The sequence below is a fragment of the Burkholderia sp. Cy-637 genome (genome assembly GCF_011753175.1).
GTDB classification, from domain to species: Bacteria; Pseudomonadota; Gammaproteobacteria; order Burkholderiales; family Burkholderiaceae; genus Burkholderia; species Burkholderia gladioli.
In genome coordinates this window covers 1-57,671 of record NZ_VWWC01000009.1, presented here as the reverse complement: position 1 = coordinate 57,671, position 57,671 = coordinate 1, and the positions used below count along the sequence as shown (strand labels likewise).

At 67.3% G+C, this 57,671-nt stretch carries 43 protein-coding genes and 1 pseudogene (1 of these 44 running past the window's edge); 21 read left to right on the top strand and 23 right to left on the bottom strand.

Annotation, left to right across the window (positions count from 1 at the left end; translation table 11 throughout):
• The 17 genes from F3J10_RS04715 to F3J10_RS04635 all read right to left on the bottom strand — a co-directional run.
• On the bottom strand, positions 1-1,896 hold the 5' portion of the coding sequence (locus tag F3J10_RS04715; protein WP_167241304.1) for a type I secretion system permease/ATPase. The gene continues 456 nt to the left of window position 1, outside the view; 1,896 of the gene's 2,352 nt are visible here — the first part of the coding sequence; the start codon lies at positions 1,894-1,896; its stop codon lies off the left edge, out of view.
• A gap of 228 nt (positions 1,897-2,124) precedes the next feature.
• Positions 2,125-8,667 (bottom strand): Ig-like domain-containing protein, encoded by a 6,543-nt coding sequence (locus F3J10_RS04710; RefSeq protein ID WP_167241302.1) that lies wholly within the window; start codon positions 8,665-8,667, stop codon positions 2,125-2,127.
• A 104-nt stretch (positions 8,668-8,771) separates the two neighbouring features.
• Positions 8,772-18,455, bottom strand: coding sequence for an Ig-like domain-containing protein (locus tag F3J10_RS04705; RefSeq protein ID WP_167241300.1), 9,684 nt, complete (start codon positions 18,453-18,455; stop codon positions 8,772-8,774).
• Between the two features lie 342 nt (positions 18,456-18,797).
• Positions 18,798-19,985: a tetratricopeptide repeat protein gene (locus F3J10_RS04700; RefSeq protein WP_240155371.1), complete on the bottom strand. Its 1,188-nt coding sequence runs from the start codon at positions 19,983-19,985 to the stop codon at positions 18,798-18,800.
• A 219-nt stretch (positions 19,986-20,204) separates the two neighbouring features.
• On the bottom strand, positions 20,205-20,900 hold the full coding sequence (locus F3J10_RS04695; protein WP_240155369.1) for a lytic transglycosylase domain-containing protein: 696 nt from the start codon (positions 20,898-20,900) through the stop codon (positions 20,205-20,207).
• Positions 20,897-21,670, bottom strand: coding sequence for a TadE family protein (locus F3J10_RS04690; RefSeq protein ID WP_167241295.1), 774 nt, complete (start codon positions 21,668-21,670; stop codon positions 20,897-20,899). The genes F3J10_RS04695 and F3J10_RS04690 overlap by 4 nt, the downstream gene beginning before the upstream one ends.
• Positions 21,667-22,017: a DUF192 domain-containing protein gene (locus tag F3J10_RS04685; RefSeq protein ID WP_167241293.1), complete on the bottom strand. Its 351-nt coding sequence runs from the start codon at positions 22,015-22,017 to the stop codon at positions 21,667-21,669. Before F3J10_RS04685 ends, F3J10_RS04690 begins: the two co-directional genes overlap by 4 nt.
• On the bottom strand, positions 22,014-22,895 hold the full coding sequence (locus tag F3J10_RS04680; protein ID WP_036028360.1) for a type II secretion system F family protein: 882 nt from the start codon (positions 22,893-22,895) through the stop codon (positions 22,014-22,016). The genes F3J10_RS04685 and F3J10_RS04680 overlap by 4 nt, the downstream gene beginning before the upstream one ends.
• A gap of 31 nt (positions 22,896-22,926) precedes the next feature.
• Complete coding sequence (locus F3J10_RS04675; protein WP_166912740.1) at positions 22,927-23,775, bottom strand: type II secretion system F family protein; 849 nt, start codon at positions 23,773-23,775, stop codon at positions 22,927-22,929.
• Positions 23,772-25,565, bottom strand: a complete 1,794-nt coding sequence (locus F3J10_RS04670; protein ID WP_167241291.1) for an ATPase, T2SS/T4P/T4SS family — start codon at positions 25,563-25,565, stop codon at positions 23,772-23,774. Before F3J10_RS04670 ends, F3J10_RS04675 begins: the two co-directional genes overlap by 4 nt.
• A 22-nt stretch (positions 25,566-25,587) precedes the next feature.
• Positions 25,588-27,288 (bottom strand): pilus assembly protein N-terminal domain-containing protein, encoded by a 1,701-nt coding sequence (locus F3J10_RS04665; protein ID WP_166912742.1) that lies wholly within the window; start codon positions 27,286-27,288, stop codon positions 25,588-25,590.
• Between the two features lie 25 nt (positions 27,289-27,313).
• A complete protein-coding gene (gene cpaB / locus F3J10_RS04660; RefSeq protein WP_205200155.1) occupies positions 27,314-28,306 on the bottom strand; it encodes a Flp pilus assembly protein CpaB in 993 nt (330 codons plus the stop codon).
• Positions 28,307-28,384: 78 nt separating this feature from the next.
• A complete protein-coding gene (locus F3J10_RS04655) occupies positions 28,385-28,567 on the bottom strand; it encodes a hypothetical protein (RefSeq protein ID WP_025099742.1) in 183 nt (60 codons plus the stop codon).
• Between the two features lies 1 nt (position 28,568).
• On the bottom strand, positions 28,569-29,273 hold the full coding sequence (locus tag F3J10_RS04650) for a hypothetical protein (protein WP_167241287.1): 705 nt from the start codon (positions 29,271-29,273) through the stop codon (positions 28,569-28,571).
• Positions 29,270-30,133 (bottom strand): hypothetical protein, encoded by an 864-nt coding sequence (locus F3J10_RS04645; RefSeq protein WP_166912745.1) that lies wholly within the window; start codon positions 30,131-30,133, stop codon positions 29,270-29,272. Before F3J10_RS04645 ends, F3J10_RS04650 begins: the two co-directional genes overlap by 4 nt.
• Before the next feature lie 11 nt (positions 30,134-30,144).
• The gene (locus tag F3J10_RS04640; RefSeq protein WP_166912746.1) at positions 30,145-31,713 is read right to left on the bottom strand and encodes a hypothetical protein; all 1,569 of its coding nucleotides are present in this window, start codon (positions 31,711-31,713) and stop codon (positions 30,145-30,147) included.
• Positions 31,714-31,735: 22 nt separating this feature from the next.
• Positions 31,736-32,011, bottom strand: a complete 276-nt coding sequence (locus tag F3J10_RS04635) for a pilus assembly protein (RefSeq protein WP_166912747.1) — start codon at positions 32,009-32,011, stop codon at positions 31,736-31,738.
• A gap of 412 nt (positions 32,012-32,423) precedes the next feature.
• On the opposite strand from F3J10_RS04635, the gene F3J10_RS04630 reads away from it, so the two are divergent.
• The 4 genes from F3J10_RS04630 to F3J10_RS04615 all read left to right on the top strand — a co-directional run bounded on the left by F3J10_RS04630 (position 32,424) and on the right by F3J10_RS04615 (position 37,653).
• Positions 32,424-33,158, top strand: coding sequence for an A24 family peptidase (locus F3J10_RS04630; RefSeq protein ID WP_167241285.1), 735 nt, complete (start codon positions 32,424-32,426; stop codon positions 33,156-33,158).
• A complete protein-coding gene (locus F3J10_RS04625) occupies positions 33,155-33,472 on the top strand; it encodes a hypothetical protein (RefSeq protein ID WP_166912749.1) in 318 nt (105 codons plus the stop codon). Before F3J10_RS04630 ends, F3J10_RS04625 begins: the two co-directional genes overlap by 4 nt.
• Positions 33,469-34,854 carry a hypothetical protein gene (locus tag F3J10_RS04620; RefSeq protein ID WP_167241282.1) on the top strand — a complete coding sequence of 462 codons (1,386 nt, stop codon included), beginning with the start codon at positions 33,469-33,471 and terminating at the stop codon, positions 34,852-34,854. The genes F3J10_RS04625 and F3J10_RS04620 overlap by 4 nt, the downstream gene beginning before the upstream one ends.
• A 438-nt stretch (positions 34,855-35,292) precedes the next feature.
• Positions 35,293-37,653 carry a glycoside hydrolase family 95 protein gene (locus tag F3J10_RS04615; protein WP_205200153.1) on the top strand — a complete coding sequence of 787 codons (2,361 nt, stop codon included), beginning with the start codon at positions 35,293-35,295 and terminating at the stop codon, positions 37,651-37,653.
• Between the two features lie 88 nt (positions 37,654-37,741).
• On the opposite strand, the gene F3J10_RS04610 is transcribed toward F3J10_RS04615, so the two are convergent.
• Complete coding sequence (locus F3J10_RS04610; protein WP_167241278.1) at positions 37,742-38,824, bottom strand: porin; 1,083 nt, start codon at positions 38,822-38,824, stop codon at positions 37,742-37,744.
• 502 nt (positions 38,825-39,326) lie between these two features.
• Between F3J10_RS04610 and andR the strand changes: the two genes are divergently transcribed.
• The 11 genes from andR to F3J10_RS04555 all read left to right on the top strand — a co-directional run bounded on the left by andR (position 39,327) and on the right by F3J10_RS04555 (position 50,324).
• Positions 39,327-40,310, top strand: a complete 984-nt coding sequence (andR, locus tag F3J10_RS04605) for an anthranilate 1,2-dioxygenase regulatory protein AndR (RefSeq protein ID WP_025099751.1) — start codon at positions 39,327-39,329, stop codon at positions 40,308-40,310.
• A gap of 105 nt (positions 40,311-40,415) precedes the next feature.
• Positions 40,416-41,369, top strand: a complete 954-nt coding sequence (locus F3J10_RS04600) for a PDR/VanB family oxidoreductase (RefSeq protein ID WP_167241276.1) — start codon at positions 40,416-40,418, stop codon at positions 41,367-41,369.
• Positions 41,370-41,394: 25 nt separating this feature from the next.
• Positions 41,395-42,747 (top strand): aromatic ring-hydroxylating dioxygenase subunit alpha, encoded by a 1,353-nt coding sequence (locus tag F3J10_RS04595; RefSeq protein ID WP_167241274.1) that lies wholly within the window; start codon positions 41,395-41,397, stop codon positions 42,745-42,747.
• A complete protein-coding gene (locus tag F3J10_RS04590; RefSeq protein ID WP_167241271.1) occupies positions 42,747-43,277 on the top strand; it encodes an aromatic-ring-hydroxylating dioxygenase subunit beta in 531 nt (176 codons plus the stop codon). The genes F3J10_RS04595 and F3J10_RS04590 overlap by 1 nt, the downstream gene beginning before the upstream one ends.
• On the top strand, positions 43,277-43,906 hold the full coding sequence (locus tag F3J10_RS04585) for a cysteine hydrolase (RefSeq protein WP_167241269.1): 630 nt from the start codon (positions 43,277-43,279) through the stop codon (positions 43,904-43,906). Before F3J10_RS04590 ends, F3J10_RS04585 begins: the two co-directional genes overlap by 1 nt.
• Positions 43,903-44,712: a glucose 1-dehydrogenase gene (locus tag F3J10_RS04580; RefSeq protein ID WP_025099756.1), complete on the top strand. Its 810-nt coding sequence runs from the start codon at positions 43,903-43,905 to the stop codon at positions 44,710-44,712. Before F3J10_RS04585 ends, F3J10_RS04580 begins: the two co-directional genes overlap by 4 nt.
• Before the next feature lie 53 nt (positions 44,713-44,765).
• A complete protein-coding gene (locus tag F3J10_RS04575) occupies positions 44,766-45,989 on the top strand; it encodes a dienelactone hydrolase family protein (RefSeq protein WP_167241267.1) in 1,224 nt (407 codons plus the stop codon).
• A 60-nt stretch (positions 45,990-46,049) separates the two neighbouring features.
• Positions 46,050-46,853 carry an alpha/beta hydrolase gene (locus tag F3J10_RS04570; protein ID WP_167241265.1) on the top strand — a complete coding sequence of 268 codons (804 nt, stop codon included), beginning with the start codon at positions 46,050-46,052 and terminating at the stop codon, positions 46,851-46,853.
• A gap of 137 nt (positions 46,854-46,990) precedes the next feature.
• Positions 46,991-48,463, top strand: a complete 1,473-nt coding sequence (locus tag F3J10_RS04565) for an aldehyde dehydrogenase family protein (RefSeq protein WP_167241263.1) — start codon at positions 46,991-46,993, stop codon at positions 48,461-48,463.
• A gap of 345 nt (positions 48,464-48,808) precedes the next feature.
• Positions 48,809-49,465 carry a PadR family transcriptional regulator gene (locus F3J10_RS04560; protein WP_167241355.1) on the top strand — a complete coding sequence of 219 codons (657 nt, stop codon included), beginning with the start codon at positions 48,809-48,811 and terminating at the stop codon, positions 49,463-49,465.
• Between the two features lie 31 nt (positions 49,466-49,496).
• The gene (locus tag F3J10_RS04555; RefSeq protein ID WP_166912759.1) at positions 49,497-50,324 is read left to right on the top strand and encodes a siderophore-interacting protein; all 828 of its coding nucleotides are present in this window, start codon (positions 49,497-49,499) and stop codon (positions 50,322-50,324) included.
• Positions 50,325-50,379: 55 nt separating this feature from the next.
• Here the strand turns inward: F3J10_RS04555 and F3J10_RS04550 are convergent, their stop codons facing one another.
• On the bottom strand, positions 50,380-50,595 hold the full coding sequence (locus F3J10_RS04550) for a hypothetical protein (protein ID WP_167233701.1): 216 nt from the start codon (positions 50,593-50,595) through the stop codon (positions 50,380-50,382).
• Positions 50,596-50,642: 47 nt separating this feature from the next.
• Between F3J10_RS04550 and F3J10_RS04545 the strand changes: the two genes are divergently transcribed.
• Positions 50,643-50,882, top strand: a complete 240-nt coding sequence (locus F3J10_RS04545; RefSeq protein ID WP_025099768.1) for a hypothetical protein — start codon at positions 50,643-50,645, stop codon at positions 50,880-50,882.
• 21 nt (positions 50,883-50,903) lie between these two features.
• On the opposite strand, the gene F3J10_RS04540 is transcribed toward F3J10_RS04545, so the two are convergent.
• Entirely contained in the window at positions 50,904-51,491 is a 588-nt protein-coding gene (locus tag F3J10_RS04540; protein ID WP_167241261.1) for an undecaprenyl-diphosphatase, read from the bottom strand.
• Positions 51,492-51,581: 90 nt separating this feature from the next.
• Here F3J10_RS04540 and F3J10_RS04535 point away from each other — a divergent pair, with 90 nt between their 5' ends.
• The 5 genes from F3J10_RS04535 to F3J10_RS04515 all read left to right on the top strand — a co-directional run bounded on the left by F3J10_RS04535 (position 51,582) and on the right by F3J10_RS04515 (position 55,250).
• The gene (locus tag F3J10_RS04535; protein WP_167241259.1) at positions 51,582-51,830 is read left to right on the top strand and encodes a hypothetical protein; all 249 of its coding nucleotides are present in this window, start codon (positions 51,582-51,584) and stop codon (positions 51,828-51,830) included.
• A 97-nt stretch (positions 51,831-51,927) separates the two neighbouring features.
• Positions 51,928-52,668 (top strand): acetoacetate decarboxylase, encoded by a 741-nt coding sequence (locus F3J10_RS04530; protein ID WP_167241258.1) that lies wholly within the window; start codon positions 51,928-51,930, stop codon positions 52,666-52,668.
• 48 nt (positions 52,669-52,716) lie between these two features.
• Entirely contained in the window at positions 52,717-53,502 is a 786-nt protein-coding gene (locus tag F3J10_RS04525; RefSeq protein ID WP_046581158.1) for a 3-hydroxybutyrate dehydrogenase, read from the top strand.
• Entirely contained in the window at positions 53,499-54,710 is a 1,212-nt protein-coding gene (locus F3J10_RS04520) for a patatin-like phospholipase family protein (protein WP_025100792.1), read from the top strand. Before F3J10_RS04525 ends, F3J10_RS04520 begins: the two co-directional genes overlap by 4 nt.
• Positions 54,711-54,785: 75 nt before the next feature.
• A complete protein-coding gene (locus tag F3J10_RS04515; RefSeq protein ID WP_167241257.1) occupies positions 54,786-55,250 on the top strand; it encodes a hypothetical protein in 465 nt (154 codons plus the stop codon).
• Between the two features lie 22 nt (positions 55,251-55,272).
• Here the strand turns inward: F3J10_RS04515 and F3J10_RS04510 are convergent, their stop codons facing one another.
• The 3 genes and pseudogenes from F3J10_RS04510 to F3J10_RS04500 all read right to left on the bottom strand — a co-directional run.
• Positions 55,273-56,100: a GSU2403 family nucleotidyltransferase fold protein gene (locus F3J10_RS04510; protein ID WP_036055175.1), complete on the bottom strand. Its 828-nt coding sequence runs from the start codon at positions 56,098-56,100 to the stop codon at positions 55,273-55,275.
• Entirely contained in the window at positions 56,097-57,230 is a 1,134-nt protein-coding gene (locus F3J10_RS04505) for an RpiR family transcriptional regulator (RefSeq protein WP_167241256.1), read from the bottom strand. Before F3J10_RS04505 ends, F3J10_RS04510 begins: the two co-directional genes overlap by 4 nt.
• A gap of 223 nt (positions 57,231-57,453) precedes the next feature.
• Positions 57,454-57,671: pseudogene (locus F3J10_RS04500) on the bottom strand (5-dehydro-4-deoxyglucarate dehydratase); the annotation flags it as partial.

Genomic DNA, 57,671 nt, shown 5'->3' with positions numbered 1-57,671 from the left:
GATCGGCAGGTTCACGCCCATCGGGTGCCGGGCCGCCACCTCGTCGAGCCCTGTCAGCTTCAGCACGCGCAGCAATTCCCCGGTGGTGGCGTCGGGCCGCGCGATCATCACGTTCTGGCGCAGCGAGCCATAGAACAGGCGCACGTCCTGCCCGACGTAGCCGACCGCGCGCCGCCAATCGGCCGGATCGATCTGCTCGACCGCGAGGCCGCCGAGGAACATCGCGCCCTGGGTCGGCATGTACATGCGGCCCATCATGCGCAACAGGGTGGATTTGCCGCTGCCGATGCGCCCGAGCACGGCCACGCGCTCGCCGGGATCGATGGCAAGGTGGATTCCCTTGAGGATCTCGGGATTGGGTTGCATCGGCGGCGCCGGATAGGCGAAGCGCAGCGCCTTGAGCTCGACGCGTCCCGCGAGGGGAGGATCGGCCAGGTATTCGCGGCTCGGATCGCGCTCGGACGGCATGTCCATCAGGCGGTTCAACGATTCGAAGGCGGCCTTGGCCTGCTGGAAGCGCAGCGCGAGCCCCATCACCGCATTGAGCGGCGCGGTGGCGCGCCCGGCCAGCATCACCGAGGCGATCAGGGAACCCTGGGTGAGGCGTCCTTCGGTGATCAGGTAGACCCCGGTGACGATCAACACGACCGTCTGCACCTGCTGCAGGAACTGCACGATCGTCATGGCGCGCGAGGAGAGTGCCTTGGTGCGCTGCGAGGTGGCCGCCTGCATCGCGCTGAAGGTTTCCCAGCGCTTCTGCATGTAGCCCTCGCCGCCGACCGCCTTCAGCGTCTCGAGGCCTTCGATGGATTCGATCAGCACGCCTTGCTTGAGCGAGGCCTCGCGCAGGTTCTCCTTCATCGCGCGCGCGAGCGGCCACTGCACGGCCACGCTGATGCCGACGATGATCGGGATCATCATGGTCGGGATCCAGCCGAGCGGCCCGCCCACCGCGAAGATCACGCCGGCGAACATCAGCACGAAGGGCAAATCTGTGACGGCCGACAAGGTGGCCGAGGTGGCGAAATCACGCACGGATTCGAACTCGCGCAGTTGGTTCGCGAACGAGCCGGAGGACTGCGGCCGATGCTCCATGCGGATCGACAAGGCCTTGCGGAACAACATGCTGCCCATCACCAGGTCCGCCTTCTTGCCGGCGGCGTCGATCAGGTGAGCTCGCGTATGACGCGAGATACCCTCGAACACCATCGCGATCACCACGCCGATCGCCAGCGACCAGAGCGTGATGAAGGCCTGGTTCGGCACCACGCGGTCGTAGACGTTCATGGTGAAGAAGATCGACGCCAGGCCCAGCACGTTGATCAGCACGGCGCCGATGCCCGCGCTGTAGTAGAAGCGGCGATAGCGCCAGATGGTGCGGGTCAGCCAGTGGCCGAGCGGCTCGGGAGTGAGCTCGCCGGCGCGCATGTCGACCTTGGCGGCCGGCTTCACGAGCACCGCGAAACCGCCATAGAGTTCGGCGAGCTGTTCGTCGCTGTACTCGACGGGCCCGCCCGCGATCTCCGGCATCCAGACTTGGCAGAGCAGCGCGCCGCGGCGCTCGGACTCCGTGTCGCGCCGCACGCCGAGCAGGACACAGCCGCCCTTGTCCTTGCGGATCAGCAGCATCGGCATCAGATGGCCCGGCAACATCCGCAGCTCGCGCTCGACCATCCCGGCCTGCATGCCGGCGTTGGCGAATGCGTCGATCACCATCGTCGGGGCCAGGAAGCCGAACTTGGGCAAGCCGGCCGTCATGGCATCGCGGCTCTTGCCGAAGCCATAGTGCTCGCAAAGCCAGCTCACGCAGTCCAGCAGGCTGTCCTGGTAGGTCGCTTCGCTCCTGGGTATCGCATCCTGCTGGTCTGCCCCGCCGGGCAAGGTGTTCGCGGTCATGCTGCTTTCTCCCGACGCGGCGGAAAGCAACGAAACCGACCTTGGCCGCCCACGACGCGCGCGGAGCAGCGAAAGCCTGCCGACCGTGTACCCTCACAACGCGAAGTAGCCTGAATACGTGAAATTCGTCAGAGGATTCTGAGGAGCGCGGCCGATCACGGAAAGCTGACCGGTCAGAAAACGCGCAACTGCTTGCAGTTGCGCGTCGATCGGGCGGGCGGAGAAACCTCAGGTGGGATGGATGTCGATGCCGTGCAAGACGGACCAGTCCAGTTGCGGCACGCCGTTGTCGTGGGAGAGATGGGACATGCCGGCGCCTGCTGCATCGTTCGACGTGCGTGGGTCGGATAGGTCGCTCGCCAGTCTCGGTAAATCGGCCGCGCCCGTTGCCGGCTTCTCCAGGCTGCCGTTAGCGGGAAACAGGTCCGGCGAACCGTCCTGCAGCAGATCGGACAGCGACAGCTTCAGCGCATCCGGCCGATCAGCATGAGCCGCCCTGTCGAGCCATGCCGGCTCGACGCCGTCGGCGGCGTCACGGACATGCGGCGACACCTGTGCTTCCGGCCGAACCGCCTCGGCGATGGGCTGGCTGCCCGGTCGACCGACATCGGGCGCATCCTCGCCGTGCAATCGCGCCGACGTGACCGGCGCTCCCGCGACCGCCGGCACCTCATGCGCGGCGCTTGCCGCATCCGCGACATGTCGCTCCGGTGGAACCTCGCGAGCGGTGGCATGCATCGCGGCGTCGGTCGCGGCGTCATCGATCGGCGGCGAGGCGAACAGCGTATCCAGTCGATACCAGGCATCCTCGATCTCGATCACATACATATTGCTCGGCCCCAGCATTTCTCCGTTCGGCCCTTCCGCGATCACCGAGAACGCGTGGACGCCCTCGTCCAGATCGTGATCCGGAACGTAGGACCAGCGGCCGTGCCCATCGGCGCGCACCGAGCCGATCAGGTCCTGCGCGTTCTCGTAGAGATAGACCAGATAGCCGGCCGCCGCCGTGCCGACGATATGCGGTCGCAAGGCATCCGTCGAACCATTGGGCGCGACGACATGGTGGGCATCATCATGGATGGCGGTAATGGCCGGCTCGGGCGGCGGCGGCGGCACGGTCGTGTCGACCTTGAAACGGAACGGCTCGCTGGGGTTGCTGAGAACACCCGTCACGCCGATTACGCGAGCCGTGATCTCATGCGGGCCGTCGAGCAGATCCCCGGCCGGCTCGAACCGCCAATTACCAAGCGCATCGGCCCTGGTACTGCCGATCCCGACCACCATCGTGCCCACCCTGTCATACAGGTAGACGAGCGCGTCGGCATCGGCGATGCCCTTGACCAGCGGCCGCGCGTCGTCGGTCACGCTGCTGCCGTCGTGATTGAGCGGCCCGATATCGGCACCGACGTCGTCGATCACGTCGATGATCAGGGGTTCGCGCGGCAGGCTGGTATCGATGCGCAGCGTATAAGGTTCGGACGGCTCGCTGACGTTACCCGCGATGTCGGCGGCGGTGGCCCTCACCTCGTAGACGCCGCTGTCCATGTCCTCGTCGGGCACCACGGACCAGGCACCCTGCGCATCCGCCTGCGCCGAACCGAGCACGATCCGCTCGCCATCGATCAATGCCTCGAGCGTGACGATCGAGAAAGGCTCCGACACGCCGCCGAACATCGGCTTCGTGTCGTCGGTGACGCCCGACTCCATGATGTTGCCGACCAGCGAGCCGACGTCGTCCATCACCATGGTGATGGCGGGCGGCTGCGGCGCCTCGGTGTCGATGACCAGCCTGAAGCCGTCGCTCGGATCGCTGAAATGGCCGGCCGCGTCCTGCGCGACGACGGTGAACACATGTTCGCCGTCGAACAGGCGCACGATCGAGGTGAAGGTCCATTTGCCGGCCGCGTCGGCCCGCGTCGAGCCGAGCACGGTATCGCCATCGCGCACGATCACGAGCGAGCCGGGCTCGGCGCGGCCGGTGAAGCCGGGTGTCTTGTCGTCGATGCGGCTGCCCGATGAAGTCGGCCGCTGGATCGGACCGACGTCGTCCATGGCCGAATCGATGGTCGGCCGGCCCGGCGGCGTGAGATCGATCACCAGGGAAAATGGCGCCGTCGTGATGGTCTTGCCGTCGAGCCCCACCGAAGACGCGGTCACGTTGTGCCGGCCCTCCGACAAGGCAACCGGCAGGATCAGTGACCAGTGGCCATCGGCATCCGCCAGCACGCTACCGACCTGCTTGCCGTCCACGCGCACCTTCACCAGTGAATTGGCAAGCGCCACGCCGGCAATCTCCGGGCTCCGCTCGTCGGTCGCCTGGCCCGGCTGCAGCGCACCCACGAGCACGCCCTCGTGATCGATCACGGACTGGATCGCGAGAACGCCGCCTGGATCGCCGCCGCTACTGTTGCCGAAGGAGCGGGTATCGACCGTGAAGTTGAGTGCCAGGCTGCGCTCGGTGGTATTTCCCGCCGGATCGGACAGGGTGGCCGAGAAACTGTGGGGGCCGTCCGCCAGCGGCTCGCTCGGACGAAATGTCCAGGTATTGTCGGCCTTGACACGCGTATGACCGATCACCTGATCGCCATCGTAGACCGTGACCAGCGTGCCCTTATTGGTCATGTAGATGAGGTTTTCACCCCTGCCTCGATAGATCGGCATCGCGTCGTCAGTCACGCCATCGGGGCGGATGTATCCTTGCGAAGAACCGACATTGTCGGTCAAGGTCTCTTTGTTCAACAGCCATGTGCCGGGCGGAAACGAGGCCGAGACTAGCTTGAAGGTCTGCAGGGACGGTGTATCCCGCGCCCCCGCCGCCAGCCGGAAGCGCTGTGGCTGACGTATCGGATCGAACAGCGGGCCGAAGTTGACCTCGAAAGAAAACCGGCCATCCGCGTCGCGGTCCACATGATACGTGCGTTGCTTCACCCACTCCTGGCCCCCCGGAAAATACTGCCCCTGGGTGTACAGCGTGACGGTGTCGCTCGTCGACCATCCCTTCAATGTCACGCGGCCGTGCGCCCAACTCCCGTAATGCAACTCGCCATCCTTCCATTCGGCGCCGTCGATCCAGGCTTCGTTGTGCCCCTTCTTGACCGGCAGGACCCGGAATTCATGGGGCTCGCTGCGCGCGCTGCTGTTGCCGGCCTGGTCCGTCACGACCGCCGTCAAACTGTGGCGTCCTTGGGAATAGGGCTGCGCCGGCACGAAACCCCAAAGGCCATGTGCACCCGCGGTCGTCGAGCCGATGACACGATCGTAGTCGTAGACCGTGATCACCGCGCCAGGCTCGGCATTGCCCATGAACTGCTCCATCGTGTTGATGGTGCCCATGTCGGGTTCGAGCGGGTCCGACTGATTGCCGAACACCCTCAGGTTCGTCGCCACTTCCGGCGACTCGGTGTCGACCACCAGATCGAACGCCCAGCTTTGCGGGCTGGTTCCCGAGCTTGCCGTGATCCGGTACTCGCCGTCGGCCAGCGGATGGGAAGGCGAGAAGGACCAACTGCCGTCGGATGCGGCCTGCACCGAGCCCAACGACACCCCGTCCGCGAATATCGTGACCAGAGAATCCGGCGTCGCCCTGCCCCGGATTTCCGGCGTGACGTCGCTGGTCGGCTGACCAGACTGCAGCAGGCCCTGATGCCCGAGCACCTGATGGAGCGCGATCATGCCGGGCAGGCTGTGCGCCGCCGAGGTGTCCACCCTGAAGTCGATCGCCTCGCTGCGCGGGCTCGGGTTACCGGCTTCGTCCACCACCACGGTCGACAGGCTGTGGGCCCCCTCAGCCAGCGGCGCGAGCGGCCGGAACGTCCATGTGCCGTCGGGCTGGACCCGCGTCTGGCCCAGCACCTGGTCGCCGTCCAGGACCTTCACGAGCGCACCCGGCTCGGCATGGCCGCTGTAGACAGGCGTCGCGTCGTCGGTCCTGCCGCCGTCGGCGATGGCACCTCGTGCCGGCCCCACGTTGTCGCGCAAGGACATGCCGGTGGACGGCAACGGCGCGACCACGTCGATGTCGACGAGGAATTCGCCGGTCCTCGCGCCGAGCGTGCCGTCGCCATTCTCCGCGGCCGCCGTGAAGCGATGCTCGCCATGCGCCAGCGCGCTGTCGGAACGGAACCACCAGCGCCCCGTCTCGTCCGCCGTCACACGGGCAAACTCGTCGCCGTCGAGATAGACGTGTACGACGCTGCCGGGCCGCGCCGTCCCCATCAAGGTCGGATTCTCATCGGCCGTCACGCCCTGGTGCGGGACATTCCCGCTGCCGGGCAGCTTGGCGTCGAGCACGCCCGTGATAGCCGCGGCGCTCGCCACACCGCCCACCAGCACCGTGAAGGGAAACGCCTCGCTGGCCCCGCTGATGCTCCCGGACGAATCGCGCACGATCACCTGGAGCCGGTGCTCGCCATCGACCAGCGGCGCCAGGGGCGGCGCCGGCTCGAATTGCCAATTGCCGTCGGCATCGGCCCGCGTGCTGCCGAGTTGCAGCGTCACGCCGAGCACATTGTCGAACACGAACACGACGCCATGCGGCGACGCGCTACCCTTGATGACCGGCTGCGCATCGTCGGTGCGATCGTAGGGTTTCAGCGGCCCGGTTTCCTGGCCAACGTCGTCGATCACCTCCAGGATGGCGGGCGGCGGCGGCTTGTGCCAGCCGGTGGTATCGACATTCACCACGAAGGCATCGCTCGCGGTGCTGAGATTGCCGGCATCGTCTCGCGCCTTCACCGTCAACTCGTGCGCGCCCTCGTCCAGCGGCCGGGACGGCGTGAAGCTCCAGCGACCGCCGCGGTTCGCCATGGTCGTACCGATCAGCAGGCCGCCGTCGTAGATCTCCACCTTGGCGCCCACCTCGGCCCGGCCCTGCAGGGTCGGCGTGGCGTCGTCCGTGAAGTCGTGACTGGCCAGTGCACCTTGCTCCTTGCCCACGTCGTCGAAGACCAGGTCGATGGTCGGCGGCCCGGGCGGCACGGTATCGACCACGAGGTAATACGGCGCCGACGGCTCACTTTGCTGGCCGAGCGGATCCGTCGACTGCGCCAGCAAGGTATGCGCACCTTCGGCCAGCCGATGGCCGGCATCCGGCACGAAGCGCCAGTTGCCCTGTTCGTCGGCGACCGCTGAGCCCAACACCGTATTCCCGTCCCGGATCGTCACGCGCGCATGCGGCTTGGCGACACCCTCCATGGCCGGCAGCGGATCGTTCGTGAAGCCGCCGTTCGGCACATCACCGGTGTGCGGCTCCACGTCGTCGATCACGCGAACGATCATGACCGTGCCTGGCCCGGATACGTCGATGCGTATCGTGTGAGGTTCGCTCGGCATGCTGCTGTTGCCCGCCGCATCCCGGGCAATCACCGTGAACACGTGCTCGGCCTCGGCGAGGGCCGATCCGGGCGTGAAACGCCAATTTCCTTCCCCATCCGCCACGCTCGATCCGATGACGTCGAGGCCGTCGCGCACCACCACGATGGCGCCGGCTTCGGCCTTGCCTGACAAGGTCGGCGACGCATCGTCGGTCATGCCGTGATCCGGGACCAGGCCCGTCAGCGGACCCACGTCGTCGTGCACGGCCTCGATCACCGGCCGGGGCGGCGGGGTGGTGTCGACAGTGACGAGGTAGTCGCGCGACGGCGCGCTGCTGTTGCCGAGGCGATTGACCGATACCACGCTGAAATGGTGATCGCCGTCAGCGAGCGGCGCGGCGATCGCGATCGACCAGGTTCCGCTCGCGTCGATCCTGGTACTGCCGATCGGCTCGGCGGCCCCGTTGTCGTAGGCCAGCACGACGGTGCCGATTTCCCCGCGCCCTTTCAGCGTCGGTGTCGCGTCATTGGTCGCCTCGCCCCGATTCACAATACCGATGCTCGGCTCGACATCGTCGATCACCCAGTCGAACAACGGGCGGCTCGGCACCGCGGGGCCGATCACCACGGCGAAAGGATCGGAGGCCGGACCGCCTTTGCCGTTCTCGGCGACCTCGATCGCGCTCAGGCTGTGCTCGCCAGCCGTCAACGGCTGCTCGGCGGGGATCGGGAATGACCAGCTACCGTCGGGCGCCACCGTCGTCGCGCCGGCCAGGCTGCCGTCGACATAAACGAGAATCGCATCCCCCGGCGTGTTTCCCGTGCCGACCAGGGACGGGCGCGGATCGTTTGTCATGCCCGTGCTCTCGATACGCCCGCCGCCTTCCACATCGGCAAGCAGGTAACGGATCGCGGGAGCGCCGGCCATGTCGTCACGCGCCGCCGCATCACCCGGGATAGATCGCACCGAGTTCGAGGATCCCGACGATGCCACCGCCACACCGGCAGCCAAGGCAGCAAGCCCGAGCGCGCCAATTCCGAGCGGGGTCCAGTCAGGCCCGCCGGCGGCATTGCCGGCGGCGGCTTCGGGCGCCGTCGCGCCGGGCAGGGCAAGCGTCGCGACGGCATCGTCGGCCAGCGTCGAGACCCCGATCGATGCCCCGTCGTACGAGTAGTACTGCCCGTCCGCGCCTTCGGCGATCAGGCTGCCGCCCGATCCGTAGTAATCCGCTATCTGGATCGGCGGCGATGCATCGCCATCGGCACCGATCCACAGATCGTCGCCGTGCCGCCGCACCACCGCTTCGAGCGGCGCCTTGCCGGTTTCCGCATCGACGAGGATGTAGCGCGCGTTCGGCATCGCCTCGATCCTGGCGATTGCGCCTGGAGCCAGCCGACGGGGATCGACGACACGCGTCACACCCTGGTCGTCGGCAAGCAAAATCTTGATCACGCTCATGTGAATACCCTGGGATTTGAAACAGAGGAGAAGGCCATGCAAAAAGACGCCCCGAGCATCCGAACCGGCTTGCGATTCGAACGCTCGGGGCGTCGTGCCTCCGCTTACATCAAATGCGTGGTCACACCATGCTGGACCAGCAATTCAGCGTTCTGCGCGCTGTTTTCGTAGACCGTGTAGGCCACGCCGTCGACGGTGGTCGCGCCATGCTCGACCCAGGCATCGCCATCGCCGCCGGAGGTGCCGGACAAATCGACCGTGTCGTGGGCGCCGCCTTTCACCATCAGTTGCGTGCGACCGTCGTCCATGAACAGGTCCTTGCCGCCGTGTTGCAGCACGTCGTCGAGCGACAGCTTCAGCGAGCTGCCCGCCGATGCGTCCAGGCCGATCGCGCCACCAGCGGCATGGGCTTCGTTTGCCGACAGCTTCGACAGGTCGAGCGCCCAGGCATCGCCGGCTCCAGGTTCGGCATGCGCCTCGTCGGACGGAGCCACGTTTTCGGCCTGCCCGGAAACGCGTGCCTGGACTGCCGCCACCCCATCTTCGTGCGGCATCTCGCGCGGTGCCTCGTCGGCATGCGGCGTCGCGTTCGCGCTCTGCTGCGAATCGCTGCCGCCGACATGCGAGGCAAGATCGTGCTCGCCGCCGAACAGCGAATCGGCCGTGGCGGGCGAGTCGACGGCATCCGGCGAAGCGCTCGATTCGGGCTCGATGGTGATCGTCACCTTGCCCGAGCGGGCGCTGGGATTGCCGGCGGCATCGGTTGCCATCACCGAGAACACATGGAGCCCGTCGTCGAGTGCCTTGTCCGGGGTGAAGCGCCACTGCCCGCTCGCATCCGCGTAGGTGCTCCCCAGCACGCCCAGGTGCTCCGAGGTGATCGTGACCAGGGCGCCGCTCTCGGCCGAGCCGACGATCTGCGGGCGATGGTCGGTGGTGATCCCGCCTTGCTGGCCAATCGATCCGCTTTCGCCGCCGACGTTCTCGATCACGTCCGTGATGGTCGGCATGGCAGGCGCCACGGTATCGATCTCGAGCAGGTATGGCGCCGACGGCGCGCCGACATTGCCGGCCCGGTCCGTCAGTACCATCGTGATGCGATAGACACCGTCGTCCAGGTCGTCGGTCGGCACCAGCGACCAGTCGCCATTTTCCGAAACGCGGGTCGAACCCAGCAAGGTGCTGGTGCCCTCGAACTCGGCGTAAAGCATCACAACGCTGCCCGCATCGGCCGTGCCGGTGAACATCGGGATCGTGTCGTCGGTCACGCCGATCTCGTGGATGTCACCGACGATCGGGCCGACGCTGTCCATCACCTGGGTGATGTGGGCCTCGCCCGGCGCGGCCGTGCTCACATGAACCCGATAGGCGGAACCGGCCTCGCTGACGTTGCCGGCGGCATCCTGCGCGGTCGCCGTGAAGACATGCTCGCCGTCATCAAGACGGGCGGCCGGGGTAAAGCTCCACCGGCCGTTCGCGTCCGAAACGGTCGAGCCCAGCACGGTGTCGCCATCGCGAATCGTCACGATCGCACCCGCTTCCGCCTGGCCTGCCAGGCTTGGCGTGGTGTCGTCGGTGTACCCGCCGTCGGGCACCGGCGCCTGGTTCGGGCCGACGTCGTCAGCCACCGATTCGATCGTCGGAGGCGACGGCGGCGTGATATCGACGACGATGTCGAACGGCTTGGTAGCGTCGCTTTCCCCGGACGCGCCCGTCGATGTCGCGGTGATGGAATGATGGCCTTCGGCGAGCGCGGCCTCGGGACGCCAGGACCACCGGCCATCCGCATCCGCCGTCGCCGAGCCCGCGAGTTCGCCGTCCACGTAGACCTTGACCAGCGAGTCCGGCGTCGCCTTGCCCTTGATTTCCGGCTGCGTGTCGTCCGTGGCTTGCCCCGGCTGCAGCACACCCGTGATGGCGCCGGCATGATCGATCACCTGATCGATCGAAATGTCGACCTTGCCGCTTTCCACCGTGAAAGCGATCGATTCACTGCGTTCGCTGGTATTGCCGGCCGGGTCGGTCACCGTCGTCGACAGGCTGTGCGCGCCTTCCGCGAGCGGCTCCGTCAAACGGAAATGCCAGGTTCCATCGGACTGCACCAGCGTCGAACCGATCGCCTGGTCACCGTCGTAGATCGTCACGATCGCACCCGGCTCGGCCTTGCCGCTATAGGTCGGCGTGGCGTCGTCGGTAACGCCGCCGGCTACGATCGGCCCGGTCGCCGGGCCCACGCCGTCGATCAGCGACAGCTCGGTCGCGACGGCCGGCGGTGTGGTATCGACGACGATCGTGTATGCCCCCGTCTCGTCGCCCAGCTTGCCGTTCGACACTTCCGCAACGGCCGTGTAGCGGTGCTCGCCGTCGCCCAACGGCGTCTCGGGACGGAACGACCAGCGGCCGTTCGCGTCGGCCTGGACCGTTCCGATCTCCTTGCCGTCCAGACGCACATGGACCAACTGCCCGGCGGGCGCCGTACCCATCACGGTCGGCCGTGTGTCGTTGGTCACGCCCGATTGCTCGACATGGCCGACATGCGGCGCCACGGCATCGAAGACGCCCGAGATCGCCGGGGCAGTCGGCACGCCGCCTACCAGCACGGTGAAATCGAAGCCGTCGCTCGGCTCGCTCCGGTTCCCGGCCTTGTCGGTCGCCACCGCGCTCAGGTGATGATCGCCATCGACCAGGGGCGCATACGGCGCTTGCGGACGGAACGACCAGTTGCCGTCGGCATCGGCCCGTGCGCTGCCGATCAGCAGCTTCGTTCCCATCACGGTGTCGTAGATCAACACCACGCTGTCGCGCTCGGCCAGGCCTTTCACGAGCGGCTGGGCGTCGTCCGTCGTCTCGCCCTGCTGCAAGGGGCCAGTCACATCGCCGACGGCGTCGATCACCTCCGCGATGCTCGGCTGCCGCGGTGCCGAGGTGTCCAGCAGCATGACGAAGGCCTCGCTCGGCTCGCTCAGGTTGCCGGCGGGATCGCGCGCGGTCACCGTGAAGCGATGCTCGCCGTCAGCCAGCGGCCGGCCCGGCGTGAACGACCAGTTGCCGTTCGTGTCCGCCAGGGTCGAGCCGATCGGCTGCCCGCCGTCGCTGATCATCACCAGGGCACCCGCTTCCGTGCGCCCGCTCAGGGACGGCGTGGCGTCGTCGGTGGCGCCGCCGTTCGCGATCAAGCCCTGCACGGCACCCACGTCGTCGCGCACGGCATCGATGCTCGGACGATCCGGCGCGGTGATATCGACCGTCAGATCGAACGGAGCGGTCGGCGGGCTCTCGACGCCGTTCGTGGTTGCCGTCGCGGTGATCCGGTGGTCCCCCTCGGCGAGCGGGTTCGGCAAGGTCAAGGACCAATGACCCTTCTCGTCGGCTTGTACCGACCCGACGACCTGCTGGTCGACCAGCACCTTCACGATCGCGTTGGCGCCTGCCTTGCCGCGAATTTCCGGCTGCCGATCGTCGGTCGTCTGCCCCGGCTGCAGGGCGCCCTGCACCTCGCCCACATGGTCGACCACCTGGTCGATCGCGATCGGCACCTTGCTGGTATCCACGGTGAAGTTGATCGGCTTGCCATGACCGCTGACATTGCCCGCGCGATCGGTCACCGTCGTCGAGAGGCTGTGGGCGCCATCCTCCAGCGGCTCGCTGACACGGAACTGCCAACTCCCGTCGGCCTTCACGATGGTCGAGCCGATGAGCTTGACGCCGTCGTAGATCGACACGATCGCGCCGCTTTCCGCGCGGCCGCTGTAGGCCGGCGTCGCATCGTCGGTGGTGGTGCCGTTGGCGATCGGCCCGTGCAGCACGCCGACGTCGTCAAACAGCACTTCGTTGAGGGACACGGACGGCGCGATGGTATCGATCAGGACAGGGTACGGGCCGGTCGACTCGCTGAGCTGGCCGTCGGCACCCTCCGCCCTGGCGCTGAACGTGTGCTCGCCGTCCGGCAGCGGCGCGGTCGGACGATAGGACCATTGGCCGGTGGACGTCGCGATCGCCGTGCCGACTTCCTTGCCGTCGATCGACACATGCACGATCTGCCCGGGCATGGCGGTGCCGTTGACGGTGGGCTGGGCGTCGTTGGTCGCGCCGTTCGGCTCGACATGACCGATCTTCGGCTCGACCGCGTCGGTCACGCCCGTGATCGCCGGCGCGCTCGGCACACCCTGCATCACCGTGATGCCATAGACCTCGCTCGCCACGCTTTCGTTGCCGGCCGCATCCTGCGCCATCGCCTCGAACTGGTGATCGCCGTTCTTGAGCGGCGTGTCGGGCCGCAAGGTCCAATTGCCATCCGCGTCGACCAAGGCCGAGCCCACGAAGGCGGTCGCGCCGTTGATCCGATCCTCGACAAACACGATGCTGCCCGGCTCCGCGGTGCCCTTCAGCGTCGGCCGCGTATCGTCGGTCGTTTCATCCCGGGCGATCGATCCGGTCACCGTGCCGACATCGTCGATCACGTCGAGGATCGACGGCGCCTCGGGGGCGGTCGTATCGACCTTGACGAGATACGGCTCGGAAACTTCGCCCTCGGCGCCTTGCGCATCTTTCGACTGCGCGGTCAGCGTGTGCTCACCCTCGGGCAGCGGGTGATCCTGGTCCGGCGTGAAACGCCAGTTTCCGAAGGAATCGGCCACGGTCGTGCCCAGCCGTTCGCCGTTGTCGAAGATCGTCACGGTCGAACCCGGCACGGCGGTACCGTGCAAGGTGGGGCGCGTGTCGTTGGTATCGCCGCCATTCGACACGGAACCCGTTTGCGGCTCCTTCGTGTCGATCACGTCGGTGATCACGGTCAATTCCACCAGCGAGGTATCGATCCTCAGTTCGAACGGCGTGCTCGCCTGGCTCTCGTTGCCGGCCATGTCGCGCGCCGTCGCCGTGAAGCTGTGGTCGCCATCCCTCAGCGCAAGCGCCGGCGTGAACGACCACTGGCCGTGGCTGTCGGCGAAGGTCGAGCCGATCGCCACGCCGCCGTCATGGATCATCACGAGCGCGTTTGCCTCGGCCGTGCCCTTCAGCGTCGGCGTCGTATCGTCGGTCGCACCATGGTTTTCGATCGGTCCCTTGGACGAGCCCACGTCATCGTATGCCGACTCGATCGCCGGCTGGCCGGGCGGCGTGACGTCCACATTCAGCATGAACGGCTTGGTCTGCCCGCTTTCCGTGCCGTCCGTGGTCGAACTCGCCGTGATCGCGTGTTCGCCTTCGGACAACGCAACCGGCAGCTTCAGCGACCAGTTGCCATTGGCATCCGCCTGCGTCGAGCCGGCCGCCTCTCCATCCACATACACCTTCACCAGCGAATTCGCACGCGCCTTGCCCACCACCTCCGGCTGCGGGTCATCGGTCGGCTGGCCGGACTGCAAGGCACCCTGCGACACGCCCACATGGTCGACCACCTGGTTGATCGTGATCGCCAGCTGGCTGGTGTCCACCGTGAATTCATGCGCTTCGCCATGCGCGCTGCTGTTGCCGGCCCGGTCCGTCACCGTCGTCGACAGGCGATGCGGGCCGTCCGCCAGCGCCTGCGGGAAACGGAAGGTCCAGTTGCCGTCCTCGCCCGCCACGGTCGAGCCGATCACCTTGCCGCCGTCGTGGATCGTCACGATCGCCCCCGCTTCGGCACGGCCGGTACAGATCGGTGCGGCATCGTCCGTCGTTGCCCCGTTGGCGATCGGGCCCGTCACGTCACCCACGCCGTCCATGAGGGTCTCGTTCGTGGAGGCCGCCGGCGCGGTGACATCCACCTCGATCACGTAGCGCCCCGTCTCCGGGCTCTTGCCACCGTTCGCGTCTTCGGCGATCGCATGAAAGGCGTGTTCGCCCTCGCTCAGCGGCGATTCCGGCCGATACGACCAGCGGCCGTTCTCGCCCGCGATCGCCGTGCCGAGCGCCTGGCCATCCAGGTACAAATGCACGATCTCGCCGGCCTTCGCCGTGCCGTTCACGGTCGGCCGCGGATCGTTCGTCACGCCTCCCGGCGCGATATTGCCGACCTGGGGCTCGACGCCATCGAACACCCCCGTGATCGCCGGCACGCTCGGCACGCTCCCCACCTGCAGGACGAAGCCGAACCCGTCGCTGGGCTCGCTTTCATTGCCGGCCGCATCGCGCGCGAGCACCTGCAAGGCATGCTCACCCTCGGGCAGCGGCGAGGCCGGCCGGAACGTCCAGTTGCCGTCGGCATCGGCGCGCGCGCTGCCGAGCAGCACCTGCCTGCCGAATACCGTGTCGTAGACCATCACCAGGCTGTTCGACTCGGCCTGGCCCTTCAGTACCGGTTGCGCGTCGTCCGTGACGTCGTTCGGCTTGAGCAAGCCCGTTTCCTCGCCCGCCTGGTCGTGCACTTCCGTGATCGACGGTTTGCCTGGCGGGGTGGTATCGACGTTCAGTTCGTAAGGCCCGGACAGCTCGCTTTTCGCTCCGGACAAGTCCTTCGAGTGAGCCGTCAGGACATGCCGCCCTTCGGACAGCAGGTGCTGCCGATCCGGCGTGAAGCTCCAATTGCCTGAAGCGTCGGTCGTGGTCGAGCCCAGCACGGCGCCGTTGTCGAGAATCGTCACGGTCGAGCCCGGCTTGGCCGTCCCCTGCAAGGTCGGGCTGGTGTCGTTGGTATCCCCGCCGTCGGGCACGGAGCCCGTCTGCGGCGCCTGATCGTCCAGCGCGCCGGTGATCACGACGCGCCCGGGGCCCGAGGTATCGATGTTCACCACATAGATGTCGCTCGCCACGCTCTCGTTGCCGGCCGCGTCGCGTGCCGTGGCCGTGAAATCGTGCTCGCCGTCGGACAGGCTCACCGGGGGCGTGAAGGACCAGTGGCCGTTGTTGTCGGCAAAGGTCGAGCCGATCGCCGTGCCGCCATCATGGATCGTCACCAGCGCGTTCGCCTCGGCCCTGCCTTTCAGCGTCGGCGTCGTGTCGTCCGTCACGCCGTGGTTCTCGACCGGGGTCTGCACGGCCCCGACGTCGTCCTGCACCGATTCGATCACCGGCTGCGCCGGCGGCGTGACGTCCACATTCAGCGTGAACGGCTTGGTCTGTTCGCTTTCCGTGCCGTCCGTGGTCGAACTCGCCGTGATCGCATGCTTGCCTTCGGGCAGCGCGTCCGGCAGCTTCAGCGACCAGTTGCCATTGGCGTCCGCCTGCGCCGAGCCAGCCACCTCTCCATCCACATACACCTTCACCAGCGAATTCGCGCGCGCCTTGCCCATCACTTCCGGCTGCCGGTCGTCGGTCGGCTGGCCGGACTGCAAGGCACCCTGCGACACGCCCACATGGTCGACCACCTGGGTGATCGTGATCGCCAGCTGGCTGGTGTCCACCGTGAATTCATGCGCTTCGCCGTGCGCGCTGCTGTTGCCGGCCCGGTCCGTCACCGTCGTCGACAGGCGATGCGGGCCGTCCGCCAGCGCCTGCGGGAAACGGAAGGTCCAGTTGCCGTCCTCGCCCACCACGGTCGAGCCGATCACCTTGCCGCCGTCGTGGATCGTCACGATCGCTCCCGCTTCGGCACGGCCGGTGTAGATCGGCGAGGCGTCGTCCGTCGTCGCGCCGTTGGCGATCGGCCCCGTTGCGTCACCCACGCCATCCACCAGGACCTCGTTCATCGAGGCGGCGGGCGGCGTGGTATCGACCACGATCGGGTATTCACCGGTCTGCGAGGTCCCGCCGCCGTTGGGCGCCGGCGCGGATACCGCGAACATGTGCGAGCCATCCGCGAGCGGAGCCTCGGGACGGTACGTCCAGCGGCCCAGTTCGTCCGCGGTCGTGCTGGCCACGTTCCTGCCGTCCATGAAGATCTGGACGATACTGCCCGCCGCCGCGGTACCGATCACGGTCGGTTGCGAATCGTTCGTCACGCCGAATTTCTCGACGTTGCCGACGTGAGGCTCGACCGCATCGAACACGCCGGTGATCGACGCCATGACCGGCACGCCGCCAACCTGCAAGGTGAAGTCGAACCCGTCGCTGGCCTCGCTTTCATTGCCGGCCGCATCGCGCGCGATCATGGTCAGCCGATGGTCGCCCTCCGGCAACGGCGACGAAGGCTGGAACGCCCAGTTGCCGTCGGCATCGGCCACCACGCTGCCGAGCAGCACCTGCTTGCCGAATACCGTGTCGTAGATCAGCACGAGGCTGCCGGCCTCGGCCGTGCCCTTCAAGTCCGGCTGCGCGTCATCCGTGATGTCGTGCGGATTCAGGGGGCCCGTCTCGGTCCCGACCTTGTCGACCACCTCGACGATCACCGGCGGCGCCGGCGGCGTCACATCGACCTCGAGGACGAATGGCTCGCTGGGCACGCTGACGTTGCCCGCCTCGTCCTCCGCGCTCACCGTCAGCACATGCTCGCCCTCGGGCAGCGGCGCGCGCGGCGTGAAGGTCCAGGCGCCGCTGGAACCGGCGACGACCGATCCGATTCGGGTGTCCCCGTCATATATCGCCACGATCGAGCCGGCCTCGGCCTGCCCCGACAACACCGGCTTCGGATCGTCGCTCACCGCGTGATTCTCGAGCGCGCCCTGGATGGAGCCGACATGGTCGACCACCTGAAGTATCGTCGGCTGGCCCGGCGGCGTGGTGTCGACATCGACCGTGTAGGGCTTCGACATGCTGCTCTTGCGGCCCAGATGGTCCTGCGCCTGCGCGGTGAAACCGTGGCTGCCCTCACTCAGTTCGTCCGGCACGCGGAACGACCAGGTACCGCTCTCGCCGATCTTCACGCTACCGATCGCCTCGGAACCCGCGTTGTCGTAAACGTAGACGATCGAGCCGATCTTGCCGCGCCCCTCGATGGTCGGACGCGTATCGTTGGTTGCCTCGTTGCGGTTGACGATGCCGACGTGCGGATCGACGTCGTCGACCACGCGATCGATCAGCGGCCGGCTCGGCGGCGAGGTGTCGACCGTCATCGTGAACTGGGTGGGATCGCTGGCGTGGCCGAGCGGGTCGACCTCGACGATCGAGAACGTATAGGTGCCGCCGACCAGCGCGTCGTCGAGGGACAAGGACCAGTTGCCCTCGGCGTCGACGGTGGTACGGCCGAGCCGCTCGCTGCCGTTCCAGATTTCGATCGAGTCGCCGGGCGTGTGCCCTTGTCCCTTGAAGACCGGCGTGATGTCCTCGGTATAGCCGCCGTCCGGAATCGCCTTGAGTTGCAGGCCTTCGTCGTCGTAGACGCCGGTGAGCAGCGGCGCGGCCGGGCCGGCCTTCGTCTGCGGATGTTCGGTCGGCCGATCGTCGACGGCACTGTCCTTGCCGCGCGCGCTGTCGACCAGGCCACCGGCGAGCACCGCCGCCGGCACCGCGAAGGCCGCGCCGATGGCGCCGAGCGTGCCGAGACCGAGGGCACCCGCCCCCGGCGCGGCCGCCATGGTGTCGGCGAAGCCGGGCGGCAGGCTCGATTGACTCAGCTCGACCGACGCGCCCGCATCCTCGGCAAGCGACGACAAGGCCGCGCCCGAATTCGCGTTCGACGACACCGCATATTCGTAGTACTGCCCCCCTTCCGCCTCGCCGACAAGCTGGGAGCCCGAGCCGTAGTAATTCTCGATGACGACCTGGGGCTGATCCGCGCTTGCGCCCTCCAGGCCGATATGCAGATCCTGGCCGACGCGCTTCACGGCCACTTGGCGCGGAGCCAGGCCGGTCGATTCGTCGATCAGCACGAACTTGCCGTTCGCCACCGCATCCAGGCTTGCCGGCGCACCCGCCACGCCCGGCTGCAATTCGATCGTTTGGGTAATGGTCTTGCCGCTGACTGCGGCGAGCTTGATGACATGATTACTCACGGTCAATTCCTTGATTGATTGTCGAACATCGACTGAATAACTCACAAACACGATTCCACTGGATATTGGATTTTTATTTATGAATTCAGCGGCCTTCCCGTAAAAACGACAACAAATTCTCGATAGAAACGCCGTGTCTCAACAAGCTGACTCGTCAGAGCAGGAAAAATATCGACAAGCCCTCTTCATGCCTTCCGCAGCAATGCCGAATCGATGATTGACATCCAACAAAATCGTAAGGAAACGGCTTAATCCGCTATTCTCAAGATTCAATCCATTTCTTATGAATGGTTATTGGCATGTTTTTATTATGAGATTTATGAAAAATTACCCTTGCCGATATCAGGCAATGATTGGCACGGAGACTGACAAGTCGCCTCTCTCGAAAGCCTCGATCAGGAAGAACGGCAACTCGAGAGACCATTGGCCATCGCGCACGATCGCGTCGTAACGAAGCGATCCATTCGTGCCGTCATCGAGAGTCACCGTCCGCATGGCGCCGTCGGCAAGGGCACTGGGGCCGCCGACGGCGCGATAGCTCGCATTGCTGCCCACGTGGAATTCGACGTCGCGCCAGCGCACCGGCGGATGCGCAGGAAAGGGGCGCGCATCGTGAAATCCGAACAGCTCGTCATGATTGAGCACGCTGTCGCGGATCGTCGGCCACAACACGGCGCGCAGGAAGTACTGGTCGGTGAACCTGCGCTCGTCCGGGCAACTGCGCACGAAGTCGGCCATCAGCGGCGCGATCGGCGGGAACACGCCGCGGCAGCCGGCCCACATGCCGGCCAGCAACAGCTCGGTATGCGTGAAGTAATCCCTCATGTGGTGGAACCAGCGTCCGCTGTCGAGCCAGGCCTCGATCGCGGCGGGCTCGCGTTCGGACAGGAGCGCGTCCGCGTCGCGGATCATGAAGCGCGCCACCGCCGGATCGTCGAGCACGAGAAAGCGCCACATCGTGCCCGGCATGGCCAGGCGTAGCGCGTCGTCCACCCGGATCAGCGTCGCGCCCGCCGCCTTCAGTCGGCTGCGGACATGATCCGGCACCGTGTCGTCGTGATAAACGCGGCAGGTCCATGCCGGAAACAGCTCACCGACGATCCGGGCATTCATGACCAGCGTTTCGCAATAGCGCGGCTTCGCGCCGTACAGGCTGTAGGCGATCACGTTCCGCTCGGGCTGCCGGGAATCGAAAGGCGTCGGCCGACCCGGCGGTACCGCCCACTGACGACGGACGGAGAAGCGCGCGTCGGCGGTAGCCAGCGAGCGATATCCGTAGCGGCGCAGTTCGTCGTGCTTGCCGAGCCACCCGCATGCTTCGGCGAGGCCGTCGATCCAGGTCGGCGCGAGTTGCTGCTGGCGCGCCGGTTCCAGCGCCTCGATGCCGCGATAGACACGATAGGCGTCTTCATGACGGCCTTCGCGCATCAGGCACAGCGCATAGTCGCCCAGCACGGTCGGGTTGCCGGGTGCCAGCGCCAACGCGCGCTCGGCCAACTGTCGCGCGGCGCGATAGCGGCCGGCGGCCATCGCGGCGCGAAATTCGCCGGCCAGCTCGCGCAGGCGCTTGCCGGCCGCGCCGCCGGCGCGCGGCAGCGAAGCGCGACGCGGGTTGCCGTAAACGGGAAATCGTGAATTCATCTCAAGGCTCCGAAGAAGCGCCGGTGCGCCGATACGGCGCCTGGCAGGCAGGAAAGGCGAACGCCGCGGCAGCCACCGCCGCGACGGCGATCGGACATCAAGGGACTGTCAGGAGCCGCAACGGCCGGTGGACGCGGAACCCGCCCGCCACGCGGCCTCGCCGCCTCGCGCATAACGCGCGTGAAGGCGGAGCACCTTCGCGACATAGGCCCGTGTCTCGTCGTAAGGTGGAATCCGTCCGCCATGGCGGGCGATGGCGCCCTCGCCGGCGTTGTACGCGGCCAGCGCGAGTTCGCGCGCGCGATAGCGTTGCAGCAGGCCGCCGAGGAAACGGGCGCCGGCCAGGATGTTCTGCCTGGCATCGAACGGGTCGCTCAGGCCGTATTGCGCCCCCGTGGCGGGCATCAACTGCATCAGGCCGACCGCCCCCTTCGGGGAAATCACCCGAGGGTCGCCCGCCGATTCGGCATGAATGACGGCCAGCAGCAGCGCCGCGTCGAGCCCGCAGGCGCGCGCGATATCGCCAACCAGCGGCGCGAGCGCCATCACGCGCAAAGAGGTGTGAAGATCCCGAGCGGCATCCGGCAGCGGGTTTCCGGTATCGAACGTCAGCATCACGCCGCGCGTCGGCGCACTTGCCGAGCGCGCGGCGTCGCGCATGCCGCCGACGATCATCACCACGCCGCCGGCACCCGCTTCCCCGGCTCCGCATGCAAGCGAGGCGATCATCACGAGCCGGACGAGCCGCCGCCGGCAACCCTTCCCGACCGCCGCCGACCGGATGCCGGCCCACCGCCGACTCATCGCTCCATGTCCTGCCCGCTCGCGCCGCGATAGGCGGACTGCATCCGCACGACGACCTCGGATTCCAGCGCGATTGGCCAGCGCCCCGTCACGCGCCCGTCCTCGAGCTTGCGTCGGCACAGGAAGTCGGGTTTGACGGGCGCGCCATAGGGATCGTGGTTCGCGTCGGCCGGCTCGGTGGCGGTCAGGCCGTCGAGCCCGACCGCGCCGATGCCGTTGATCGCGTAGTACACGACACGATTCACGAACGGCACGACCATCTCATGGCAGTAGTGCACGCGGATCTTCAGCAGGTTGGCATCCTGGATGTTGGTGCCCGACTCGCGACCGATATTGGTCTTGCGATAGCGCAGCAACTCGTTCGGAATCTCCCGCACGGTGCTGCGCGACTGCGCGTCGTAGCGCGTCTGCCCGAAATCGTCGAGCTGCGCGCGCGTCGGGTTGATGATGGCGATGCGGGCACGGTCGCGTACCGCCTGGTCGGCCCGCGCCAACGCGGCGCTCGCGCCGGCCGCGTTCGCCTCGTACGCATAGAGGGGAGACAGGCCGCGAGCCAGGCCACGCTGCATCGCGTCGAGTTCGGCGTGATTGACGGCCCCTTCGCGAGCCGCCTCCAGCGTGGCCGAATCGAGCGTCGCCCGGGCCTGGAACAGCAAGGCGTATTGCAGCAGCCCGAAGCAGAAGAACAGCAGCACGGGCGCCACGATCACGAACTCGACGAGCGACTGGCCGCCCTGGCGAATGCGCGTGCCTGCGCGACGGGGCTTCATGCCAGGTCCCCCAGCACGATCGTCGCCCCCGGGCCGATTCGATGACGCGCGGCGGCGCCGGCCGCCATCTCCAGCGTCCTGGCGCCACGCCAGTGCATCAGGACGCGCCATGCCCGCACCTCGCGGTGCACGGCCAGGACGCGGCCCGCGCGATTCACGAACAACACGTCGATCGGGAAACGCATCCCGAAGGTGTGCACGCTGGCGCAGCGCTCGAGCAACAGCGCCTCGTCCTCGGCGAGCGCGTCGCACCCGAGCAGGCCTCGCAGCCGCTCGCGCGCCGATTCCGCCAGGGCCACGCGCACGCCGGTCGCCCGCCCGCTCACGAACAGCCGGCCATGCCTCACAGAAAGCCTCCCTGCACGAAACGCATCGCGATCGGAAAACCGAGCACCACGAAGGTCACCGGAAAGATGAACATCATCAAGGGAAACACCAGCTTCACCGGCGCCTCCATCGCGAGCTTCTCGGCACGCTGGAAACGCTCGGCGCGCCGTTGTTCGGACTGGAAACGCAGCGTGCCGGCAAGCCCGGAACCCATGCGCTCGGCCTGGATCACGGCACCGACGAAGTTGGTGATTTCCTTGATGTCCTGCCGTTCGTCGAAACGGCGCAGCGCATCGGCGCGGTTCAGGCCGGATTTCAGGTCGCGCAGCACATGTTCGAACTCGCTGCGCAGCGCGCCGTCCGGCCCTTTCTCGACCGCTTTCTGGATCGCGCCGTTGATGTTGAGCCCGGCCTCGACGGCCAGCGTCAGGAAGTCGAGATAGACCGGCAACTGCTTGCGGATCGCCACCACCCGGGCGCGTCGTACATCGCGTACCCAGATACGGGGGTAGCTGTAGCCGAGCAGGGCGGCAAGCGGCAGCACCAACAGCGAAAAGCTGTCGAGCGCGAGCATCGCGAACACCGCGATCAAGCTAGCGATCGCGGCGGACAGGACGCTCAGGGCAATGAACTGTCGCGCCGTCATCAGGAAGATCAGGTGCGTGAGCCGCAATTGAAGCTCGACCCGTGCGACATAGGCGGCGGAGAGGTGTTCGCCGATCCCGTGCTCGACGAGGTTGACCAGCGGCCACACCAACCGCAGCCAGCGCGGCAGGGGATCGGAATAGGCGCGATCCTCCTTCGGTACCGCTCGTCGCAACTGCACGACCGAGCGCAGCAGCAGGCCCAGCACCAACACGGCGCCGAAGCCGACCAGCGTGGAGACCATGAAAATCATCGATACCCTCCCGAATTCCCTTGCCCGCGACTCAGACGTCGATATTGGTGATCTTCGAAATCGCCTTGTAGCCCAGGAATTCCATCACCGCGATCACGGCCAGCGTCAGCCAGCCGATCCGCTCATGGAACAGCGGCGCCATCGCTTCGGGCTCCATGAAATTGAGCACGACCATCAGGCCCAGCGGCAGCAAGGTCATCACGATGCCCTGCATGCGTCCCTGCGACGTCAGGGCCCGGATCTTGCCCTCCATCTGCAGCTTGGCGCCGAGCGTGCGCGCCACCGATTCGAGCGCTTCCGCGAGATTGCCGCCGACTTCCCGCGAGATGGTGACGGCAGCCGTCACCATCAGGAAGTCGGGAACGGGAATGCGCCGCTCGATGTTCTGCATCGCGATATCGAGGTCGATGCCGAGACGCAGTTCGCGCATGAGCAGCTCGAGCTCCCCCGAGATCGGCGCGGGTGCCTCCGATACGACACTTTCCATGGCCACCGCGAAACTCGCGCCGGCACGCAGCGCACCGGCCGTCATCAGCAGCACGTCCGGCAACTGGCGTTCGAGCAACGCGATGCGGCGCTTGCGCATCATCGCGAGCACGCGGCGCGGCGCCATCAAGGCCCCGACCAACGCGACAACGGCGAGCAGCACGCTGTCGAACAGGAAATAGGCGAACAAGGGGAGCAGGACGATGGCCAGCAGGGACAACAGCGCGCTCTGCTGGCGATTCACGAATACGTACATCTCGGCGAGCGAGGCCTCGATCTCGCCCGCGACGCGGCGCGACCGAGCCGTCATGGCAACGCGCCCCAGCTTGAACACCACGACCAGGAGGACGATCGTCCCGGCGAACATCAGCGCGAGCAGCACGAGGAGGTTCATGCATGCCCCGTCTCGGCGCCGCCGGTGAAGATCGAGGTGTCGACCGGAATGCGCCGGCGTATCAGTTCCTGATAGAAGTCCGGCACATAGGACGTGGGATGGAAGACGCCCTGCACCCGGCCATCCTCGCCGAAGCCGTCCTGCCGGAACACGAATACGTCCTGCAGCTGGATCACGCCCGATTCCATCCCGCTCACCTCGGTCACGTGGGTGACGCGCCGCGAGCCGCACGAGAAACGCGTCTGCTGGACGATGATGTCGACCGCCGAGCAGATCTGCTCGCGAATCGCCTGCACCGGCAGGTCGAGCCCGGCCATCAGCGTCATCACCTCGAGGCGGGCGATGCAGTCGCGCGGCGAGTTCGCGTGAGCGGTCGTCAGCGAACCGTCGTGCCCGGTATTCATGGCCTGCAGCATGTCGAGCGCCTCGCCGCCGCGGCATTCGCCCACCACGATCCGGTCGGGCCGCATGCGCAGGCAGTTCTTCACCAGATCGCGGATCGGCACCGCCCCCTTGCCCTCCATGTTCGGCGGACGCGCTTCGAGCGCGACCAGGTTCGGCTGGGACAGTTGCAGTTCGGCGGCATCCTCGACGGTCACGATACGCTCGTCGTCGGGGATGTAGTTGGACAGCACGTTGAGCAAGGTGGTCTTGCCCGAACCGGTGCCGCCCGAGATGATGATGTTCGCGCGCTGCTCCACCGCCGTGCGCAGGAAGGCCAGCATGTCGGCCGACATCGAGCCGAAATCGATCAGGTCCTCGCCCGTCAGCTTGCGCTGGGAGAACTTGCGGATCGTGATGCTGGGCCCCTTCAGGGCCAGCGGCGGGATCACCGCGTTGACGCGCGAGCCGTCGGACAGGCGCGCATCGACCATCGGCGAACTCTCGTCGATGCGCCGGCCGATCGGCGCGACGATGCGCTCGATCGCGCCGAGCACCGCGCGGTCGTCGGTGAAGATCACCCGCGAGCGGGTCAGCTTGCCGCGTCGTTCGACGAAGATCTCGTCGTGGCAGTTCACCATGATTTCGCTGACCTCCGGATCGGCGATCAGCTCCTCCAGCGGCCCGAGCCCGATCACTTCGTCGAACACGCTCTTGCGCAGCGCCTCGAGCGACACATCGGCCGAGCGGAACGCCGCGTCGTTGTCGAGGATCTCGTCCAGCGCGCCGCCCACCGTGCGCCGCAATTCGTCATCGTCCATCCGCGCCACGTTCAGGCGGCGCAGATCCAGCTCGGCTATCAGACGCATATGCACAGTCTTGCGCAGTTCGATGCCGATTCGGTTGTTGATGGCCGGCGTCGGCAACTCGGGAACGGGATTCGCGCGGCGAGCAGGCGGGGGATCGCTGCGTGCCGCCGGCACGGACAAAGCGGGTTCCGCGGCGGTCCCGACAAGGGCCGTGGCGGGCACGGCCGCGACCTTGGCGCCGTCCTGCGCAGACACGCCAGGGGGCGCGGCGGGCATCGCCAGCGGGTCCGCCGCAGCCTGCGCGGGCGACGACGGCTCGGCCACGACACGCAGCTTCGCCGTGCCGATCTCGATTTCGTCGTTCCCGGTCAAGGGCCCGAAGGTCTCGATGGGCGCGCCATTGACCAGCGTGTTCGCGATCCCGCCCTGATCCTCCAAATACCAGGCATTGCCTCGCGCAACGATGCGCGCCTGGATCCTGCCAACCAGCATGCCCTTGATCACGACATCGCACTCCGGCGACTTGCCGATCGTGCAACCATCCTCGATGCGAACGACCTGCGGGGCGCCGTGGCGCAATTGCACTTGCAGACTCAGCACGGTGCTGTCTCCTGTGGCTGGCTCATCGTGACTCGGTGCCGGCGGCGCTGTCCGGCGTCGCGACCTTGGCGGGGCGCCATTCGATCGGCGTGGCGGGAATCGTGACGGGCTCGGCGACCGGGGGCGGCGGTGCGCCGTTGCGCGGCAAGGAACCCTGAGCCGGCGCGTCGATGCCATCGAGCAGGCGACGCTGCGCCGAGGGCGAGGCAGGACCGAAGGATGCCGCCTCGCCCCGCGCCGGCCGTGTCGGCGCCGGCGCCGGCGCCGGGCGAGGCGGTACCCGGCTGGACACCGGACTGCCCGAAGCGTCGTCACGGTCGTCCTGCATGGCCTGCGCGCGCAGCGGGCCGACCGGCTGCGCGCGGGTCGGTCCTATCGCCTGCCGCGCCTCGTCCTTGCCGCGAGCCCGATCGCGTTCCGCGAGCGGACTCGGATCGCCGTGCCGCTCGTGGAAGCCGCGATCGATCCGGTCCGCGCGCGCGAGCAGGTCCGTATTCGGCGCGAGCGTCGGATCGGAAATCATCGGCGTCACGAAGATCACGAGATCGCTGCGTTTCGAGCGGAATTCGTCGGAGCGGAACAGGCGGCCGATGATCGGCAAGCGCCCTAAAAACGGCAGGCGGCTCATGTTGCCGATCGCATCGGCATTGACCAGGCCGGAAATCGCCATCGTCTCGCCGGCGCGCAGGGAGATGTCCGAGCGGGCGCTGCGTGTCAGGAAACCGGGGTAGCCGCCATAGGACACGGAAGGATCGATCTGGCTGATCTCGGTGTCGATCTGGGCGGAAATCACGTTGTTCGCGTCCACCACCGGCTTGATGTCGAGCTTGATCCCGTAGTCCTTGTATTCGACATCGGTGGTGCCGAGCGCGCCGGCACGCGGAATCGGTACCTGCCCGCCGGCCAGGAAACTCGCCGTGCCGCCGCTCTTGGTATTCAGCTCGGGCGCCGCGAGGACATACGCGTCGCCCCTGGTGATCATCAGGTTCAGCGTCGAGGCGATATGGGTCGAGATCCCCGCGATCACCATGCCGGGCCCCGCCACGGCCTGGCTGCCGATGTAACCCTGCGCGCCCGCCTGTGGCCCGGCGATCTTCTTGTCCCACTCGATGCCGAGATTCTCCTGCGCATTGCGCGTGAGCTCCATGATCCGCACCTTGAAGTGGATCGTCTTCTTCAGGGCATCGCCCTCGTCGACCGCGATCGCGTTCACCAGGTTCGGCACGCCCGCGGTCGCGGCCTTGATGCGCCCCAGCATGTCGCGATGCACGGTGCCGGTCAGCAGGATGTTCGGCCCGGACTCGATCACCTTCACGTCCGGCACGATGGCCAGCACCTCGCGCAACTGCGCGGCGGTTTCCCGGACATTGCCCTTCGCCACGCGCACGGTGGTATTCAGCGCAATGCCGTTGGCGGTCCAGGCCACCAGCGAGGTGACGCCCGCCTTTTCGGCCAGCAGCATCAGCCGGCCGTCCACCACGTTGGCCGTCACCAGGCTGCCGTCGCCGATCGCGATGCGCTTGATCCGGCCCGGCACGTCGATCAGGCGGATCTCGCCTCGATAGAGATCGAGCAGCGCGTGTTGCGCCGGCGTCGCGTTTTCCTCGTGTTCGGCCTGCCGCGCGGCCAGGGCCGGCGGCGCGCCAGGAATGAGCAGCGCGCCGAGCAGCAGGCCGGCCGCGAAGCGGCAACCGCGGCGGGCCGCGCGATGTTGGTTTTCCATGAACGACTCGTATCCGTTTCGAAGCTCAGCGCGACGCATCGGCTGCACCGGTTTCCGCCTGCAATCTGCGGGCAATCGCATTCGCCTGCCGATAGGCACTGCCCGCGGCGGACGCCGGGGCAACCGGACTCGGCGGCTCGCCGGCAGGCGAGGCGGCGGACCGGACGTTGACGTCGACCGGATCGATCGCCACCTGCACGGTCGTGCTCTTGCCGCCGCCGGTGATGATCTCGACCCGTTCGCGATCGTCGGCGGGCGCATCCGCCCTGGCCGCGAACAGCTCGGTTTCGTCGAGCCCTCGCTGCACCGGATCGCCGGGATCCTTGCTGTTGCGCAGGACCAGCCGCAAGCCGCCGAGCTTCTGCGCGAGCGCGATGCGCGCCGCTTCGGCGACCGGCACCTGCAAGGTCACCGTGCCATAAGCATCGCGCCGCGCTCCATCGGCCATGTCGCGCGCCGCCTCGCCCGCATCGCGCGGACGAACGTCGTGACCGGTCGCCAGCACCAGCACGCCGGGCATCAATAGCCGGATCGATTTCGTATCGCCCGCGGGATCGCCGCCCCGCGTGACGAAGGAGAGGGTTCCCACCCAGTAGAGGTCGACGCGGTTGCCGGGGCGCAGCATCGAATCGGTGGAGTTGATCGCGTCGATCGGCAGGGTCAGCGCGCGCATGCCGGCCGCAAGCGTGTCGGAGAAATCGCGGGCGCGCGTGACGTCGACATCCTGCAGGCGCAATGGACGACCGCGGCGTACCGGCTTGACCAGCACGGCATGGCGGTGAAGGGTGAAATCGTCCACCTGCAGCATGTCGTCGTAGACGAGATCGGCGGAGATCTCGCGCGCGACGAACACCGCGCTGTCGAGCGGCGTGCCTGCCGGCACGTCGGCGCGCGGCACCACCACCGACACGCCGGGCCCCTCGCGACGCTCCGCTGCCTCCGCCTTGATGCGGGCCTCGCTCGCGAGCATGTAGCGATACGTGGCCCAGGTGATGCCGCCGGCCGCCGCCACGGCCATGCCGATCAGCAGCCAGGTATTGGCGAGCAGGGAACGATAGTTGATTCGATTGAAGATCACGATGCCGTCCCGATCCGGTCAAGACAGCGACAGCGCATAGCCATATGCGTCGAAGAACGATTTCAAGGACACCAGCAGCGTGTTGATCACCGAGGTGTCGCCGCCCGCCACCAGCGCCCCGACGAGCAGGCCCAAGGCCACCACGTACTCGACGTAGGCCTGTCCTCCCTGATGCCGTGTCCGGCGCTTCAAACCTTGCATGTCAACGGCTCTCCATTACATTGATCACGGCAGTCGTCTGCCCCATCTGTTCGGTGAACACGGCATCCAGCCGGTAGGCGCCTCGTTGCATCGCCAGCGCGGCATCCGAGGAGCGCGCGCCTCGCGCGGGCGGCGGCGCCATGCTCACCATCGTTTTCCAGCCTTCACGCCGCAATTCGCCGCGATAGCGGCTGGCGCCATCCTCCGCGCGGCCGCCCAGCGCAATCACCCAGGTGCGCCCGGCACGGCCGGGGTCGCGGCTTTCGATATCGGAGAGGATCCGGCCGGCGGGGAGGACCGCGGCCGACTCCGGAATCGAGCGACGCGCGGCGGCGGGCATCAGTTGCATCGCGCTCATCAGGCCGTGGGCGGTATCGCCCGATGCGCCGGCCTGCAGTTCGAGCACGTACTGGCATGTCTCGTCGAGCCCGCTCAGGACGCGGCCGCGCGTTCCCTGCGTGCCCATCGACGGCAGCCCCTCGCGGTCCCAGTAGGCCTGGAACTCGCGCTCGACTTGCCGCGCCGACCGGTCGAAACGCAGGGCCCGGACCACCATGGCCCTCCCGTCCAACTGCATGTCGTCACCGATCCACACCGTGCTTGCCGCGGCTACCGGTTCCCGTTCGCAGGTGCCTGCCGTCGCGCTCCAGGCCCAGCAGGCCGTCAACACAAACGCCGCCGGATACCGCCGCCAGGACGCGCTCACTTGAGTGCACCCAGCGGTACGGATTCCGTGTCGACGTAGCCCGGCTTGAAGTAGCCCGGGCCGAGCACATCGCCGACACCGTCGATGGACCGCGCCAGCGTCTGCCGGTCGCGCGCCGTCAACATCGCCTCCGGAATGGCGGTGGGCGTCGCCAGTTTCTGGCCGATCGCCGCTACCACGCCCAGCCGGCCATCCGGTGTCCAGGTGTTGGTCGCGAGCGTCGCGGTACTCTGGAACCGCAGGCGCGACAGCGAGGGCCACAAGCGCTGCGCGAACGCGCCGCCCAGGTCGACATCCACCGCCACGCTGCCGTCCTGCATCGTGCGCGACGCCATCAGGAGCGAGACTTCCTGCTCGACGTGCGGCGAGCGATAGACGCCGATCGGCCGATTGGCGATCTTGGCGAGACTGCCGAGCATCCGCTCGGTCGCGCGGGTCGACACCATCACGTCGCGGCGATCCTGGACAAAGGCCGTGCCGCCAGGATCACGCCATGAAGGCGGCAAGGCGGCCGAAAGCGGCATGTCGGCATCCGTGCCGGAAATCGAGGTTCGACGCGGCGCCACGACACGGGCCAGGAATTCACGCCCGAGCACCTCGTCTGTTTTCGTCACGGTTTGCGCGCCCGCGCCGAATTTTTCGTACCACCAGCCATCGGTGCCGGTGCCGGTGTCCTCGGGGTTGATCCACACCGTGCGCTCCCAGGCGACGTAGCGCGAACCGATCAGCACCTTGTTGCGGACGTCGTTGAGCCGGCCGAACATCGCCATCGCCAGGAAACCGATGACGAACACCAACGCGAGCCCGGCCACCATCTCGACCATCGCCTGGCCGCCCTGCCGGCGCACGATGCTTCGCATTCCACATGTTTTCATCTAGCTTCCCCGCGGCTCGACGCATCGCTCGCGGAAGCGCGCATGGCATCCGGCACCGGTGCCAATCGCGCCTCCCAATAAGGATTGAACAAGCTGGGATACTCGGTGCGTCCATCGGCGCGCGACCATCCTCCGGAGTAGCGCAGCAGGCCGTATACGTAGCGCAGCCCCTTCTCGTCGGGCCGCGCGAAATAGGCCTGTCCCGACGCGAGCGCCGTCAAGGGCGGCCCGGACATCGATACCCCGACCCGGCCTTCGCCGAGCAGGCGTTGATCGCTGATCGTCGAGCCCTGATCCCGCACCAGGCGGATGGTGATGCGTGGCGCGATCTGGTCGGGACCCTGCCCGGCCAGGTCGCGATACGGTTGCAGCCCGCCGTCGACGTTCATCGAGACGCCCGACCCGGCCCGATACTGCGCCCGCATCGACGGCATGACCGTCCCCGGCGAGGGGCTCGGATAGCCATAATTCACGTAGCCGCCGTAGCCGTACCAGCTCTGGTAGCGGCTTTTCCGGCCGTTGCCCGCGCCGCCGCGGCCTTCCTCGCTCGTATCGTCGACGCTGGGCTCGATCTCCCGCACTTCCCGGAGCTCCCAATGTCCCTTCGCGCCCCCGTCGCCCGCTGCTCCAGCCTCGCCGCCGTCGTCGTCCCCATCCTCGACCCACACCTGGATCACCTTGGTCGTGGCGCAGTCATGCCTCGTCTGCACCCGGGTCGATGTGCCGTCGATGGCCTGCCAGCCCTCGCGGCGTGGCCGCAACTGCGTGCCGCCGATCAGGTCCGCTTTCCGGCTGACCGCCCCCCAGCACCCGTCCCCGATCACCGTTTCCTCTTCCTTGATCCAGCGCCTCGTCGTGAAACCGCCGAGCGTGGAGGCCGCGGTCACGGCTTCGGCAAAGCGGTCCGTCGGCCGCTCAAGCGGCTTGAATTCCACGGAATGGTCACGCCAGGCCGACAATTCCTGCTGCGATTGGGGGTCGTCGAATGCGCCGTCGGCAAGCCGCGTATCGGGCTGGTTCGCGCGCGCGACCTGGCCGGCCAGGCTCGGCACGCCCATCAGCGTGGCTTCGTGATAGCTGCGTTGCGCGTTGCTGAGCGCGGAGATGATGGTGTCGAGACTGCGCGTCATGCGCGGCAAATCGACGTCGAGCCGCTCGCGCACCGGATGAATCAATGCCCTCGCCTCGCGCTTCTTCCTGATCCACTCGTCCACGCCGTTCCGGCTGATCTGGCTCGCGACCTGATCCGCGGGCGAGTTTTCCGCGACGTGCTCGTCGAGCATGTCGACGAAGGATTTCAGGCCCACCATCTGCGCGACGGCGGCCTGGTTGGCGATCATCGCGCGGTTGGTGTAGGCGGAAAAGTTGTAGTCGCGGGCCTGCAGCAAGGCGGCCGCATAGGCGCTCGCATCCGCGGTGTTCTGCAACTGGATTTTCGCGCTGGTCAACTGCAGCGAGCCGAACGCGAGCAGGAGCGCGGCGCAGCCGACCGCCAGGAACAGCAGCGCGGGCAGCAGGGCCTGCCCACGCTCATCGGCGTGCCTTGTGTTGGCTGGGGCCGTCATGATCTACGATGCGCCGCCTGGATTACTTGCCGCCGACGCTCTCGTTCGAGTAGCTACCCAAGCCCTTCTTTCTCGCTGCATCGGTCGTCGCATTGCCGGCTTCCGCCTGTGCCGCAGTGATATTCGCCTGCGCGCTCTTGCCCGACATTTCCTCGGCCAGACCCGCGGTCTGGGTGCGAACGGTCTTGCCGAAGAAGGCATAGACCCCAATCGACGATACCGCGATCAGCGCGACGATGATGATGTATTCGGTCATGCCCTGACCTAACTGCTTTCGAAGATTCTTGCGATTTTTCATTTTATTTCGACTCCCGAGTTGTAAAAGACAAACCGCAGCCGGAAACGAAAAAGCCAACGCACACGACATCCCGCACCGACATGCGATATGCCGACAACATTGACTTGATGGTTTTCAACCAGGTTGTGAGTCAGCCTTGATAGGGGCGCATACAGCCCCTTGCTGCCGACCGAGGGAAATTTATCAGCCGGTTTTCCGTGCCGCGACTTGACTCGTCAGATTAGAATTTTCCATGTTCAATAGGATATTTCTCTCGATAAAATATCGAAAAAGTTGGCATCCCGATATCGCAAACTCATCTCAAGATTAATTCTTAATCAATAGGCGATTCGTCAGATCGGAAAATAAGAAATTGAGGCTATTTTCCAGATCTTGATCGTCGAGCCTGCCATCCTTCGAACGACGTGCATTCATGACATGGCTGTGGTTCCTCCTGCTGGGCAGCGTATCGGGCATCCTGTCGACGCTCGTGGCCCTTCATCTGCCGGCGGCGATCGAGCGCGACGCCGCCGCCGAGCACGCGCGGTTCGACCCACGCAGGGCACGCCGGAGCTGCGCGTATCGCGGCCGGGCGATCGCCTGCCTGGCTGACGCGGGACACATCGCATTCCTGCTGCCGCGTCTCGTTGCCACCTGCATGATCGCGGCCCTGTGCGCATGCGCGGCATTCGGCCCGACCCTGGCCGGGTGCGCGGCGAGCCTGCTGGGCGCCTGCCTCGCCACGGCGGCCACGATCGACCTCGAGCACCACCTGCTGCCCGACGCGATCACGCTGCCGCTGCTCTGGGCGGGTCTTGCGCTCAACCTCGCCGAGGTATTCGCACCGCTGCCCGATGCGGTGGTCGGCGCGATGGTCGGCTACCTGCTGCCCTGGACGCTCGGCCAACTGTTCCGCATGCTGCGCGGCCTAGAAGGCATGGGATACGGCGATTTCAAGCTGCTCGCGGCGCTCGGCGCATGGCTCGGCTGGGAAGCCGTGCCCTGGATCATCGCCATATCCTCGGTCGCCGGCGCAATCGTCGCCATCGCGCTGATCGCCAGCGGATGCAAGAAGGCAGCCGAGCCCATTCCGTTCGGCCCGTTTATCGCGTTCGCCGCCAGTGCAGTGATTTATTGGCCCTTCGTGTCGCCGCATCTATTGCAATGAAAATTGCAACTCAATGCTTCATTGTTTCAAAAACGCGCGCATACGATTCTCATGACATTCCGCAATATCCGTTCAATCTCGATTCAACTCCGATCTTCCATTTCCCTTGCCGGGTAAGGATTCTCGCCGCCCCTGATCGATCCCGGAGCGACATCGCCTCGTCAATGAACGGCATTCACCCTAAAAAACAGATGAATTCTTCCGTAATCAACATGGCGGCAGCGGGATTCAGGGCTGCGCGTCGCGCCTCCTGTGCCGTGGAGTGCGATTCGCATGCTGCCGTTCACATTTCAATCAAGGCCAAACCCTCATGAAAAAGAGACATCAATTGATGAGCCTGCTGGTCGGCGCGGTAATTCTGCCGATGCAGTCCTATGCTGCGGAAAGCCTCAACGCGGAATCCTATGTTCCCGGTATCACCCACAACGACGGCGCGCCGGTAGCGGGCCGGCTGGGCAAGGTGGCAGGCAAGACCACGCCGATCAAGCCGCAGGGCCTGGCAACCAGCCGCCTGCAGTCGCTGCGCACGCTGCGCGCCGCGGCCGTCACCACCCAGGCCGCCACCGCAGCCACGGTCGCGCCGCCGGTGGCCGGCTGCGCCGATATCCAGGTGGGCGCCGCCTACAACGCGAACACGGCACCGTCGGGCCAGACCGACTGCTTCGAGTTCGTCGCCGCCGACCTGACCAAGACGGTCGCCTACGTGGTGAATCTTCCCGCCAACGAGCAGCACGACGTGCATCTCGTGCAGGTCAACAACGACGGCACCCTGACCTATCTCGACAACGAAACCGGCACCGCGCAGAGCAAGGTCGTCGAGGGCATTCCGCCGGGCCCGGTGCGCCTGCTGCTGCTGGTCGATTCGCAGCAGGGCACCGGCGGCGCCACCTTCCAGTTCCAGGTGACGGGCACCACCGGCTACGACAGCTACGAGCCGAACGATTCGATCAACCGCCCGAGCCAGCTGACCGGCAACCAGTTGATCAGCGCGAACCTCGACACCGTCAGCGACGTCGACTACTACACGGTGCAAGTGCCGAGCACGCAGAGCGCCAACCTGATCACCTTCACGGGCACCGGCACGCAAACCGCGCAACTGCTGACCGCGCCGAACACCTGGGCGACCCTGGCGAGCGGCACGACCTACAACGTCAGCTCGTCGGCGGGCGCCACCTTGATGCTGCGCGTCTACAACACGGGCACCTCGGCACCGGCCTCGCAGCCGTATACGTTGCGCATGTCGGATGGCGCGGGCACGGCCGGCTTCTATCGCTTCCTCGACAGCGAGAACATCACTCACCTCGCGCCGTCGCACGAGAACGTCGCGCGCACCGTCACGCCGGGCGTGATCGCATGGGACCACACCGGCAATGTGCGGTTGCCGGCCGGCGAGCATGTGACGATCCAGGCCTACGACCGCAGCACCACCAACCAGCTGACCCTGCTGACCACCACCTCGGGCTACACGGGCGCGGACGGCAGCCTGTCCCTGCCGCTCAATGTCGGCACCTGCCAGGGCTCCGGTACCTTCACCGGGGATTTCCAGACGCTCTCGACACCGGCCGATCACTGGCGCATCACCTACAACCCGAACTCGTTCGCGGTGGCTTATACGGATAGCGGCGCGCTCAGCGCCAGCTCCTCGTATTCGTACTTCACGCATATCTGCACCGAAACGTATCTCGGGCGGTATTGACCAGATGACCGCCTGAGCGGTTGAACACAGGAGCCCGGCACTGCCGGGCTTTTTCTTTTGACCGCCGCCACGAGCGCCTCGCCACAGTGTGGGACGTTCCGAGCCATCCATTCACCAAACGGAAGATCACTCGATTCATTGAACACAAATACGAAACGAATCCCGCGCCAGGACCGGGAAAACACGGAGTTCAGGAGCCGTGACAGCGCAGACGTCGCCACGTACCATTGGCTGGACCTTTGATCCGGTCACCAACGAGGGCGGAATACCGCCGTGACGGACCGAAGGCACCGTGGTCGCATCGACGAATCGTGCTGAATCGCATTCAATAATTCGCATTCCTACCAAATCGCGCCGATGCGGCGTCCTGCGTATTGATGACATGGATGCATCTTTCAGGAGGGGGCAATGAGCGGCATCGAGAATGAAAAACGACGCATGATTCTGAAGTGGGGGGCGGCAGCCACCATGATCCCGATCGCGGGATGCGGCGGCGACGGTAGCGACGGCGGCCCCGGCGCGGTAGCCAACGCCGCCAGCACCCTGGCTTCCACGGCCACGGCCGATACCGCATCGGCACGCGTGCCTGACGGCGCCGCGCTGCGCCTGAGCTACAGCCAGGCAGCCGGCGAATCGAACATCCTGTTCGAAGGCCTGCCGCTCGGCAACGGCCGGCTCGGTGCATTGACCGGCGGCTCGCCCGCGCGCGAGGCGCTGTACCTGAACGAAATCACGCTGTGGTCGGGGCAGAAGGATGCGGTGGATCTCGCCTACACGGCCGCCGGCATGGGCAGCTACCAGACGCTCGGCAAGCTCTATGTCGACCTGCCAGGCCATGCCCAGGCGAGCGGCTACTCGCGCTCGCTGGACATCAGCAACGCCGTGGCCCGCACCCAGTATGTGGCGGGCGGCCATACCTATCGGCGCGAGGTGTTCTGCAGCCACCCCGACAAGGTGCTGGTGATGCGCCTGTCGTCGGATGGCGGCAGCCATGACGGCACGATCTCGCTCGTCGACGGACAAGGCGCGAGCGTCACGGGCTCGAACGGCATCCTGCTCGCGCAGGGCAAGCTCGACGGCGTCGGCGAACGCTACGCGACGCATGTCCTGGCGATGCCGGATTCGGGCACGGTCAAGTACGACGCGAGCAAGGGCGTGCTGACGATGTCGCGCTGCCCCGCCCTCACCCTGATCATCGCGGCACGGACCAACTACTCGGGCATCGAGGCCGAGGGCTATCTCGGCGCGACGGATCCCGCGGCGCTGGCCCGGGCGGACGTTTCCGGCGCGGCCCACCTGCCCTATCGGAACTTGCTGGAGCGCCATCTGAGGGACTACACGGCGCTGTTCGGCCGCTTCTCGCTCGACCTCGGCAAGTCGAGCGACGCGCAGCGCGCCATGACGATCCCCGATCGGCTCAAGGCGCGCACGGCCTCGCCGGACATAGCCGATCCCGAGCTGGAGGCGCTCTATGTCCAGTTCGGCCGCTACCTGACCATCGCCTCGTCGCGCGGGCCCTTGCCGGCGAACCTGCAGGGCCTGTGGAGCGTGAACAACAACCCGCCGTGGATGGCCGACTATCACACCGACATCAACGTGCAGATGAACTACTGGCTGGCCGATCGAGCCGGGCTGCCGGAATGCCAGAAGCCGTTCGCCGATTACGTGCTGGGCCAGTTGCCCTCCTGGGAGCGCTCGACGCAGGCCCATTTCAACGACGCCGCCAATGGCAACTACAGCAATTCGAGCGGCAAGGTGGCGGGCTGGACGATCGCGATCTCCACCGGCATCTACGGCGGCATCGGCTGGGACTGGAGCCCGCCCGCCAGCGCCTGGTATTGCCGAACGCTGTGGAACCACTACCAGTACACGCTCGATCGCGACTACCTGCGTGCCATCTACCCGGTGCTGAAATCGGCTTGCGAGTTCTGGCAGACGCGCCTGATCGTGGATCCGGCCAGCGGCCTGCTGGTCGACGATCGCGACTGGTCGCCCGAGCACGGCGATCACCAGGAGCTCGGCATCACCTACGCGCAGGAACTCGTCTGGGACCTGTTCACCAACTACGGCACGGCCAGCGGCACGCTCAATCTCGATACCGATTTCGCGGCGACCATCGCCGGCCTGCGTTCGCGGCTCTACCTGCCGAAGATCAGCCCGACCACCGGCCAGCTCCAGGAATGGATGGAGGACAAGGTGGATACGGGCGATCCGCAGCATCGTCACCTGTCGCCGCTGATCGGCTGGTTCGAGGGCGAGCGCATCGCCTATGACGGCGACCCCGCCCTGGTGGCCGCCGCCAAGGCGCTGCTCACCGCGCGCGGCACCGATTCGTTCGGCTGGGGGCTGGCGTGGCGCATCGCCTGCTGGGCCAAGTTCCGCGATGCCGCCACCTGCTATTCGATGGTGCAGAAGCTGCTGCGCTTCGCGAGCGGCAGCGACAGTACCAACGGCACCTTCACCAACATGTTCGACGCCTATGGCGGCAACATCTTCCAGATCGATGCGAACTTCGGCGGCCCGGCTGCGATCCTCGAGATGCTGGTGCAGAGCAGCATGAATTCGATCGTGCTGCTGCCGGCGCTGCCCCCGCAGTGGAATACCGGCAGCGTGAAGGGCGTTCGCGTGAAGGGCGGCTTCTCGGTCGACCTGGCCTGGAAGGACGGCAAGCTGACGTCGGCCGCGATCACCAGCGTGGGCGGTACCGGCACGACGCTGAAGTATGGGTCGATCAGCAAGCCGATCGTGGTGAGGAAGCTGGGCCGGAGCCGCTTCGATGGAGGTTTGGGCGCGGCTTGAGCAGGATGCCGCGTCATCGCCCGGACTTTCGGGCGGTGACGCGGCATTGTCGTCATGCGATCCCGGTTCCCGCTTGCCTATCGGAAGATCAGAAGAAGTGCCGCATGCCGACTCGCGCGATCACCTGGTTGCCGCTCGAAGACGGCCCCGCCGTGAACAGGATCCAGGCACGCGCGGTATTGCTGTCGCCGCCGGCATGCTGGTACGCCGCGCTCACATACACATCGCTGCGCTTCGACAAGGCATAGTCGAGCGTGAGGTTCAGCTGGTGCGCGCGGTTGTCCTGCAGCACCGCGTTGCCCGCCATGTACTGGTAGGCGGCATAGAGGTGGACGGCATAGGAGAGCGGCACTGTCCCGCCGATCTCGAACACGTTGATCGTCGCGCCGCTGAAGGTGTTGCGCGTATTGGTATAGAGCAGGTCGGCCCAGCCCCGCATGATCGCGACGCGGCCGCCCACGCCGAAATTGCGGATCCCGTCCGCGCCGCCGTCGATCTGCGCGTATTTGGTCATCGTGTAGGCCGCGTCGATCGAATACGACGGCTGCTCGTAGTCGATCCCGAAGCTGTAGGCATTCTGGTTCGAGAAACCGCCGGCCAGGTTGCTGAAGCCGTACATCGCGCCGAACGTCAGCCCGCCGATCGACGGCGACTGGTATTTCACCGAATTCGAGATCCGCGAGGCGCCGGCCGTGCGATCGAAGTCGAAGTCGCCGCTGAACGGCCCGGGCTTGCCCAGCGCATCGAACGGCCCCTGCCGGAGATTCGTCAGCGACACATACGGCAGTTCCGGCCCGAGCCGCCGCATCGACAGCGACATGAACATGAATTCGTACTGGTTGCCGAGCGTGAGCGTGCCCCAGCGCGCATCGTCGAGGCCGACCCAGGCCTGGCGGCCGAACAGGTCCCCATCGAGCACGCCGGTGCCGACCTCGAACTGGCCTTCGAGCTGGAACACGGCACGCGTGCCGCCGCCGAGATCCTCGCTGCCCTTCAGGCCGAACAGGTTCGGCACCAGCACGCCGCTGTCCATCACCGCCGTGCGATGTCCGCCGTCGTTCGACAGCGCGGTAATGCCCACATCGAGCATGCCGTAGAGCGTGACCGCGCTCTGTGCATGGGCGGTCGTCACGACAGCGGCGCATAGCGCGCCGGCAAACAAGGCTTTCATCCGGGTCTCCAGGCAGTGGGGCGCGGCGCCTCGATGAGCGTCGCGTGTCGAGGTCGGGCAAACCGCAAGCACGTCGCATCGTCACGACGGCCAACGCCTTCACATTCGCAGTGCGAAATAAATCGAAAACGAAATCGAAAACGATTCGATACGGGCCTGGTTCACATCCATCGGCACGTGGCACGGCACCGACCCAATGCGCCATCCGGCATGCCGGCGCCCCGTCATCGAAAGCAAAATGAAACCCGATTCGGGCCAGTTCGCCGAACGACCGGCCCAACCGGCAGGCGGAGTATTCGAGGGCCGAAAATCGCGATCTATCCACTCCGCGCAAGCACCGGCCGAAGCCTGTCCAGTTCTCGCAAGCGCATCGCGGCCCCCATTCCGGGCCTTTTTGACACCGCTCGCGAACGTGTACAGTGGGCACGGCTTCGGGACGCGAATGCCGGCGTTCGACCGTGCGCCGTCCCCTGCTGTCCCCATAACGCATCGAAGACCCGCCATGCCGCCCACTTCCTTGCTGATCGAATCGACGTCGCTGAGGCAATACCGGTATTTCGAGTCGAACGACGTCGACGACACGCGCCAGCGCATCGCCGCCGTGCTGCAGCCGCACCGGCTCACGCCCGGCGCGGCGCGCGGCGGCCAATCCGCCTACATGAACCACGTGCGGATCGACAGCCTGGCGTTCGGCACGATCGGCTATGCGGGAACGATGGGCGTCGATGCCGGCGAGATCGAGGACTATTACCTCGCGATCCTGAGCCTCAATGGTTACGCCGACGTCACCGTCGGCGGGCGGCGGATGATCATCGGGCAGACGCAGGGCATGGTGGTCGGGCCCTCGACTCGCTTCAGCGGCACCTTCTCGGCCGACTGCGAGCAGTTCTTCGTGCGGATCGACAAGCGCGCGATGCTGGCGCATACCGGCTACGATCATCTGCACATCGAGCCGGCACTCGACCTCTCCCGCCCCGAGCTCGCGCCCTGGCTGGCCCAGCTGCGGGTGCTGACCTCCTCTCCCGAGACGATCGCGCTCGCGCAGCGCGACCGGCGCGTCGCGCTCGAATTCGAGCGGCTGCTCGTCACCCTGCTGCTGGCCAGCCAGCCGCATCATTCGCAGGCGCGGCCGGCAACGGCGGCGCTGGTGCCGCGCACCGTCAAGCGCGCGGAAAGCTTCATCGCGGAACATGCCTGCGAGCCGATCACGCTGGCCGACATCGCCGACGCGGCCGAGGTGCCGGTGCGTACCCTGCTCGACGGCTTCCGGCGCTACTCGCACGCGAGCCCGATGCAGCTGGTGCGGGAGGCACGGCTCGAACGCGCCCGCGAGATGCTGCTGCGCGCCCGCGATACCGAGCGCGTGGCCGACATCGCGCTCGGCTGCGGCTTCGCGAATCTCGGCCGCTTCGCCAGCGCCTACCGCGAAAAGTTCGGCGAACCGCCCTCGGACACGCTGCGTCGCGTGCGGCAGCGCAGCAGCTGAGTCCGCCGAAACCTGCGCGTGCCGGACAGGCGCTGCGTTCGGTGGATATCCCCGCCCATTTCCGCGCCATACAGTCGAAGCGTCCGATCTCCACGGAGCCGCTGTATGACCCCGCTCAGGATGCGCGTCGCGCGCATCGATTCCCTGACGCCCACGATCCGCCGCCTGCACCTGGTTGCCGCCGACGGCAGGCCCTTGCCGCCGTTCGAGGCGGGCGCGCATCTCGGCGTGCATGTCCCGCTCGGCGAGCGCAGCCAGCGGCGCGCCTATTCGCTCGTCAACCCGGGCGGCGAGGGCGCGCATTACGAAATCGCGGTGCTGCTCGAATCCGCCGGCAGCGGCGGCTCGCGCTGGATGCACGCGCTCGAGGCAGGCCAGCTTCTCGACGCCGACCCGCCGCGTAACGATTTCCGCCTGGCCGCCGATGCGCGCCGCCATCTGCTGATCGCGGGCGGCATCGGCATCACGCCGATCCTCGCGATGGCACGCACGCTCGCCGCCGCCGGGGCGCCCCATGCGCTGCATTACGCGGCGCGCGACGCCGCGGCGATGGCCTATCGCGACGAGGTTGCCGCGCTGGCCCACGCCCGCTGCTGGTTCGACGGCGGCGACCCGCGCCGCGGGCTGCCGCTGGCCGACACGATCGGCACGTTCGAAGCCGGCGCGCATCTCTACGTCTGCGGCCCGGCCGGCCTGGTCGCGGCCGCGCTCGACACCGCACGCCGCCTCGGCTGGCCCGACGACGCGCTGCACAGCGAGCTGTTCGCGGCACCGGCCGCGCCCGCCGATGCCGATGCGGCGTTCGAGGTGCACCTGGCCGCCTCGGGCCGCGTGCTGGCCGTCCCGGCCGGCACCAGCGTGCTCGACGCGATGATCGCCGCCGGGCTCGACCCGCTCTACGACTGCCGGCGCGGCGACTGCGGCGTCTGCACCGCTCAGTTGCTCGACGGCGAACCCGAGCATCGCGACATCTGCCTGACCGGCGACGAGCACGCCGAGGGCCGCTTCTGCCCTTGCGTGTCGCGCGCGAAAAGCGCCCGCCTGGTCCTCGACCTGTAACCCTCCCCACCAGAAAGGAAGCAGCATGAGCCTGACCAATGCGAGCCTCGCCGGTCTCGTGCGCCCGGACAGCGTCCACAAGCGCGTCTATACCGATCCGGCGATCTTCGCGCTCGAGATGGAGCGCATCTATGGCCGCGCCTGGATCTACGTCGGCCACGAAAGCCAGGTGAAGGCACCCGGCGACTATCACACCACGCGGATCGGCGACCAGGACGTGGTGATGGTCCGCGCCCAGGACGGCCAGGTGCATGTGGTCTACAACCGCTGCCCGCACAAGGGCGCCAAGCTGGTGGCCGACGGCGACGGCTCGACCGGCAAGTTCTTCCGCTGCCCCTATCACGCCTGGACCTTCAAGCTCGACGGCACGCATCTGTCGGCGCCGCTGCGCAACGGCCTGCAGAACACCTGCTTCGACCCGAAGCACCCGGATTTCTCGATGCGCCGCGTCGCCCGCGTCGACAGCTATCGCGGCTTCGTGTTCGCCAGCCAGGCCGCCGACGGCCCCGACCTGAAGACCTTCCTGAACGGCGTCGCCTCGTCGATCGACAATCTGTGCGATCGCTCGCCGGTGGGCGAGGTCGAGGTCACGGGCGGCGTGTTTCGCGTGCTGCAGCGCTCGAACTGGAAGGTGTTCTACGAGAACCTCCACGACACCATGCATGCGCCGGTCACGCACGAATCCTCGGTGGTTTCCGCCCGCGCCCAGGCCGACGAACTCGGTGCGATGCCGTTCGAGTTGCTGATCATGGACGGCAATGGCGAACCCTACGAATTCTGGGAAAAGCTGGAGCTGCGCGCCTACGAATACGGGCACGGCTACATGGAAGGCATCTTCGACCCGGCGGCGGCCGAGCGCGATCCCGTCTCGCACGCGCATTTCACGACGCTGGCCGAGGTGCATGGCGAAGCGCGCGCCCGGCAGATCCTCGGCATGAACCGCCACAACACGGTGATCTACGGCAGCGGTTCGCCGCACACCGTTTTCCAGCAGTTCCGCGTGATCCGCCCGATCGCGGTGGACCAGACGCTGGTCGAGATCCAGCTGTTCCGGCTCAAGGGCGCGCCCGATGCCGTGTTCGACCGCGCACTCAGTTACGCCAACGTGATCAACTCGCCCTCGTCGAACGTGATGCCCGACGACGTGGAGGTCTATGCGCGCTGCCAGCAGGGCAACAACACGCGCGGCGGCGAATGGGTCAGCATGCATCGTTATGCGGGCACCGATCGCGCCGTCGAGGACGGCTACGTCTCGATCAACGGCACCAGCGAACTGCCGATGCGCAACCAGTTCGCCGCTTGGCACCGCTTCATGCTCGACGACAGCGGCTCGGCCGCCGGCCCCACGACGAAGCAGCCGAACGGAGGACAAGCCTGATGCTGCGCGATCCGACTTTCGACCTGGCCACCGAAGCGGTTTCCGCGCTCGCCGCCGAGGACATGGCACTGCGCGCGCAGGTGGAGCAATTCCTGTATCGTGAGGCGCGCCTGCTCGACACGCGCGCCTTCGACGCCTGGCTCGAGCTCTGGACGCCCGACGGCATGTACTGGCTGCCGCACGAGCCGGGGCAGGCCAGCCCGCACGACCATATCTCGCTGTTCTGGGAAGATGCGACGCTGCGCGAGGTGCGCGCGCGCCGCGTCAGCAACGCGCGAAACTGGTCGCAACAGCCGCCCACGCGCACCGCGCGGCTGGTCGGCAACGTGATGCTCGACGGGCGCGACGCGCAAGGCCGGCTGGTCGTGCATTCGACGCTGGTGGTCCATGAATGGCGGCTCGGTCAACGCACGCTCGCCGGGCTCGTCACGCACAAGCTCGACACGCGCGAGGACTGGAAGATCTACCTGAAGCGCGTCGACCTGGTGAATTCGACCGACGCGTTCGCGAATCTCGAGGTGTTCGTCTGATGGCCGGCATCGCTCGCTTCGCACGCAGCGCCGTGATCGCGCTGCACTACCAGAACGACGTGCTCGATCCCGAAGGCCGGATCCGCGTCGGCTTCGAGCGCGCCCAGCCGGAGCGCGCCGCCGTGATCGAGGCGGCGCGTGCCTTGCTGGCCGGCGCGCGCTCGCGAGGCTTGCCGCTGATCCATATCCGCATCGCGTTCCGCGAGGATTACGCGGATCTGCTGCGCAATGCGCCGATCTTCGTTCGCACCGCCGAATCCGGCGCGCTGCGCGAGGGTAGCTGGGGCGCGGAATTCCATCCCGCGCTGGGCCCCGATCCCGATCGTCCGCTCGATTACGTGCTCCATCATCGTCGCACCAGCGGCTTCATCGGCACGCCGCTCGAACAGGTCCTCGCCGCGCACGACGTGCGGCACCTGATCGTCGCCGGCGTCGCCACGCATTCGACCGTCGAGATGACGGTGCGGCACGCGGTCGACCTCGGCTATACGGCGACGGTGGCCGCCGATGCCTGCTCCTGCGCGGATCGGCAACAGCACGCGGCCTCGCTCGAATCGATGCGCTTGCTGGCGGCCATCTCGACCGTCGCCGAGCTGTTCGGCGACGCCTCGCCGGAGCCCGGCGCATGACCCTGCCCGCCGCCGCTCCCGCCCGCCTCGCCGGCAAGGTCGCGATCGTCACCGGCGCCGGCCAGGGCATCGGCGCCGACATCGCGCGCGGCCTCGCCGCCGACGGCGCCTCGGTGCTGCTCGCGGGGCTCGGCGCGGCGGCCGGCGAAGCGGTCGCCGCCTCGATCGGCCCGGCCGCGCGCTTTCTCGAAACCGACGTGACCGACGACGCCCAGCTCGACCGCGCGCTGGCGCTGGCCCTCGACACCTTCGGCGGCCTCGACATCGTCGTCAACAACGCCTGCAGCTATGACGACGCCGGGCTCGCCTCGACGCGCGCGCAATGGGCCCGCCTGCTCGACGTCAACCTCGTGTCGGCCGCGATCCTGGCGCAGAAGGCCGCCCCGCTGCTGCGCCGCGACGGCGCGATCGTCAACCTCGGCAGCACCGGCGGCAAGTTCGGCGCGGCCGGCCGCGCGCTCTATCCGGCCTCGAAGGCGGCGCTGCTGCAACTCACGCGCAACCTGGCGGTCGATCTCGCGCCGAGCGGCATCCGCGTCGTCAGCGTATCGCCGGCCTGGACCTGGTCGCCCTCGCTCGAACGCCTGGCGGCCGGCTCGCTGGAGTCGGCCGATCGCGTCGGCGCCGCCCTGCATCCGCTCGGCCGCGTCGGGCGCGGCGAGGAGGTCGCGCGCGCGGTCGCCTTCCTGTGCTCGCGCGAGGCATCCTGGATCACCGGCGTCGATATCCCGGTCGACGGCGGCTTCTCGATGCTCGGCCCCGACCAGGGCCGCTCGCCGCGCGACTGGTTCGAACCACAAACATGACGCGCCAGGCACGCGCGCCTTTCATCCCCATCTTCCCCAAGGAGTTCATCAGCATGTCGAAGCAGATCAGGATCACCGCCGACGGCGCGTCGTTCGACGCCACCGTCGCCCTGCCGGAAGCGGGCCGCGGCCCCGTCGTCGTGCTGCTGCAGGAAATCTTCGGCGTGAACGCCGAGATGCGCGAGGTGGCCGAGCTGTACGCGGCCGAAGGTTACGTGGTGGTCGCGCCGGACCTGTTCCACCAGTTCGCGCCGAACATCGAACTCGGCTATGACGACGCCGGCCACGCCCAGGCCTTCGACTACTACGCGCGCTTCGATGTCGAGCGCGCCGTGCGCGACATCCGCGCGACCGTCGAGCTCGCGCGGACCATGCCGGAATCGACCGGCCAGGTCGGCGCGCTCGGCTTCTGCCTGGGCGGCAAGCTGGCCTACCTGGCGGCGGCCGAATGCGGCGTCGATTGCGCGGTCGCCTATTACGGCGTCGGCATCGAGCAGTCGCTGGCGCTGGCATCGCGCATCACCTGCCCGATCACCCTGCATTTCGGCGAGACCGACCCGCTCAATCCGCCCGAGGCGCTGGCGGCGATCCGCGCAACGCTCGGCGGCATGCCGAACGTGCGGCTGCACGTCTATCCCGGCGCGGGCCACGCCTTCAGCCGCGGCGGCCCGACCTTCGTGAAGACCGCCGCGATGCCGGCCCACACGCGCAGCCTCGAGACCTTCCGCAAGACGATGGGCCCCGACTACGATCTCGGCGCGCTAGCGGACCGTCACTTCGAGCTGGAATTCGCCGCGCGCGACCCGGAAGCGACGATGCGCACGATGGTGCCCGAGCCTTACGTGAACCACGTCCCGACCATGACCGGCGGCACCGGCTACCAGCAGCTGAAGCGCTTCTACACGCATCACTTCATCCACGACAATCCGGCCGACATGCGCATGACGCCGATCTCGCGCGTGATCGGCGTGGATCGGATGGTCGACGAATTCATCCTCGGCTTCACGCACGATCGCGAGATCGACTGGCTGCTGCCGGGCGTGGCGCCGACCGGCAAGCGCGTCGAGATCCCCATGCTGGTGGTGGTCGCGTTCCGCGGCCCGAAGCTCTACAACGAGCACATCTACTGGGACCAGGCCAGCGTGCTCGCGCAGATCGGCCTGCTCGACCCCACCGGGCTGCCCGTCACGGGCGTGGAAGCGGCGCGCAAGCTGCTCGACGAAACCCTGCCGTCGAACACCTTGATGGCGCGCTGGAAGGAAAGCGCGCCGCGCTGAACCGCGAGGCGAACGATCCGCTGTTCGCGCAGCCGCCCGCCACGAATCAGGAAAACGCACATGAACCTCACGCTCGCCCAACCGCGCCGCTACGATGCGCGGGGCATCGCCGTCGATCATTACCCCGCCGCCCTCGACGCGGCCGCCGCGTCCCGGCCCGTCATCCTGGTCCATGGCGGCTGCCAGGCCGCCTGGTGCTGGGCGCTTTACGCCCCGCTGCTCGCGCAGGCAGGCTTCGATGTGCACGCGCTGAACTGGCGCGGCCGCGGCGGCTCGGCGGCGCTCGAGACGGCGGATTTCGTCTCGATGTCGATCGCCGACGTGGTGGACGACATCCGCTGCGTGGCGCTCGGGATCGAGGCCGCGCCGATCCTCGTCGGCCACTCGATGGGCGGGCTCGCCGCCCAGCTTTATGCGGCGCGATATCCCGTGCAGGCCCTGGTGGCACTGACGCCGGTGGTGCCCTCGAACGTCGGTGCCGAGCCCGTCGCGCTGCCCATCGCGGACATGGCCACGCCCTGGGGACCGCCGCCGCTCGAAGCGACGCGCGAGCTGTTCTTCCAGGGGCTCACCGATGCCGAGTGCCGCCGCTACCAGGCGATGCTGGTGCCGGAATCGCCGCGGCGGGTTCGGGAGGCGACGCAATGGAGCCTGCCGATCGAGGTCGACCAGCTCAGCGCGCCCACGCTGGTGATATCCGGCGCGCTCGACATCCTCACGCCGCCCGCCACCGGCGCGGCGCTTGCCGGGCTGTATGGCTGCGAACACTGGCTGGAGCCGGCGCATGGCCACAACGTGCTGCTCGGCGAAGGCGCGGCCGGCATCGCCCGGCGGCTGATCGACTGGCTGCAAGACCGCGCCTGAACCGCTCGCCGATGCCCTCGCCAACGCGCTTCCGGATTCGGCCAAGGCTTGCGGCAATCGGCTAGCCCGCCGCGCGGGATTGATCGACGATCGCCGGGATCGCAGCCCCATTCCCTCGTCCCGACAGGAGTCCTCCCATGAACGCCACGCCCCTGGCCGCGCGCGAAGTCCGCGAAGGCAAGCTCTTCATCGACGGTCACTGGACCGCCGGTTCCGAACGCGAAGTCCGCCCCGATTTCAATCCCGCCACCGGCGAGCTCTTCGCGCAGGTCCACCAGGCCACGCGCGCCGACGCGATCCGCGCGATCGACGCCGCGCATCGCGCCAGGGACGACTGGGCGAACCTGCTGGTCGGCCGCCGCGCCGAGATCCTGCTGTCCTGCGCCGACGCGCTCGCCGCCATGGCCGACGAGGTGCGCGACGTGCTGATCGAGGAATCGGGCTCGACCTACCCGAAGGCGATGTTCGAGGTGATGAGCGGTATCGACCTGCTGCGCAGCGCGGCCGGCGACGCGCGCCACGTGTTCGGCGAAACCTTGCCGCTCAGCATGCCGGGCCAGCTCGGCATGACGATCCGCCGGCCGCTCGGCGTGATCGCCGGCATCGCGCCCTTCAACGCGCCGTTCTGGCTCGCCATGAAGAAGGTCGTGCTGGCGCTGGCGGCCGGCAATACCTTCGTGCTGAAGCCCTCGGAGGAAACGCCCGTCACCGGCCTGAAGATCGCCGAGCTGTTCGAGCGCGGCGGCCTGCCCGCCGGCGTGCTGAACGTGATCCCCGGCCCGGCCGCCGAGATCGGCGAGGTGCTGCTCTCCGATCCGCGCGTGCGCATGCTGACCTTCACCGGCTCGACGCGCGTCGGGCGCCACCTGGCGGTGGAAGCCGCCAAGCAGATGAAGAAGCTCACGCTGGAGCTGGGCGGCAAGAACCCGCTGATCGTGCTGCACGATGCCGATCTCGACTACGCGGTGCGCGCCGCCTGCTTCGGCATCTTCTTCCACCAGGGCCAGGTATGCATGGCGAACTCGCGGATCCTGGTGGAGGCGCCGATCTACGATGCCTTCGCGGAGCGCTTCGTCGAGCGGGCGTCGAGCTATGCGGTCGGCGATCCACGCGATCCGGCCACGGTGATCGGCCCGCTGATCCGCGGCTCGCAATGCGGGGTGATCGATGGGCAGATCGAGGACGCCGTGTCGAAAGGCGCGAGGCTGCTGCTCGGCGGCACGCATGAAGGCAATTTCTATCGGCCGACCGTGCTGGCGGACGTGACGGCGGGGATGCGCATCTACGACGAGGAGAGCTTCGGCCCGGTCACCTCGCTGATCCGCGTGGACAGCGCCGAGCACGCGCTGCAGGTCGCCAACGACACCTCGTATGGCCTGTCCTCGGGCGTGATCACCAACGATCTGCAGAAGGCCTTCGACCTCGCGCTGCGGCTGGAGGCGGGCATGGTCCATATCAACGACTGCACCGTGTCGGACGAGGCGCATGTGCCGTTCGGCGGCACCAAGATGAGCGGCGTCGGCCGCGAGGGCGGCCGTTATTCGATGGAGGAGATGACCGAGCTGAAGTGGATCACGATCCAGATGGGGCAGCGGCAGTTTCCGCTGTGAGCGAAGGCGGGTTCGTCGGGGCTGGCCGACGAACCCACCTTGGCGGCAAGCCCCATCACGCCGGCTTCCGGCCTCGCCGTTCCCGCCTCGAATCCCCTCGCCCCCTCCGATCCTCCCCTCAATTTCCTTCTTGACGACATATCTTTCGATATATATCTTTCGATACATCTTTAGACATGTACGAAGGAGAACACGATGCGTCGTTCCCATCATCACGGCCGTTTCCGCGACGGCTTCGAAGGCGGCTGGTGGCAAGGCCCGGGCTGCGACCAGGATGCCGAGCGCCACGCGCGCGGCCATGAGCATGGCGATTTCCGCCGTCACGGCCTGGCCAGGTTGTGGGCCATGGCCGGCGGCCGGCGCGGCGGCGGCCGCCACGGTTTCGGCGGCTTTCCGGAAGGCTTCGGCGGCCCGGGCGGCCCCGGTGGCTTTGGCGGCTTCGACGATCCGCGCATGCCGCGTGGCCGCCAGTTCAATTCCGACGACCTGCAACTGATGCTGCTCTCGCTGCTGGCCGCCCAGCCGAGCCACGGCTACGAGCTGATCAAGGCGCTCGACACGCGCTCGCAAGGCTTCTACGTGCCGAGCCCCGGCATGGTCTACCCGGCACTGACCTACCTGGAAGAAGTCGGCTACGTGACCGTCGAGGTCGACGGCAACCGCAAGCGCTACGCGCTCGCCGAAGCCGGCCGCGAGCATCTCGAAGCCCAGCGCGAGCGTGTCGAACTGCTGTTCGCGAAGCTCGAGCACCTCGGCCGCAAGATGGAATTCATGCGCCGCGCCTTCGCGGGCCAGGGCCAGGGCGAAGCCGGCGAGGACACGCCGGAAGGCGGCTGGCTGCCCGAGTACGTCGAGGCACGCCTGGCGCTGAAACACCTGCTGTTCCGCAAGAGCTCGGTCAGCCCGGACGAGCAGCGCCGCATCGCCACGATCCTGCGCCGCACGATGGCCGAGATCGAGGGCAAGCCCGAAGCCGCGCCGAACGCCGCGCCCGACGCCTGAAGCGCGTCCACCCAACCCGGAGAATCGATTGATGCAGAATCCGACCGAACGCGCCGTGACGCGCGTGCGCCATACGCTGAAACGCCGCGAACTGACCGTCAGCCGCATCACGCGCGTGACGCCCCATCTGCTGCGCGTGACGCTCACGGGCGAGGATCTCGACGACTTCGTCAGCGCCTCGTTCGACGATCACGTGAAGGTGTTCTTCCCCGCGCCCGGCGAAACCGAAGCACCCAGGCCGGTACTGGGCCCGAACGGGCTCGAGCTGCCGGAAGGCGCGCCCAGGCCGATCATGCGCGATTTCACGCCGCGCCGTTACGATCGCGAGGCGCGCGAGCTCGACCTCGAGTTCGTGCTGCACCACCCAGGCCCGGCCTCGCAGTGGGCCGAGCAGGCCGCCGTGGGCCAGACGCTGGCGATCGGTGGCCCGCGCGGATCCTTCGTGGTCCCGACCGATTTCGACTGGCACCTGCTGATCGGCGACGATACGGCGCTGCCCGCCATCGCGCGCCGCCTGGGCGAACTGCCGGCCGGCACGCGCGCGGCGGTGGTGGTGGAAGTCGCCGATGCCTCGGCGCACATCGAGTTCGAGTCGCGGGCCGAGGTCTACACGATCTGGCGATATCGCGACGACCCGGCTGCCGCCGGTGCCGAAGCGGGCGCGCAGTTCGTCGAGGCCCTGAGCGAGCTGCCGCTGCCGAATGGCGACGGTTATGTCTGGGCGGCCGGCGAGGCGGCGGCGATGCGCGCGGTGCGCCGGCATCTGTGCGACACGCGCGGCGTCCATAAGTCGCGCATCCGCGCCTCGGCCTACTGGAAACGCGGCGCCGAAGGCGTGCACGAATCGCTCGACGATTGAGCGGCGGAGGGCGCCGATCGAAGCGGCGCCGCTCGCTGTCGACGCGGAAAGCTTGTCAATTTTCGATAAGCGAAGCGCTTGCGGGCTTGCGTCCGCGCTTGGCAGTGCCATCGCGCGTGGTATATATCTGACTGAATGGCCCGCGGGGCGCCTGGCGTCCGGCGGGCCATTCGCCGGTCCGGCGGCGGGCAAGCAGCGAATGCCCGCGCGCGACGGCCGGCTCGACCGTCGCGATGCGGCGCAACACGGTCGCGACGATGCGGGAGACCACGCGCGGTCCGTCCCATGGACACGCGCTCATCGTTTCAGCGCACGACCATGAACGCCGACCACAATACGCACGCCACGCTCGCCCGATCGCTCCGGATCGTCGCCTACTGCACGCTCGCGGCCATCGCGGTCGCGCTGTTCGTCGCGATGTGCGCGATCCTGCGCGACAGCGCGATCGACCGCGAAGTGTCGCAGCGCGGCGCCACCGATACGCTCGAACTGCATGGCGGCACGGGCGCCTCGCCCGACGTCGCGCCCGATGCCACGGCCGGCAAGTCTCCTGGCTGATAATCGATCGCGTCGCGCGGCCTAGCGGCCGCGCAGATTCCCCACTACCACCATCCTCAGCGTCTCGCCGATGCGTTCGAGGCGTGCCACCAGCATGCCGCCGTAGCAGCGCACCAGCAGCGCGCCGGCGGTACCCGTGAACACCCCGCCGAGCATGTCGAGCGGCCAGTGCACGCCCGCATAGACACGTCCCCAGGCCACCAGCAGCGCGTCGATCGCCATCGCGATGCCGAGCGCGCGCGTGCTGCGCGACAGCCACAGCGCGCTCGCCACGCTCCAGACGAAGGTCATGTGATTGCTCGGGAACGAGCCGTCCGCCGCATGCGGGATCAGCTGCGTGCCGAGGCCGATCGCGAACGGCCGCGGCGAATACCACACGCTGGAGATGAGTTGCGCGAGCAGCAGCGCGACGCAGGCGGCGAGACCTGCCGCGATGGCCTGCCGGCGCACCGGCCGCGTGCCGGCGAACCAGACCGCCAGCAGCAGCGCCGGCACGATGAATACCAACCAGACGGCGGCGAATATCGCCAGATTGGCAACCGCGGGTTGGGGATGGGAGCCGGCATTGAGCGCCGCGAACGCGGCGAGATTGAGATTGAGATTGAGCATCGGGGACGAGCGGGACGAGACGCGATCGGCGGGGATCGCGCAGCGCCGACATTACGAAGGATTGACGTCGGGACCGCCAATGAAAGCGGATTGAAACGCCTTGCTGCGGCGCGGCACTTTGATGGTGGTGCGGCGCAAAAGTTCAATGCCGGTATCGATGCGATCTTCGATGCAAGCCGCGGCGCGATCCCGTATTCTCTCACCCTGAATCCCGAAAACACTCACCCAGGATGCTCACACGAGCGTCATCGGAGCGCGGGAAGATGCGGATTCGCCGCCGTCATTAGGTCGATTTCGCGCATCGATTTCACGATTTCTGAAGTTCAGGCTACGAATTAAGCAATAAACTCTTCCGCTTGCGGCAGCGCACAATCGATCTGCAACAGCATTAGGATATCGGCACTCTTCCCTCAGCAGCGATCAACAAGGAGTCCGCATGAACCCGAGTCAAGTCCTGTCGAATGCGTTCGCGATGCCGCTCACGAGTCCCGCGTTTCCGATGGGACCGTACCGCTTCATCAATCGTGAGTTCCTGATCATCACGTACCGCACCGACATGGACCGCTTGCGCGAGATCGTGCCGGAGCCGCTGAAGGTCACCCAGCCGCTGGTTCACTACGAGTTCATCCGCATGCCGGACTCCACCGGCTTCGGCGACTACACGGAAAGCGGGCAGGTGATTCCGGTCGAGTTCGAAGGCCAGCCGGGCGGCTACACGCTCGCCATGTATCTCAACGACCACCCGCCGATCGCCGGCGGTCGCGAGCTGTGGGGCTTCCCGAAGAAGCTCGCGCAGCCCACGCTCGAAACGCATACCGACACGCTGCTGGGCACGCTCGACTACGGCCCGGTGCGCGTGGCCACCGGCACCATGGGCTACAAGCACAAGGACCTCGACCTGGTCGAGCAGCAGCAGCGCCTGGCCGGCGCGAACTACCTGCTGAAGATCATTCCGCACGTCGACGGCAGCCCGCGCATCTGCGAGCTGGTGCGCTACTACCTGCAGGACATCAAGATGAAGGGCGCCTGGACTGGCCCGGCCTCGCTGCACCTGGCGCCGCACGCGCTGGCGCCGGTGGCCGACCTGCCGGTGCTCGAGATCGTCGAGGCGCGCCACCTGATAGCCGACCTCACGCTCGGCCTCGGCGAAGTCGTCTACGATTACCTCGCGAAGTAAGACCTCGCCTCACCTGAACGCATCCACCAACAACACGGGAAATCGATCATGAGCAATCTGACTGGCAAGACCGCTGTCGTCACCGGCGCCGCGAGCGGCATCGGCAAGGAAATCGCGCTGGAACTGGCCAAGGCGGGCGCCGCCGTGGCGATCGCCGACCTGAACCAGGACGGCGCGAACGCCGTGGCCGAGCAGATCAAGGCGGCCGGCGGCAAGGCGATCGGCGTGGCGATGGACGTCACCAACGAGGACGCCGTCAATGCCGGCATCGACAAGGTCGCCGCCGAGTTCGGCTCGGTCGACATCCTGGTCTCGAACGCGGGCATCCAGATCGTCAATCCGATCGAGAACTACTCGTTCTCGGACTGGAAGAAGATGCAGGCGATCCACGTCGACGGCGCCTTCCTGACCACCAAGGCCGCGCTCAAGCACATGTACAAGGACGATCGCGGCGGCGTGGTGATCTACATGGGCTCGGTGCACTCGCACGAGGCCTCGCCGCTGAAGTCGGCCTACGTGACGGCCAAGCACGGCCTGCTGGGCCTGGCGCGCGTGCTGGCCAAGGAAGGCGCGAAGCACAACGTGCGCTCGCACGTGGTTTGCCCGGGCTTCGTGCGCACGCCGCTGGTCGACAAGCAGATCCCCGAGCAGGCCAAGGAACTCGGCATCAGCGAAGAGGAAGTGATCAAGCACGTGATGCTGGGCAACACCGTCGACGGCGTGTTCACCACGGTGGAAGACGTCGCCAAGACGGTGCTGTTCCTGTCGGCCTTCCCGAGCGCCGCGCTCACGGGCCAGTCCTTCATCGTCAGCCACGGCTGGTTCATGCAATGAAGCCGCACGCCCGTACCGAGAAACAGGCGAGCGACCCCGACCTGCAAGCCGAGGCCGGCGCGCCGGCCGCGCGCGGGCTGCCGTACGAAACGATCGCGCTCGTGCTGCAAGGTGGCGGCGCGCTCGGCTCGTATCAGGCGGGCGTGTTCGAAGGGCTGCACGAGGCCGGCGTTCCGCTGAACTGGATCGCCGGCATCTCGATCGGCGCGCTGAACACCGCGCTGATCGCCGGCAACGCGCCTGAGCATCGCGTCGAGCGGCTGCGCGAATTCTGGAACACGATCTGCCAGCCCGCGTTCTTCCCGGCGCTGCCGACCGCGATCGAGTTCGCGCTGTTCAACAGCATCGAATCGGTGCGCCAGGCCTTCACCGCCTCGCAGGCGGCCAGCGCGATCCTGCAGGGGCAGCGCGGCTTCTTCGTGCCGCGCTTCCCGCCCCCGCTGCCCGGCGTGCGCGAGGAAACCGAGCGTGTCAGCTATTACGACACCTCGCCGCTGCGCAAGACGCTGCTCGAGTTCTGCGATTTCGATCGCATCAACTCGGGCGAGATCCGCGTGTCCGTCGGCGCGGTGAACGTCGCCACCGGCAACTTCACCTACTTCGACAACACCAAGATCACGCTGCGCCCCGAGCACTTCATGGCCTCGGGCGCGCTGCCGCCCGCCTTCCCGCCCGTCGAGATCGACGGCCAGTTCTACTGGGATGGCGGCGTGGTGTCGAACACGCCGCTGATGGAAGTGCTGCGCGCCTCGCCGCGCCGCGACACGCTCGCGTTCCAGGTCGATCTCTGGAATGCGCGCGGGCCGCTGCCGGCCACGCTGGCCGATGTCTCGGAGCGAACCAAGGACGTGCAGTATTCGAGCCGGACGCGTTTCGTGACCGACACGCTGCAGCGCGAGCAGCGCTTCCGCAACGTGCTGCGCCGCGTGCTGGAGCTGGTGCCCGAGGACGTCCGCAACAACGATCCCTGGTGCCAGCAGGCCGGCGTGCTGTCGACCGGCAAGCGCTACAACGTCCAGCACCTGATCTACCAGCAGAAGTCCTACGAGCACGACTACAAGGACTACCAGTTCGGCCTCTCGACGATGCGAGACCACTGGTCGGCCGGGCTCGCCGACATCCGCAACACGCTGGCGGTCAAGGACGCGCTCGCGCTGCCGACCAACGACTCCGGCTTCGTCACGCACGACATCCACCGGCCGCGGTGATGCCGTCCTCGCGCGGCCGGTGCCGTTCCGGCCGGTCGCGCGATGTCTTTCCTCCCTCCCGATCCCCGCTCCCTCATGCCGATCCTGATCGTCCTGTTCGTGCTCGCCGCGCTCGTCTGGGGCGCGATTGCCGCATTCCATGCGCTCGCCGCGCAGTTCGGCACGGGCGCCGCGATCGCCGCCGCCGTGGTGGCGGCCGCGTTACTGGCGTTCGCCGTCTCGGCGTGGCTGCGCAGCCGACGCGAGATCGCGCCGAATACCAGGGAAGGCGGCTGGACGCATGTGATGCGGCAGGGAACGGCTTCGCTGCAACTGTCGTCGACGCAGGGGCTGCTGTGGATGTCGCTGGATGGCGTGGAAGGGCGTTATACGCTGACCGATATCGTCGATTGCCAGGCGCGGCAGGTCGGCGGGCAATGGTGCCTGGTCGTGACGGTGCGCGACGCGCGGCAACCCGAATGGCAATTGCCGATGGCCGGCCAGCGCGAGGCGCGGCGCTGGGCGCGCGTGGTGACGCTGGCGCGGGCGGGAAGCTTGTGAGCTTGGGCGGCGCGCCGCAAGCTCAAGCCGAGCGCCCATAGAGATCGCCCAGCCATTGTCGGCAGATCGCCTGCATCTCGCGCGGCACCAGCAGACGATCGACGGGAATGCGCGCCGCCGCGCGAAGCTCGTCGGTCACTTCGCCAAACAAAGCCTCGATTCCCTCGACGATCTCGGCTCGTTCGCGTGCTGAAACATGATGGGCGACGTCATCTCGCCAAAGCACCGCGAGCCGGCTTGCACGATCGGCAAACAGCACGATGGCATCGTGAATGTAGAGGATGTCCTGGGCGAGCTTGCGCTGCCGCCGCCGCTCGTCGCGGATCAGGATTTTCTGCGCGATGAAGCTCACGGGATTCGGAATGCGCAAGCCATGGAGCGGAACCGGGAGCCCGGCCGTGCCGGCCGCGATGGATACCCGCCACGGCAAGGCCATCAGCAGGCTGAAACGGCGCAACTTCTGCGCGCTGATGCCGGAAGCATCGAGGGTGACGCTGGGCGCACCCTGGCGGGTGCGGCCGCTCCCCGACAGGGTGGTGAGGAATTCGGCGTAGAAGCCGTGCCGCTCGTCGCCCAGGGTGTATTTCGCGACCGGCGGCCGATACTCGCCGCATAGCTGTTCTCGAAATCCCGCCGCGAGCAGCGCGTCTTTCATGCTGCCCTGGAACCGGGTGTGTTCGTCGAAGGCGATATCGGCGTCGAGCGTCGCGATCGGCCTGAACCGAGGGTCGGCCGTCGCGAGCGGATGCAGGCGATAAAGCCGATGCGCCCATCCGCCGACATAGACGATCTGGTCGCGCCAGGGTGCAAGCGCCGCGGCCAGCCGGGCAAAGGGTTCGAGGTCGTTCACGAGGTATCTCCGACGAGGTCGCGAAGTACCGTATTCTCGATGTGAAGCGACTGCTCCGTCCCGCGCGAAGGATACGACACAGTGTCGAGCCAGACCTGGATCACATCGGCGACGACCAGGCCCTGCCGGCGCACGCTGCCTCGCAACAGCGAATTGGGCGCCGAGGCCTGCTTGAGTATCACGAGGCGCTCGGCATCCGCCGATGCAGGCGCCAGCCCGGGCCAGTTTGCCGCCTGCTCGAGATCACGCACGTAAAGATAGGGCGGAACGCCGTGGACATGCCCGACGCCGAGCGCGTCGGCGGCCCCGAACAAGCCTACGCAGCCCTCGTGCTCGCCCAGCCAGCCGGCGATGCGCGCACGCGGATCGCCCGGCATCACGAAACGCATGCGGGCCTCGGGCGTGGTGGATCGGTAATAGGATTTCCAGCGCTCGGCCAGCTCGCGGCGCCTGACGACGCGCAGCTCGCCGCCCTCGTCGAGGAAACCCTGCTCGTGCATCGCGGCGACGAAGCGCGATGCCGTCATCACCGAGACGTCGGCCGCTTTCGCCAGCTCGCTGATCGTGCGATAGCCGGCTCGCGGCGCCGTCAGCATCGCGGCGGGCACCTGGGGAGCGAACAGCACCTTGAGCAGCCACTGGTTCAAGTCGGAAAACAGGTTGGCGCCCCCGCGAATTCGCGCGCTGGCCAGCCGCCGCGGCGTCGATATGGGCTGGTCCGTCGACATCGGCTCCAGGCCCGCGCCGCGAAAATACCGCGTGCCGCCCGGCGAGGCGACGCCAACCGCCACGTCGGCCGCGTAATTCGCGCAGAACTCGCCGATCCGGCGCAGCAGGGCACCCTGCAGTTCGCGCACCCAGATCAGCGCGAGCGGGCGCGCGCGGCCATGCGCACGCGCATAGGCCTGGGCCTGCAGGATCGCTTGCGCGAGCAAGGCGATGACGCGATCCGCGCGGCTTTCCGAGGCAGCCTTGACGTCAGCGACATACGACACCTTGCCCTTCCTGAGCAGCAGGTCGGGCTGGTAGCGCAAAGCCTGCGCGGGTGCCGCCACGACCTCCCAGCCCGCCGCGCGAAACAGCGCGGCGAAGGCGTGATCGGTGGATTGCTCGGATTCGATAATCATCATGCCCCCTTTCTAACACGGCCATGTTATTTACCATGGCCGTGTTAGTTAACGTGGCCATGTTAAATCAGGGAATCCCGTCAGGACAAATTCGGTGCCCATGCGTTTGCGACCGGGCAAGATTCGCTGCATCGGCCAGGCTCGAAAGCAACATGGCCGGCACCAAGGTGCCGGCCATGCGTGACGCCGTTCGCCGACTGAATGCCGGCGGCACGAATATCGAGACTTACTGCGCGCCGAGCTTCTTGATCAGCACATCCAGCTCGGCCAGTTCGGCTTCGTTCAGGTCCGTCAGCGGGGCGCGCACCGGGCCCGCGTCGTGGCCGACCAGCTTGGCGCCGGCCTTCACGATGCTGACCGCGTAACCCGCGCGGCGGTTGCGGATCTTCAGGTAGGGCAGGAAGAACTCGTCGATCAGCTTGCCGACGGTGGCGTGATCGTCGG

Coding starts and splice junctions, on each gene's coding strand:
- F3J10_RS04515 (WP_167241257.1), top strand. CDS start 54,786: ATGCCGATCCTGATCGTCCTGTTCGTGCTCGCCGCGCTCGTCTGGGGC.
- F3J10_RS04620 (WP_167241282.1), top strand. CDS start 33,469: ATGAAAAAGAGACATCAATTGATGAGCCTGCTGGTCGGCGCGGTAATT.
- F3J10_RS04645 (WP_166912745.1), bottom strand. CDS start 30,133: ATGCGAAGCATCGTGCGCCGGCAGGGCGGCCAGGCGATGGTCGAGATG.
- F3J10_RS04525 (WP_046581158.1), top strand. CDS start 52,717: ATGAGCAATCTGACTGGCAAGACCGCTGTCGTCACCGGCGCCGCGAGC.
- F3J10_RS04545 (WP_025099768.1), top strand. CDS start 50,643: ATGAACGCCGACCACAATACGCACGCCACGCTCGCCCGATCGCTCCGG.
- F3J10_RS04575 (WP_167241267.1), top strand. CDS start 44,766: ATGTCGAAGCAGATCAGGATCACCGCCGACGGCGCGTCGTTCGACGCC.
- F3J10_RS04695 (WP_240155369.1), bottom strand. CDS start 20,900: ATGAGTCGGCGGTGGGCCGGCATCCGGTCGGCGGCGGTCGGGAAGGGT.
- F3J10_RS04680 (WP_036028360.1), bottom strand. CDS start 22,895: ATGATTTTCATGGTCTCCACGCTGGTCGGCTTCGGCGCCGTGTTGGTG.
- F3J10_RS04600 (WP_167241276.1), top strand. CDS start 40,416: ATGACCCCGCTCAGGATGCGCGTCGCGCGCATCGATTCCCTGACGCCC.
- F3J10_RS04560 (WP_167241355.1), top strand. CDS start 48,809: ATGGCCGGCGGCCGGCGCGGCGGCGGCCGCCACGGTTTCGGCGGCTTT.
- F3J10_RS04710 (WP_167241302.1), bottom strand. CDS start 8,667: ATGAGCGTGATCAAGATTTTGCTTGCCGACGACCAGGGTGTGACGCGT.
- cpaB (WP_205200155.1), bottom strand. CDS start 28,306: ATGGCCGTGGCGGCGGCCGGCGGCATCACCTGGGCCACGTATCGCTAC.
- F3J10_RS04610 (WP_167241278.1), bottom strand. CDS start 38,824: ATGAAAGCCTTGTTTGCCGGCGCGCTATGCGCCGCTGTCGTGACGACC.
- F3J10_RS04590 (WP_167241271.1), top strand. CDS start 42,747: ATGCTGCGCGATCCGACTTTCGACCTGGCCACCGAAGCGGTTTCCGCG.
- andR (WP_025099751.1), top strand. CDS start 39,327: ATGCCGCCCACTTCCTTGCTGATCGAATCGACGTCGCTGAGGCAATAC.
- F3J10_RS04700 (WP_240155371.1), bottom strand. CDS start 19,985: ATGGCCGCCGGCCGCTATCGCGCCGCGCGACAGTTGGCCGAGCGCGCG.
- F3J10_RS04520 (WP_025100792.1), top strand. CDS start 53,499: ATGAAGCCGCACGCCCGTACCGAGAAACAGGCGAGCGACCCCGACCTG.
- F3J10_RS04505 (WP_167241256.1), bottom strand. CDS start 57,230: ATGATGATTATCGAATCCGAGCAATCCACCGATCACGCCTTCGCCGCG.
- F3J10_RS04690 (WP_167241295.1), bottom strand. CDS start 21,670: ATGAAGCCCCGTCGCGCAGGCACGCGCATTCGCCAGGGCGGCCAGTCG.
- F3J10_RS04635 (WP_166912747.1), bottom strand. CDS start 32,011: ATGAAAAATCGCAAGAATCTTCGAAAGCAGTTAGGTCAGGGCATGACC.
- F3J10_RS04665 (WP_166912742.1), bottom strand. CDS start 27,288: ATGGAAAACCAACATCGCGCGGCCCGCCGCGGTTGCCGCTTCGCGGCC.
- F3J10_RS04675 (WP_166912740.1), bottom strand. CDS start 23,775: ATGAACCTCCTCGTGCTGCTCGCGCTGATGTTCGCCGGGACGATCGTC.
- F3J10_RS04585 (WP_167241269.1), top strand. CDS start 43,277: ATGGCCGGCATCGCTCGCTTCGCACGCAGCGCCGTGATCGCGCTGCAC.
- F3J10_RS04595 (WP_167241274.1), top strand. CDS start 41,395: ATGAGCCTGACCAATGCGAGCCTCGCCGGTCTCGTGCGCCCGGACAGC.
- F3J10_RS04625 (WP_166912749.1), top strand. CDS start 33,155: ATGAAAATTGCAACTCAATGCTTCATTGTTTCAAAAACGCGCGCATAC.
- F3J10_RS04570 (WP_167241265.1), top strand. CDS start 46,050: ATGAACCTCACGCTCGCCCAACCGCGCCGCTACGATGCGCGGGGCATC.
- F3J10_RS04580 (WP_025099756.1), top strand. CDS start 43,903: ATGACCCTGCCCGCCGCCGCTCCCGCCCGCCTCGCCGGCAAGGTCGCG.
- F3J10_RS04655 (WP_025099742.1), bottom strand. CDS start 28,567: ATGCAAGGTTTGAAGCGCCGGACACGGCATCAGGGAGGACAGGCCTAC.
- F3J10_RS04530 (WP_167241258.1), top strand. CDS start 51,928: ATGAACCCGAGTCAAGTCCTGTCGAATGCGTTCGCGATGCCGCTCACG.
- F3J10_RS04555 (WP_166912759.1), top strand. CDS start 49,497: ATGCAGAATCCGACCGAACGCGCCGTGACGCGCGTGCGCCATACGCTG.
- F3J10_RS04565 (WP_167241263.1), top strand. CDS start 46,991: ATGAACGCCACGCCCCTGGCCGCGCGCGAAGTCCGCGAAGGCAAGCTC.
- F3J10_RS04640 (WP_166912746.1), bottom strand. CDS start 31,713: ATGACGGCCCCAGCCAACACAAGGCACGCCGATGAGCGTGGGCAGGCC.
- F3J10_RS04540 (WP_167241261.1), bottom strand. CDS start 51,491: ATGCTCAATCTCAATCTCAATCTCGCCGCGTTCGCGGCGCTCAATGCC.
- F3J10_RS04630 (WP_167241285.1), top strand. CDS start 32,424: ATGACATGGCTGTGGTTCCTCCTGCTGGGCAGCGTATCGGGCATCCTG.
- F3J10_RS04615 (WP_205200153.1), top strand. CDS start 35,293: ATGATTCTGAAGTGGGGGGCGGCAGCCACCATGATCCCGATCGCGGGA.